Source organism: Serratia sp. PAMC26656 (assembly GCF_016469055.2).
GTDB classification, from domain to species: Bacteria; Pseudomonadota; Gammaproteobacteria; order Enterobacterales; family Enterobacteriaceae; genus Serratia; species Serratia plymuthica.
Window position 1 is genome coordinate 3472175 of the sequence record NZ_CP150486.1, and the last position, 57671, is coordinate 3529845.

At 57.7% G+C, this 57671-nt stretch carries 52 protein-coding genes (2 of these 52 running past the window's edge); 29 read left to right on the plus strand and 23 right to left on the minus strand.

Translation table 11 applies throughout. From position 1 onward, the window contains the following. Window positions 1-592: the final stretch of a pyridoxal phosphate-dependent decarboxylase family protein gene (locus tag JEM67_RS17485; protein WP_199634778.1), read on the plus strand. The gene continues 824 nt to the left of window position 1, outside the view; only the last 592 of its 1416 coding nucleotides appear in the window; its start codon lies beyond the left edge, outside the window; it ends in the stop codon at window positions 590-592. A gap of 768 nt (window positions 593-1360) precedes the next feature. After that, window positions 1361-1990, plus strand: a complete 630-nt coding sequence (gene rcsA / locus JEM67_RS17490; protein WP_013813555.1) for a transcriptional regulator RcsA — start codon at window positions 1361-1363, stop codon at window positions 1988-1990. Window positions 1991-2221: 231 nt separating this feature from the next. Here rcsA and dsrB read toward each other — a convergent pair whose 3' ends face one another. Both dsrB and cspE read right to left on the minus strand, forming a co-directional pair. Continuing rightward, window positions 2222-2422 (minus strand): protein DsrB, encoded by a 201-nt coding sequence (gene dsrB, locus JEM67_RS17495; protein ID WP_199634777.1) that lies wholly within the window; start codon window positions 2420-2422, stop codon window positions 2222-2224. Between the two features lie 346 nt (window positions 2423-2768). Further along, window positions 2769-2981, minus strand: coding sequence for a transcription antiterminator/RNA stability regulator CspE (gene cspE / locus JEM67_RS17500; RefSeq protein WP_004946278.1), 213 nt, complete (start codon window positions 2979-2981; stop codon window positions 2769-2771). A gap of 548 nt (window positions 2982-3529) precedes the next feature. Here cspE and JEM67_RS17505 point away from each other — a divergent pair. The 4 genes from JEM67_RS17505 (at window position 3530) to JEM67_RS17520 (ending at window position 5787) form a co-directional block, all read left to right on the plus strand. Next, window positions 3530-3901, plus strand: a complete 372-nt coding sequence (locus JEM67_RS17505; protein WP_199634776.1) for a hypothetical protein — start codon at window positions 3530-3532, stop codon at window positions 3899-3901. Between the two features lie 249 nt (window positions 3902-4150). Beyond that, on the plus strand, window positions 4151-4267 hold the full coding sequence (locus JEM67_RS17510) for a FeoB-associated Cys-rich membrane protein (RefSeq protein ID WP_006326216.1): 117 nt from the start codon (window positions 4151-4153) through the stop codon (window positions 4265-4267). 141 nt (window positions 4268-4408) lie between these two features. Continuing rightward, on the plus strand, window positions 4409-4618 hold the full coding sequence (locus JEM67_RS17515) for a hypothetical protein (protein ID WP_006319262.1): 210 nt from the start codon (window positions 4409-4411) through the stop codon (window positions 4616-4618). A 161-nt stretch (window positions 4619-4779) separates the two neighbouring features. Beyond that, on the plus strand, window positions 4780-5787 hold the full coding sequence (locus tag JEM67_RS17520; protein WP_199634775.1) for an NAD(P)H-quinone oxidoreductase: 1008 nt from the start codon (window positions 4780-4782) through the stop codon (window positions 5785-5787). Window positions 5788-5825: 38 nt separating this feature from the next. On the opposite strand, the gene JEM67_RS17525 is transcribed toward JEM67_RS17520, so the two are convergent. Both JEM67_RS17525 and JEM67_RS17530 read right to left on the minus strand, forming a co-directional pair. Then, window positions 5826-6905 (minus strand): endonuclease/exonuclease/phosphatase family protein, encoded by a 1080-nt coding sequence (locus tag JEM67_RS17525; protein WP_199634774.1) that lies wholly within the window; start codon window positions 6903-6905, stop codon window positions 5826-5828. A 110-nt stretch (window positions 6906-7015) separates the two neighbouring features. Next, complete coding sequence (locus JEM67_RS17530; protein ID WP_199634773.1) at window positions 7016-8068, minus strand: SDR family oxidoreductase; 1053 nt, start codon at window positions 8066-8068, stop codon at window positions 7016-7018. Window positions 8069-8179: 111 nt separating this feature from the next. Between JEM67_RS17530 and JEM67_RS17535 the strand changes: the two genes are divergently transcribed. Next, window positions 8180-9112, plus strand: coding sequence for a LysR family transcriptional regulator (locus JEM67_RS17535; protein ID WP_199634772.1), 933 nt, complete (start codon window positions 8180-8182; stop codon window positions 9110-9112). Window positions 9113-9115: 3 nt separating this feature from the next. Here JEM67_RS17535 and JEM67_RS17540 read toward each other — a convergent pair whose 3' ends face one another. The 5 genes from JEM67_RS17540 to JEM67_RS17560 form a co-directional block, all read right to left on the minus strand. Further along, window positions 9116-9508 carry a YidB family protein gene (locus JEM67_RS17540; protein WP_062871245.1) on the minus strand — a complete coding sequence of 131 codons (393 nt, stop codon included), beginning with the start codon at window positions 9506-9508 and terminating at the stop codon, window positions 9116-9118. A 93-nt stretch (window positions 9509-9601) separates the two neighbouring features. Beyond that, window positions 9602-9850, minus strand: coding sequence for a GlsB/YeaQ/YmgE family stress response membrane protein (locus tag JEM67_RS17545; protein ID WP_013813563.1), 249 nt, complete (start codon window positions 9848-9850; stop codon window positions 9602-9604). Between the two features lie 15 nt (window positions 9851-9865). Then, on the minus strand, window positions 9866-10063 hold the full coding sequence (locus JEM67_RS17550; RefSeq protein ID WP_020439281.1) for a glycine zipper domain-containing protein: 198 nt from the start codon (window positions 10061-10063) through the stop codon (window positions 9866-9868). Window positions 10064-10414: 351 nt separating this feature from the next. After that, a complete protein-coding gene (locus tag JEM67_RS17555; protein ID WP_013813565.1) occupies window positions 10415-11317 on the minus strand; it encodes a LysR family transcriptional regulator in 903 nt (300 codons plus the stop codon). Window positions 11318-11369: 52 nt separating this feature from the next. Then, entirely contained in the window at window positions 11370-12143 is a 774-nt protein-coding gene (locus JEM67_RS17560) for an SDR family oxidoreductase (protein ID WP_199634771.1), read from the minus strand. A gap of 268 nt (window positions 12144-12411) precedes the next feature. Between JEM67_RS17560 and JEM67_RS17565 the strand changes: the two genes are divergently transcribed. Further along, window positions 12412-12828, plus strand: coding sequence for a VOC family protein (locus tag JEM67_RS17565; protein ID WP_199634770.1), 417 nt, complete (start codon window positions 12412-12414; stop codon window positions 12826-12828). A 53-nt stretch (window positions 12829-12881) separates the two neighbouring features. On the opposite strand, the gene JEM67_RS17570 is transcribed toward JEM67_RS17565, so the two are convergent. Continuing rightward, window positions 12882-13076, minus strand: a complete 195-nt coding sequence (locus JEM67_RS17570; RefSeq protein ID WP_199634769.1) for a hypothetical protein — start codon at window positions 13074-13076, stop codon at window positions 12882-12884. A 153-nt stretch (window positions 13077-13229) separates the two neighbouring features. Here JEM67_RS17570 and JEM67_RS17575 point away from each other — a divergent pair, with 153 nt between their 5' ends. Next, the gene (locus JEM67_RS17575) at window positions 13230-14792 is read left to right on the plus strand and encodes a sensor domain-containing diguanylate cyclase (protein WP_199634768.1); all 1563 of its coding nucleotides are present in this window, start codon (window positions 13230-13232) and stop codon (window positions 14790-14792) included. A 41-nt stretch (window positions 14793-14833) separates the two neighbouring features. Here JEM67_RS17575 and paaZ read toward each other — a convergent pair whose 3' ends face one another. Beyond that, entirely contained in the window at window positions 14834-16906 is a 2073-nt protein-coding gene (gene paaZ, locus JEM67_RS17580) for a phenylacetic acid degradation bifunctional protein PaaZ (RefSeq protein WP_199634767.1), read from the minus strand. 318 nt (window positions 16907-17224) lie between these two features. On the opposite strand from paaZ, the gene paaA reads away from it, so the two are divergent. The 13 genes from paaA (at window position 17225) to JEM67_RS17645 (ending at window position 29023) form a co-directional block, all read left to right on the plus strand. After that, window positions 17225-18163: a 1,2-phenylacetyl-CoA epoxidase subunit PaaA gene (gene paaA, locus JEM67_RS17585; RefSeq protein ID WP_233527535.1), complete on the plus strand. Its 939-nt coding sequence runs from the start codon at window positions 17225-17227 to the stop codon at window positions 18161-18163. Between the two features lie 15 nt (window positions 18164-18178). After that, window positions 18179-18466, plus strand: coding sequence for a 1,2-phenylacetyl-CoA epoxidase subunit PaaB (gene paaB, locus JEM67_RS17590; RefSeq protein WP_004946321.1), 288 nt, complete (start codon window positions 18179-18181; stop codon window positions 18464-18466). Between the two features lie 8 nt (window positions 18467-18474). Continuing rightward, window positions 18475-19233, plus strand: coding sequence for a 1,2-phenylacetyl-CoA epoxidase subunit PaaC (paaC, locus tag JEM67_RS17595; RefSeq protein ID WP_199634766.1), 759 nt, complete (start codon window positions 18475-18477; stop codon window positions 19231-19233). 10 nt (window positions 19234-19243) lie between these two features. Further along, window positions 19244-19741 (plus strand): 1,2-phenylacetyl-CoA epoxidase subunit PaaD, encoded by a 498-nt coding sequence (gene paaD / locus JEM67_RS17600; protein ID WP_199634765.1) that lies wholly within the window; start codon window positions 19244-19246, stop codon window positions 19739-19741. A gap of 64 nt (window positions 19742-19805) precedes the next feature. Then, window positions 19806-20864: a 1,2-phenylacetyl-CoA epoxidase subunit PaaE gene (gene paaE / locus JEM67_RS17605; protein ID WP_199634764.1), complete on the plus strand. Its 1059-nt coding sequence runs from the start codon at window positions 19806-19808 to the stop codon at window positions 20862-20864. 9 nt (window positions 20865-20873) lie between these two features. Further along, window positions 20874-21647: a 2,3-dehydroadipyl-CoA hydratase PaaF gene (gene paaF, locus JEM67_RS17610; protein WP_199634763.1), complete on the plus strand. Its 774-nt coding sequence runs from the start codon at window positions 20874-20876 to the stop codon at window positions 21645-21647. 3 nt (window positions 21648-21650) lie between these two features. Continuing rightward, on the plus strand, window positions 21651-22442 hold the full coding sequence (gene paaG / locus JEM67_RS17615) for a 2-(1,2-epoxy-1,2-dihydrophenyl)acetyl-CoA isomerase PaaG (RefSeq protein WP_199634762.1): 792 nt from the start codon (window positions 21651-21653) through the stop codon (window positions 22440-22442). A 2-nt stretch (window positions 22443-22444) separates the two neighbouring features. Further along, the gene (locus JEM67_RS17620; RefSeq protein ID WP_199634761.1) at window positions 22445-23965 is read left to right on the plus strand and encodes a 3-hydroxyacyl-CoA dehydrogenase; all 1521 of its coding nucleotides are present in this window, start codon (window positions 22445-22447) and stop codon (window positions 23963-23965) included. After that, a complete protein-coding gene (gene paaI, locus JEM67_RS17625; protein WP_013813579.1) occupies window positions 23965-24405 on the plus strand; it encodes a hydroxyphenylacetyl-CoA thioesterase PaaI in 441 nt (146 codons plus the stop codon). Before JEM67_RS17620 ends, paaI begins: the two co-directional genes overlap by 1 nt. A gap of 126 nt (window positions 24406-24531) precedes the next feature. Continuing rightward, window positions 24532-25839 carry a phenylacetate--CoA ligase PaaK gene (paaK, locus tag JEM67_RS17630; protein ID WP_199634760.1) on the plus strand — a complete coding sequence of 436 codons (1308 nt, stop codon included), beginning with the start codon at window positions 24532-24534 and terminating at the stop codon, window positions 25837-25839. A gap of 78 nt (window positions 25840-25917) precedes the next feature. Beyond that, on the plus strand, window positions 25918-26862 hold the full coding sequence (gene paaX / locus JEM67_RS17635; protein WP_013813582.1) for a phenylacetic acid degradation operon negative regulatory protein PaaX: 945 nt from the start codon (window positions 25918-25920) through the stop codon (window positions 26860-26862). Between the two features lie 2 nt (window positions 26863-26864). Next, complete coding sequence (paaY, locus tag JEM67_RS17640; RefSeq protein WP_013813583.1) at window positions 26865-27461, plus strand: phenylacetic acid degradation protein PaaY; 597 nt, start codon at window positions 26865-26867, stop codon at window positions 27459-27461. Window positions 27462-27541: 80 nt separating this feature from the next. Then, window positions 27542-29023: a PLP-dependent aminotransferase family protein gene (locus tag JEM67_RS17645; RefSeq protein ID WP_199634759.1), complete on the plus strand. Its 1482-nt coding sequence runs from the start codon at window positions 27542-27544 to the stop codon at window positions 29021-29023. Window positions 29024-29076: 53 nt separating this feature from the next. Here JEM67_RS17645 and JEM67_RS17650 read toward each other — a convergent pair whose 3' ends face one another. The 8 genes from JEM67_RS17650 to JEM67_RS17685 form a co-directional block, all read right to left on the minus strand. Beyond that, window positions 29077-30039, minus strand: a complete 963-nt coding sequence (locus tag JEM67_RS17650; protein ID WP_199634758.1) for a GlxA family transcriptional regulator — start codon at window positions 30037-30039, stop codon at window positions 29077-29079. Between the two features lie 103 nt (window positions 30040-30142). After that, window positions 30143-30919: an MBL fold metallo-hydrolase gene (locus tag JEM67_RS17655; RefSeq protein ID WP_199634757.1), complete on the minus strand. Its 777-nt coding sequence runs from the start codon at window positions 30917-30919 to the stop codon at window positions 30143-30145. 187 nt (window positions 30920-31106) lie between these two features. Then, window positions 31107-32024, minus strand: coding sequence for a DMT family transporter (locus tag JEM67_RS17660; protein WP_199634756.1), 918 nt, complete (start codon window positions 32022-32024; stop codon window positions 31107-31109). Window positions 32025-32118: 94 nt separating this feature from the next. Then, window positions 32119-33519 (minus strand): amino acid permease, encoded by a 1401-nt coding sequence (locus tag JEM67_RS17665; protein ID WP_199634755.1) that lies wholly within the window; start codon window positions 33517-33519, stop codon window positions 32119-32121. Window positions 33520-33537: 18 nt separating this feature from the next. Next, window positions 33538-34725, minus strand: coding sequence for an aromatic amino acid transaminase (locus JEM67_RS17670; RefSeq protein WP_199634754.1), 1188 nt, complete (start codon window positions 34723-34725; stop codon window positions 33538-33540). A 59-nt stretch (window positions 34726-34784) separates the two neighbouring features. Then, the gene (locus tag JEM67_RS17675) at window positions 34785-35156 is read right to left on the minus strand and encodes a RidA family protein (protein WP_199634753.1); all 372 of its coding nucleotides are present in this window, start codon (window positions 35154-35156) and stop codon (window positions 34785-34787) included. A 3-nt stretch (window positions 35157-35159) separates the two neighbouring features. Then, window positions 35160-35954 carry an alpha/beta hydrolase gene (locus tag JEM67_RS17680; protein ID WP_199634752.1) on the minus strand — a complete coding sequence of 265 codons (795 nt, stop codon included), beginning with the start codon at window positions 35952-35954 and terminating at the stop codon, window positions 35160-35162. 160 nt (window positions 35955-36114) lie between these two features. Then, a complete protein-coding gene (locus JEM67_RS17685) occupies window positions 36115-37014 on the minus strand; it encodes a LysR family transcriptional regulator (protein ID WP_199634751.1) in 900 nt (299 codons plus the stop codon). 98 nt (window positions 37015-37112) lie between these two features. On the opposite strand from JEM67_RS17685, the gene JEM67_RS17690 reads away from it, so the two are divergent. Next, window positions 37113-37730, plus strand: a complete 618-nt coding sequence (locus tag JEM67_RS17690) for a glutathione S-transferase (RefSeq protein WP_199634750.1) — start codon at window positions 37113-37115, stop codon at window positions 37728-37730. A 5-nt stretch (window positions 37731-37735) separates the two neighbouring features. Next, on the plus strand, window positions 37736-38650 hold the full coding sequence (locus JEM67_RS17695; protein WP_199634749.1) for a pyridoxamine 5'-phosphate oxidase family protein: 915 nt from the start codon (window positions 37736-37738) through the stop codon (window positions 38648-38650). A gap of 46 nt (window positions 38651-38696) precedes the next feature. Here JEM67_RS17695 and JEM67_RS17700 read toward each other — a convergent pair whose 3' ends face one another. Further along, the gene (locus tag JEM67_RS17700; protein ID WP_199634748.1) at window positions 38697-38912 is read right to left on the minus strand and encodes a glycogen synthesis protein; all 216 of its coding nucleotides are present in this window, start codon (window positions 38910-38912) and stop codon (window positions 38697-38699) included. A gap of 189 nt (window positions 38913-39101) precedes the next feature. Between JEM67_RS17700 and gabD the strand changes: the two genes are divergently transcribed. Both gabD and JEM67_RS17710 read left to right on the plus strand, forming a co-directional pair. Continuing rightward, the gene (gene gabD, locus JEM67_RS17705) at window positions 39102-40577 is read left to right on the plus strand and encodes an NADP-dependent succinate-semialdehyde dehydrogenase (protein WP_199634747.1); all 1476 of its coding nucleotides are present in this window, start codon (window positions 39102-39104) and stop codon (window positions 40575-40577) included. Window positions 40578-40673: 96 nt separating this feature from the next. Next, a complete protein-coding gene (locus tag JEM67_RS17710) occupies window positions 40674-41042 on the plus strand; it encodes a glyoxalase superfamily protein (protein WP_199634746.1) in 369 nt (122 codons plus the stop codon). Between the two features lie 64 nt (window positions 41043-41106). On the opposite strand, the gene JEM67_RS17715 is transcribed toward JEM67_RS17710, so the two are convergent. Beyond that, on the minus strand, window positions 41107-41502 hold the full coding sequence (locus JEM67_RS17715; protein ID WP_199634954.1) for a (R)-mandelonitrile lyase: 396 nt from the start codon (window positions 41500-41502) through the stop codon (window positions 41107-41109). Window positions 41503-41749: 247 nt separating this feature from the next. On the opposite strand from JEM67_RS17715, the gene JEM67_RS17720 reads away from it, so the two are divergent. Continuing rightward, window positions 41750-42643, plus strand: a complete 894-nt coding sequence (locus JEM67_RS17720) for a LysR family transcriptional regulator (RefSeq protein ID WP_199634745.1) — start codon at window positions 41750-41752, stop codon at window positions 42641-42643. 45 nt (window positions 42644-42688) lie between these two features. Here JEM67_RS17720 and JEM67_RS17725 read toward each other — a convergent pair whose 3' ends face one another. Then, window positions 42689-43678 carry an aldo/keto reductase gene (locus JEM67_RS17725; RefSeq protein WP_199634744.1) on the minus strand — a complete coding sequence of 330 codons (990 nt, stop codon included), beginning with the start codon at window positions 43676-43678 and terminating at the stop codon, window positions 42689-42691. A gap of 164 nt (window positions 43679-43842) precedes the next feature. Further along, a complete protein-coding gene (locus JEM67_RS17730; protein ID WP_199634743.1) occupies window positions 43843-53886 on the minus strand; it encodes a non-ribosomal peptide synthetase in 10044 nt (3347 codons plus the stop codon). Window positions 53887-54617: 731 nt separating this feature from the next. On the opposite strand from JEM67_RS17730, the gene JEM67_RS17735 reads away from it, so the two are divergent. Both JEM67_RS17735 and JEM67_RS17740 read left to right on the plus strand, forming a co-directional pair. After that, entirely contained in the window at window positions 54618-56993 is a 2376-nt protein-coding gene (locus tag JEM67_RS17735; protein ID WP_013813600.1) for a glucose/quinate/shikimate family membrane-bound PQQ-dependent dehydrogenase, read from the plus strand. A gap of 196 nt (window positions 56994-57189) precedes the next feature. Beyond that, on the plus strand, window positions 57190-57671 hold the 5' portion of the coding sequence (locus tag JEM67_RS17740) for a phosphoglycerate mutase (RefSeq protein ID WP_199634742.1). 91 nt of this gene lie beyond the right edge of the window; 482 of the gene's 573 nt are visible here — the first part of the coding sequence; it begins with the start codon at window positions 57190-57192; the stop codon falls past the right edge of the window.

The following is a 57671-nucleotide window of genomic DNA, read 5'->3' on the forward strand; positions in this document are numbered from 1 at the left end:
TTCACCGCACTATTCCCCGCTCTTGACCGGCTGGGAGCAAGCGGATTCAATCACCGTTGACGCACATAAATGGTTAAATGTGCCCTACGACAGCGCCATTCAATTCACCCGTCATTTGGAACTGCAGATGCAAGTTTTCCAAAACCATTCGGTCTATATGGAAGCGCCGACGTTACGCCCGGACGACTACCTGCACCTGACGCCGGAAAACTCACGGCGTTTCCGCGCCCTGCCGTTATGGATGGCGCTTAAAGCTTATGGCCGCAGCGGCATGCAGGACATGGTTGAGCGTAATATCCAGTTGGCGCGCCGGTTGGGCGCAGGGTTGGATGCCAGCGAGGGTTTTCATCTGCTGGCGCCGGTCAATTTGAACGTGGTGTGCTTCGCTCTCAGTCACGTTGAAGGGGATGTCGCGGCCGCACGGGATCGCTTTATCGCCCGGCTCGATCGACATGGTATAGTGCGCTGCACCCCTACGCGTTATAACGGGCAACCCGGGATCCGCGCCGCGTTGGTCAATTGGATGACGGAAGAAGAAGATATCCGCCTGGCGCTGGAATCGTTGCAACACTGCCTGCCAGAAGCGTTTTAATCACCAAGTTTAAGGGCGCCCTTGCGGCGTCCTGCTTTATCATTGTTATTACTACCAACATACTGCAAGCAGCAAGCCCGGTGTATTGTCCCCTTATCGCCCCTCTTCAGCGCCACAGCCGGCCACAATGGGCAAAATAGTTCAGAGAAACCAATTAATCACTCTCTGACATTTCTCACATTTTGTGGAATAGCACATATAGCTACATCAACTCGTTGTTATAACGCCCGTTTCCTTAACAAAGAACCGGTTCCATGTTAACTCAATGTGAGTGCTGGATATCGCAACTGATAAAAAAAGAAAAAATTCTTATTATCAAACATGAAAATAAAACCAATAACTCATTGATATATAATGATAAATTTATAAAAATCAAAATTTGGCAACTCTCAATGTGTTGAAAAATCAGACTGAAAAATGTTAAAAAAACAACACATGAATTTTTTTTAAGAATTTTCCTAGCAATTTAAAAATTCATTTCGTGACATGATGCGCAGATTCAATCATAACGATGCCCACAGCCACGTAGCTCAGGCATAAGTTAGCGTTCTTGACTGGCTATTTATCGTTTAGCAGATTATTCTGACTTAAGCTAAACTTATAGATTCATGCAATTAATTAGTTTAGAAAGAAAATATCGTTGAGTGCCGTCGTGTTTATTGATAGAACACTGGCTATACGTGAAATTTTGTTCCATTTTTTTGCCTTTAGGCTTCAGGCTTTTTCTCTTTGTTACCGCGGTAAAACGGATTTAAGTGGGGGTGCGATATGCCAACGATCATTATGGATTCATGCAGCTATACCAGATTGGGTTTAACAGACTACCTGACAACACACGGAGTAAAAAAACGCCAAATTAATGCCATCAACGATATCGACGATCTGCATGAAAAATGCAGCAAGTTGAAACCCAGCTTGGTGTTTATTAACGAAGATTGCTTTATACACGAAGCCAATGCGACAGAACGTATAAAACGGGTGATTTCACTGCACCCGGACACCTTATTCTTCATCTTTATGGCTATCACCAACGTACATTTTGACGATTATTTATATGTTCGTAAAAATGTCATTATCTCGTCAAAATCCATCAAGCCAGAGACTATGAATCAGCTACTTAGTCACTATCTTGAGAAAAAAGCCACTCGTACGGAAAAGACCTCATTTGACCAAACGCCCGTTACGCTGAGTCAAACAGAATCAAACATGTTGCGCATGTGGATGTCGGGTCAGGGAACCATCCAGATATCCGACCAGATGCAAATTAAAGCCAAGACCGTCTCTTCCCACAAGGGAAATATCAAAAGAAAAATTAAAACGCACAACAAGCAAATTATTTATCATGTTGTCCGTTTAACCGACACCTTAACCAGTGGGATATTTGTCAATAGCCGCTAGGTAAAGAGATTTACCGTGTATTCTGCTCAATCTTGGTTTTAAATGTCTTACAGCCAGTCATCCTGGATATAAAACATTTAAATAACCTCATACCTGCTCGCGACGACATTTTCGGCCGCGGCGGGTATTCCCGCAGCAAAAACAGCCCCTCCCCCTCCGAAATAATAACCTTGCGGAAAACTTGCGAATTAAATTAATCCGTTGGAGAGATATTGGCTCTTTGCCGAGCGTCTACCGGGTTCTGCCCTGTCTCAGTTCAACAAAGGTGCCGTCCCGGCTGTCAATCTCGTTGAAAAACCAGACACCGGCAGGATAGTCATCCAACGCGACCAGGTACATTATCCCTTCATTGAATTCTTCTACCGCCAGTATCACCCCCTCACGCCTTAGTTCACCGTCAGTTTTAACCGTTACCAGATCGTTAACTTTCATACTGTGCCCCATCATTTATCATTGATGTCAGTGTATTACAGAATAAGGTGCGAAAAACACTGTGCGGTGCCGGTAAACCCGCAGCTCGCCCGTTTTAGCGCTTTCCTAAAGCGTAGCAGGCCGCCGCACCAACCTGTTTTTTCACTTTCTTAACGTTTTGACCGCAGAATCTTAAGCCCGCAAAGGATAGGCTGTTCACAGGTGCTTCCCCCCAGAGAGGTGCCTGCAAATGAAGAAGTAACAAGGAACTTTTGCCCGCAGACTTGCGGGCTTTTTTTTGCCTTCGGCAAATTACAGGCACAAAAAAACCCGCCTTGGCGGGTTTTTGTTAATCAGCAGAAGCCGATTAGATAGCGGTAACGTTAGCCGCTGACGGACCTTTAGCACCGTTCTCGATAGAGAACTGTACGTTCTGGCCTTCAGCCAGGGTCTTGAAGCCTTGATCCTGGATAGCAGAGAAGTGTACGAACACGTCTTTGCTGCCGTCTGCTGGAGTGATGAAACCAAAACCTTTAGACTCGTTGAACCACTTCACTTGACCTTTGATCATGTTAGACATGTCTAATTCCTTCAATATTAAATGTAAGCCACCATGGGCGTATGATATAGCCGGTCATCAGTTACTTATGGAGGCACTAGAAAGGAAATTCGTCAGAGAAGAGCTATCTAGGATAACGCTTTAAATTTGAACTACTTTACTCAAAATGTCGTGCATAAATAGGTCTGTACCACAGGCCGAGAAGCATTAACTCATGACAGGACTTTAATAGCAACTCTTTTTGTCAGCCCCTCTGTAGAAACGGGGTTAAACGCACAGAATTTAACCCAATTTGTTTGATTTATCAGCGTTATCAGCCGTATTCGCCCGATAATGGCGGCCAGGCACAGCCAAAATTTTTTTTAAATTTCGCCTCGGCCAAGTGGCCACCTTGTTGAGATTGAACACAATTTCGCCTTTCTCCCTGCCAACAAACCTGGTCCGATACTTGATAAAGAGAAATTATTTATTGAGCAGCCTCAAAAGAAGACACTCAGCCCTATAAATGATAGTCATTCTCGTTTGTCTGTTTTATAGTTGCGATGCGTAATTATGAAGGGAGATCGACCATGCTTAGAAAGCGTACGCTGGCAGCATCCTGCTGCACTGCCCTGTTGATGCTGAGCGCCTACTCAGCCCAGGCGCTCGATTTATCTTATACCGCGCCGGAGCCAAGCCTCACGCCTGCGCCCGTGCCGCAAAGCGCGCTTGGCCCAGCAGCTAAAACGGCCAAGCCACCGGTTGTCTGGTCTGAGTCAGAGGACAAAACCGGTTTTCGCGTTGAAATGGAATGCGATCACCCCGGTTGCAGCCGTCCACACGCCAAACCCTATTCGGCGCTTAACGGCCCGGTGAAAAAAACCGACCGCCGCCGCCAGTCAGATCCTTATTCCACCAATCAGGATGACGATTACAGCCTGAATATGGGCTATCAGTGGTAGCTGAGCTTTAAGATTTATCCCTATATCTGCCGCTGCGGAGAGTTCATACAATGGCGCCCTGTTCACCACTCCTCCTGGTGCTGAACATGACAAGCTGTGTTGTAAATTTTTATGCGCCTTCCTATAGGCGCTTTTTTTATGTCTAAATATCAACAACCTGCTGCGTTACAGAATGGTCTCATTGCGCGATAACGTGATAACTGTCACAAATAGCGGCTCCTTAGCCACTCTTTATCGGAGGTTAGTCTCATGGCGACAGAATATATGTCTTTACTGGCGGTTTTGGCCGGCATTGCAGGATATGCGCTGTACAAACACTTTAAATCACAGAAGAAAAGCACGCTGATTCGTCCGCACGATCGTTGACAGAACAGGGGGAGCATAACCTCTGGGTTATGCTCCAGGCCGCACAACCGTTCACTGTCATGCTTCCATCACAAAATTGTCACAATTCAGCCATATCATGGTCCACGATTATCCGAACTGGCTTACACCAAGGATTTCGTTATGACCACCATTAAAGCAACAAACCATCAGGAAGCAGAAAAGCTGATCCGTTATGGAACAGCCAAGAAAATCGAACTGGCTTATGACATCGACAGCGACGATTTTTTCCAGCTCGCCAGTCTGTGGTGTGATAAAGGCGCCAAGATCTCCAAAGGGAAAGAGCACTTCATCGTCTCACTCAAAGGTTTCCGCATTCCGCCAAACGACTGATACCATGCCGCCCCTGCGGCGGCTCCCCTCCTCTGCCCCCTAAAAACCGCCCAATGATCCACATTCTCCTGTCGGCATTTCTGTAAGATAAAATATAAATGACAGCAGGCGCTTATCTACACTGTTCACTGTGCCTGAACGCCAATCGGAGGAGAATGACCATGTCAGTAAACCCGCCACTGCCCAACACCATGAAAGCGATCGAGATCAGCCAACCGGGCGAACCGGAGGTGCTGGTTGTCGCCGAGCGGCCATTGCCGATGCTGCAACAAAGTGAGATTTTAGTGAAGGTCGCCGCCGCCGGGGTTAACCGGCCCGACGTTATGCAACGCCGTGGCCAATACGCGCCGCCGCCCGGTGCGTCGGATATTCCCGGTCTCGAAATAGCCGGTGAAGTGGTTGCCATCGGCGTTGGGGTGAAAAATTATGCCATCGGCGATCTCGTATGCGCCCTGATTGCCGGCGGCGGCTACGCCGAATACTGCAAAGTGCATGAGAGTAATGCGCTGCCGGTGCCTCAGGGCATGAGCCTGACGGAGGCGGCAGCCATCCCTGAGACCTTCTTTACCGTCTGGGTCAATGTCTTCCAACGCGGGCATCTAAAGGCCGGTGAAACCGTACTGATCCACGGTGGCACGTCAGGCATTGGTACCGTCGCCACTCTGCTGGCGAAAGCGTTCTGCGCCCACGTGATCACCACCGTCGGCTCCGAGGAAAAACGTCAGGCCAGCCTGGCGCTGGGCGCCGACGTAGCGATTAACTACCGTAGCGAAGACTTCGTCGAGCAGACCAAACACGCGACCAACGGCAAGGGTGCAGACGTGATTGTCGATCTGATCGCCGGGGATTACGTGGCGAAGAACTACCAGGCGGCGGCGATGGATGGACGCATTGTGCAAATCGGCACCCAGAACGGCGTGGTCAAAGAACTGAACCTGATGCCGCTGCTGCTCAAACGTCTGACTCACACCGGCTCTACCCTGCGCGCGCGCAGCGTGGAAGATAAAGCGCAAATTGCCGCTGATTTGCAGCAGAAGGTGTGGCCGCTGCTGGAGCGCGGCGCGTTAAAACCGCAGATATTCAAAACGTTCCCGCTGGAACAAGCGGCCGCTGCGCATGCGTTGATGGAATCCAGCGTGCATATCGGCAAGATTATGCTGACCCTCTAAAGAGAGACACCCCGCAGCCGATGCCGCGGGGTGATATTTCAGGTGCCCGCCGTATGCACGTCCTCTGGCGAAGAACCGGTGTTGGCCAGTTTTTCCTGCGCCAATGCCTCATCTTCGCTATCTTTCTCCAGGCTTTCCTGTTCAGCCCCCTGCTTCGGCGCGTACACCTGTTCCACCAGAATCGGGAAGTGATCCGAACCGACGTGGGTTAAACGACGCAGCGAGCCGAGCACAAAATCATCGCTGTGAAACACATGATCCAGCGGCCAGCGCAAGAACGGATAGCCGGCATGGAAAGTGCTGAACATGCCGCGGCCGCGACGCGGATCCAACAGGCCGCTGACTTTGAGGAACAAGCGGGTGGTAGTCGACCAAGCCACATCGTTCAGATCGCCGGTCACAATCGCAGGGAACGTCGATTTGGCAACACTTTTGCCCACCATGACCAGTTCGGCGTCACGATCTTCCGACTCGTCATTCTCGGTGGGACTTGGCGGCATCGGGTGCACGCAGTGCAGGCGCACCTGCGGCCCTTGCGGCAAATGCACCATCATGTGCATCGACGGAATCTCTTTATCTACCAGGTACTGAATTTCCGCATCGCTGAGTTTCAACCGTGAATAAACATGCATGCCGTAAAGATTATCCTGCGGGCATTTCAAACTGTGAGGATAATCCTGTTCCAGCGGCGCCAGCCGCTGCTCCCACCAACTGTCGGTTTCCACCACCAGTACGTCCGGCCGTTCGGTCGCCACCAGCGCCAGCAGTTTATCCGCCTGCCGATTGGGAGTTAACACATTGCACACCAGAAGGCGCAAACGCGGCTTTTGCTGGTAGCCGGTAAAGTCCACTACCTGGGGCTTGCTCAGTCGGGTATAAGGGAAGATCCATACCCCCTGATACACTACACAGGCCAGGTTCACCGCTATCATGCCCCACACCAGCGACAAGGACAGGGGCAGAAAAAGCAGATTAAGCAGTAACACCGATAATGACAGCGCCAGTATTTGCAGGCGTGGAAAATCCCATACCCGAATCCACCAGGCTGTATGCTTTGAGAGTGGCGCAATGGTCACCAGCGCCAGCAAAAGCGTCAGTATGGCGGTAATCCCTGTCACGTTTATTTCCTCATCATCCCCCAGGCCGGTCGGGCTGACGGCCTCTCTGGCCGCCCGACCGGGCGGCAGCCAAAGAGTGCCATAAAAAGCGCCCGCCCCGCCAGCAGGCGCTAGGGAATAATCCTTCTGCGCCGGAACTCGTCAAACAGCGTGAAGAACATCGTTTCGGTTTCGACAAATTGGATGAAACCAAAGCGCCTCGCCTTGCTGCCATCGGCAAACATGTCGTAGTCCCACGAGAAAACAAAATCGGCAAAACGCCAGCCAGTCACCGCATGGTAATCAGTCACCGCCAAATCATGCTGCTGCGCGAGGGTCTCCCACAACGCGGTTTTATCCGCCATCATCTGTTCCAGCGGCATCGGCAGTGGCGGCGCCGTCTCCAGGCCAAAATAATCGGCAATTTTCGGCCACATCTCGCTCCAGCGGAACACGTCACCATTATTGATGTTAAACGCCTGATTGGCCGCTGCAGGCTCGGTCGCTGCCCACAGCGTAGCCTGCGCCAGCAGGCCGGCATCGGTCATTTCCAACAGGCTGTGGTAAGCCCCCGGTTTGCCGGGAAAACGCAGCGGCAGCCCCAGCGCCTTGCTGATTGAGGCATAAACGGCAATGGTCAGCGCCAGGTTCATTGGATTGCCGAGCGAAAACCCGCCGACCACGCTGGGGCGAATCGCGCTCCAGCGCCAGCGTTTGCCCTGCTGTCGCCGCTCAAGGTAGTGCTGCTGATCCACGTTGAACTCCGGTGGCATATGCCCGGCGTCACTTTCACGCGCCGGGGTTTTAAATGGCCCCAGATGCGCACCATAAACCTTGTAGCCCTGCATCAGGCTGATGTGCTCCAGCCCTTGCGCTACCGGCTCGACCGCGTCTACCACGTTCGTCAACATCGCCAGATTCGGTGCCACCAGCCCCGCCCAGTCCGGCGCGTCCTGATAAGCGGCGTAGAAAATGTGGCTGACCTGCGTTAGAGGTTGCAGCGCATCGCGCGTCGCCTGTGCATCCAGCAGATCAACCGCCAGATAACGCACTTGCGGCCGGTCCACGCCACCGCGCCGCGACAGGCCGACCACTTGCCAACCCTGCACGACCAGTTCCTCAATCAGTTTATGGCCGATGACACCATTAGCGCCGACCACCAGCGCCAGTTTGCCGCTTTGCATGTTCTCTCTCCTGCCAGGTATGGATGCACCTACTGTGATCGATTAGCAAAGCTTGCGGTAGACGCTATTTTTAACTAACACTTATAAGCAAAACCTATAAATGGAGCATCGATGGACAAGCTGAGCGCCATGAAGACTTTTGTCCGCGTAGCGGAGCTGGGCAGCCTCTCGGCGGCGGCCCGCGATCTGGGGTTGACGCAACCGGCAGTCAGCCAGCAGATCGCCGGGCTGGAACAGCAATTGGGCACGCAATTGCTGTTTCGCAGCACCCGCGCCGTCTCCCTGACCGATGCCGGCGGTGGTTATTACCGGCAAATCAAACCGATTTTAGCGGCGGTAGACGAAGCGGAAGAGGCGCTGCACGGCCTGAACCAGCGGTTGCAAGGAAACTTACGCATTCATGCACCCACGGGATTCGGCCAGCAGCATCTGACGCCGCTGGCGATTGCCTTTCAACAGCGCCATCCAGAGCTGAATATTGAGTTACTGCTGGACGATCGTCGGGCGGATGTCATCGGCGAGGGCATTGACGTAGCGATTCGCTTTGGCGAACTGAGCGCGCCGGGTACGGTGGCACGGCGGTTGGGGGAATTACAGCGTATTCTCGTGGCCTCGCCGGCTTATCTGGCGGCGCATGGCGCACCGCAAACACCGTCAGCGCTGGCGGTCCATGCGCACATTCGCTACAGCGGCCTTAGCGACGGCGATGCGCTGACGTTAATCGGCCCTCAGGGCGCCGAGATGGTGAATGTGCGGCCGGTATTCCGCGCCAACAACACCTTCTCGCTGCTGGCCGCCATCGAGTCTGGTTTGGGCATCGGCGGTGCGCAACGGCCGCTGATTGGCCGGCAATTGGCGGCAGGCTCTCTGGTACAGGTATTGCCTGCCTGGCACTATCCGCCGATGGCGCTGCATGTCGTTTATCCCGCCGCGCGATTTATTCCCGGCAAAGTGCGGGCATGGGTAGATTATTTGCTAGAAGCGTTGGAGGGCATTGAAGGCATTAGGCTAAACAAGGCCCCCGACCTGATGCCGGGGGCCTAAGCGTTATTTGAACAGCTTACCGACCATATCGCCCAGTTCGTTGCTGTCCTGCTGCACTTCGCCATTTGGCGATGCGGCGTCAGTCACCGACGGCAGGAACTGCGCGATGGTGCTGGAAGCCTGAGCAGGATCGATCCCCAGCTTTTCGGCCAACTGGTTGATGGCATCGCTGCCTAGCGCCTGCTGAACGTGATCGCCGCTGATCGGCTGGTTTTCACCGTTGCCCAACCATGAGCCGACCACATCGCCGAATTGCCCCTGGCGGAACTTGTCCAAAATCGCCTGCAGGCCGCCTTGCTGCTCGACCCATTGCATGATAGCGACGTAATCCAGGCCTTTGCCGCCGTTAGCTCCGCCACCCAGAATACTGCCCAATACGTTATCAAACAGACCCATGGTCATCCCCTTCTGGCCGCCGACCCAGGCCGCGCGACCGCTATGATTTAACGAAAAAGGGTCGCCGCAGCGACCCTGTTGATCAGCATCTGACTAGCTTCTGACCTTTCTGTAGACAAAAAGTACCACCAGGGCACCGATTATTGCGACAACGAAGCTGCCCAGGTTAAAGCCATCTACGCGACCCATACCGAAGAAGGTACTGATATAGCCGCCAACTACCGCACCGATGACCCCGAGGATAACAGTCACGATAAAGCCACCGCCGTCCTTGCCCGGCATGATCCATTTAGCCAGGATACCGGCGATTAAACCAAAAATGATCCAGGAAATGATGCCCATTTTTACTCTCCCTATTTACTTTTTGCCTAAAAGAAAACCTACCACCAGGCCCACAACGGCGCCGGCGCCAACCCCAGCCCAGGGGTTGTCCTTAATGTAAGAACAGGAGTGACCGGCAACGTCTTTCAAACCGGCCCGCACTTCACATGCGGCAGATTTTGCACTGCCACACAGCTGTTCCACATTGTCTTTAACGTCATTTTTAACTGACATTTCATATCCTTAAGTTAACATAGCCGAAAAATTCACACCTATGTTTCCCTATGCTTGCCGTTACCGGCAGCGCGATACAGGGTGATTCGCGACAAATACGCAGCTTCACACTGTTACTATAGTCAAATATCAGCAGTTTACACATTTCCGTCTGTCTGAATTTACCTGTACAAAAAACAATCAAATTCATCTGACTGTCATTTCCGCGGGCTATACTTGAAGTGAATATTTCCGCTGGAGATAGGCAATGAACAATACGCCATTCATGCTGATACTGGCTGTCATCTACACCTTTGCCGCCTTCTGGGATGGGTCTGCCGCGCAGTTGCTGATGTAATCTCGCGCCCCGATTCAACTTTCGCAAAACGGCTTGATTAAGCAGCTGAACCATTCGGCAAACGCCGTGAAACGCGCCGAACGTTGACGTCGGTGGGGGTAAAGCAACGCAATGCTCATCGCCGATGGTCGGGCTTGCGGCAAAATCTCTCGCAGGCTGCCGTCATCCAGATGATGCTGGAGATCAAACCGCGGGTTCTGAATCATTCCCAACCCTTCCAGACAGCAGCCGATATAATTTTCCGCATTGTTGACCGTCACCCGGCTACGCAGCGTTTTTTCAACCGATTGCCCACCCTGCTCCCACTGCCAGGTCTCCGCGCCCGCCAGATTGGGCTGCGCGTACCCCACCACCCAGTGATCGTCCAGTTGATCGGTATGCTCCGGCGTCCCGTAGCGCCGCAAATAATCCGGGCTGGCGCAGTTGATCATGCTCAAACGACCAAGCGGCTGGCTGACCAGGCTACTGTCACTGAGGCTGCCGACACGCACCACGCAGTCTACCCCCTCCTGAATCAAATCGATCGAGCGGTCGCTGGCGCTAAGGAAGAGTTGAATATCGGGGTATTGCAGGAAAAAATCAGGCAGCGCCGGCACGATTATTCGCCGGGCAATGCGGCTGGGCACATCGACCGTCAAGCGGCCGCCTATCGGCCCGTTTTTCTGCTGAAACAGCGCGTCCAGCGCGTTCACGTCGAACAGCAGGCTGCGCGCTTTGTCGAGCAGCAGTTCGCCGTCGCTGGTCAACTGTACCTTGCGGGTAGTGCGATGAAACAGGCGCGCGCCCATTTCATGTTCCAACTGTTGGATCGCCGCCGACACCGTGGTTTTTGGCATCAGCAGGATGTGTGAAGCGCGGATAAAACTGCCCACCTCGGCAACCTGGATAAAAACCCGTAATCTCCCTATCTTATCCACCGGCTGTGCATCCTGAAAAATAGCTGCGGCGGTTTGCCGCAGCAAATTGATATTAACGGGTAGTATAGCCACCGTTGGCGAACAACGTCTGCCCGGTGATCCACCAGCCGTCGGTGACCAAAAACTTGACGATAGGCGCGATATCCTCAATATCGGTCAGGCCGGTTTTCGAGAACTTGCTCAACGCGGCGGCACCGCTATGGTATTCCACCGCGTCCTTGCTTTCCTGCCCGTAGAAGAACGGCGTATCCATCGGGCCGGGGCCGATGGCGTTCACGCTGATGCCACGCTCGCCAAACTCCTTGGAAGCCGCGCGAGTAAAGTGTTCCACCGGTGCCTTACTGCCGGGATATACCGCATAAAACGGCGTATAGGCCGCCAGCAGCGAACTGACGATGGTCACGATACGGCCATTGTCCGCCAGGTGTTTGCCTGCTTGCTGAATGAAAAAGAATGCCGCTTTGGCATTGACGTCAAAACTGGTGTCGTAATCCGCCTCAGTCACCTCGGCGATCGGCTTTTTGATCACCAGACCGGCGGTATTGATCGCAATATCCACCTTACCGAACGCCTTAATCCCTTCCTCAAACAGATGCGCCACGTTGGCCGGCCGGGTCAGATCGCCCTGCACCGCTATCGCCTGCGCCCCTATCGCTTTCACTGCAGCCAGGGTTTCTTCCGCCGCCGCACGGGTCGCGTCGCTGTTGTAATGCACCACTATGGCCGCCGCGCCGTTGGCCGCCAAATCGCGCGCCACCAGGCCGCCCAGGTTCTTCGCGCCACCGGCGATCAACACCACTTTTCCATTCAAAGATTGCTTACTCATGACCATGACTCCGTTAGTGAAAGTTGCAATGAGTATAGGAAGCCTGACCACTCAGATAATCTGTCCAAATTGGGATGAACCATCCCATTTTTTCGCTCAATCTGTTTGGCCGCGTACCAAAGCGCCAGAGCGTGATCGTCCACCGGGCATTCACCGCGAATCGCACTACACTTGTAAGTCACCTGCGGCAATAGTTGCCCGGCGAAATTATTTATCCCCGCCCACGGGCCGGTTTACAGCCTGACGGGCCATAACCGAGGTCAATGTCATGTTGATTCAACCCTATTTATTCTTTAACGGTAATTGCGAGCAAGCGGTGAATTTCTACGCCCAGCAACTGGGCGGTAAAATTGAAATGATCATGCGTTACAAGGAGATGCCCGAGGAAGCAAAACAAGGTGGCCCACAGGATGCCGATCCGGAATCCATCATGCATGCAAGGTTGCTGATTGGTGAAAGCGCGCTGATGGCCTCCGACGGCTGCCCGAAGGATGGCGCCGACGCGTCACATAAAGGATTTTCCCTGTCGCTCAACCCAAAAGACGTGGAACAAGGGCGTGAACTGTTTGAAAAGCTGTCGCAGGGCGGACAGGTAACCCTGCCTTATGGGCCCACTTTTTGGGCCAAGGGGTTTGGCATGCTGACCGACCAATTTGGCGTCAATTGGATGATTAACGTTGAATAATCCCACGCCATCGCGGTGCCCGCGGCCTCTGGCGGACACCGCCCCTTCGGCAATCAGCGATAGTGATGCCAGTCGTAGGCTGCCATGGCGAACAGGATAAACAGCCCCGCCAGCAGCACCAGCCCCAAACGCCAGTAAGGCGATTTACGCCGCCGCCAGGCAAAAAATATCATCACCGCCAGCACACCCAACGTGACCGGGTAATACACCGCCAACGTCAGTAAAGTAATAATGATGGTGTCAGACACACTTGCGATCCTCTGGTTTCCGGGCGGTTTTGGACGAATTGTAACATCTGCCGAGGGTAACTTGTTTAAGGGAGTAGTGGTCAGCAGAATTAACGAATAAGATGTAAGATAGTTCTTAACTTTATTTAAAAATCACATAATAAAAAGGGTTACATGACACAGCAGCAACCGCAGGATGCCGATCTGCCGCACAGCGGTAAAAATTCCCCGTTATTATTTCAGGCTGGCGTGTTTGTCATCATCGTTGCCGCCACGCTGATTCTGTTTAACGTCTGGCAAATTTGGAATGCGCATCAGCGCGATCTGAAAAGTGCCGAATATGAATCCGCCAATCTGGCACGCTCGCTGGCGCAACATGCCGATGACACTTTCTTGCAAGTAGACAGTACGCTGTCCGATCTGACCGAACGCATTCAAACCGACGGACTGGGCCAACCGCAGCAATTGCGGCTGCAAAAGTTGATGCAAGGACAGGTCGGCAATCTGCCTCAGTTGCATGGCCTGTTTATTTATGATGCGCACGGCAGCTGGATAGTCACCTCTTCAGGAAAGTTCGTGCAGGGCGCCAACAATGCTGATCGCGAGTATTTTAAATACCACCTCGAGCACAACAGCAACGCGATTTATATCGGCAAGGTGGTGCGCAGCCGTTCAACCGGCGATTTGATCATTCCGGTGTCACGCCGTTTAAATCACCCGGACGGCAGTTTTGCCGGCGTGGTGCTGGCGACGCTGTACGTCGATTATTTCCGCCAATTTTACGACACCTTTGCGCTTAACAGCGATGCCGCGCTCAGCCTGCTGCTGGCGGATGGCACCATCCTCTACCGCCGCCCTTATTCCGCCGCGTCGATCGGCAAAAATATTTCTCAGGGCGTCTTGTTCCGCGAAATTCTGCCGCATTCCGAATTCGGCAATGCCACCATCACCTCGCTGTACGACAAGGTGGAAAGGATTTACGGCTATTCAAGGGTCAGCCGCTATCCATTGGTGATCACCGCCGGGCTGTCGAAGGAAGACGCGCTGGCCGACTGGCGCAACGATTCCGGCCTGTTTGTGGCCGGAGGCGCCACGCTGCTGGCCATTCTGTTGGCGCTGGGGCTGGTGTTGATGCGGCAGATAAACCATAGCGTACGCACCGAAGCCGAACTGATGCGCACCCGCGATCAGCTCACCAGCATCAACCTGCGGCTTGAAGAGCTGGCGTTGCTGGATGGCCTGACCGGGCTGGCCAATCGCCGCCAATTTGATATCGCCTTAAAGAACGAACTGGCGCGCGCGGCGCGAAACTACCGCAGCGTGGCGCTGCTGATGCTGGATATCGACTATTTCAAACAGTTCAACGATATCTACGGCCACGTCGCCGGCGACCAATGCTTGCAGCAGATCGGACAAATGCTCAAGGGGCTGGCCAGCCGCAGCAATGACATCATGGCCCGCTATGGCGGCGAAGAAATGAGCATCATATTGCCGGACACCGACGCTCAGGGGGCGCTGATTTTCGCCGAACGCGTGATGCAGGCGGTGCGTGAACTGAAGATACCGCATCAGGGGAATCCGCACGGCGTTATCACCCTCAGCATTGGCATCTGCGCCAAAGTGCCGCATATGTACAACGACACGCCAATTGGTTTTATCAATATGGCGGACAGCGCGCTGTATCAGGCCAAAAAAGAGGGTAAAAACCGCATCGTCTGCAATAACGCGGCGGTTTAACCCAGTCCCACGGTGATACATGACCGGCAATCTGTTGCCGGTCAGCTTACCGCCCCAACGTCGCCCTCCTGGCACGCCACCAGCGTCAAAATGCTGTACAGCGCCACCGCCTGCTGATGCTGATTCAACACCTGAACATCCCACACCACTACCCCATGCGGGCGATCCTCTGCGGTTTTCTGCGGCTTGCGGATTTTCTTTTTGCAGGTCAGGCGTACCTGGAGCGTATCGCCGATTTTCACCGGTTCGATAAAGCGCAGGTTTTCCATGCCATAGTTGGCGATCACCGGCCCCACACCCGGGTCGACAAACAGTCCGGCGGCGGCTGAAACCACAAAATAGCCGTGCGCTACCCGCTCGCCAAACAGCGATTCGGCGGCGCCGATCTTGTCCATGTGGGCGTAGAAATGATCGCCGCTCAGGCAGGCAAAATTCACGATATCGGCTTCGGTCACGGTGCGGCGGGCAGTCAGCAGGCTTTCGCCCAGTTGCAACTGCTCAAAGTATTTGCGGAACGGATGAACCGGATCCTCAATCACCGTCGCTCCGCGCACCCACTCGCGGCCAATCGCCGCCAGCATCGCCGGGCTGCCCTGGATGGCGGTGCGTTGCATATAGTGCTTCACCGCACGCAACCCTCCCAACTCCTCGCCCCCACCGGCGCGCCCTGGCCCGCCGTGCATCAGCATCGGCAGCGGTGAACCGTGGCCGGTGGATTCCACGGCCGCGTGACGATCCAGGATCAGCATACGGCCGTGGGCACAGGCGGTGGCGCGGATAAAGCGCGTTGCCAACGCCTCATCGGCAGTCACCAATGACCCCACCAGGCTGCCCTGGCCCAGCAGCGCCAGTTCAATCGCCTGCTCGGTCTGTTGATACGGCATCAGCGTCGCCACCGGCCCGAAAGCCTCGGTGCCATGTACCGCCTGATGCGAAAACGGATCGGGGCAATACAGCAGCGTGGCCGGATAAAACGCGCCGTTCTGCGCCCCTTCACCGGCCAGCTCCAGCTTATTGAGCACCGCGCCGCACAGCGGTTCGCAGCCGTGGTGCAGCAGGAATTCCACCTTTTGCTGCACATCATCGCGCTGCTCGCGGCTGACCAGCGCCCCCATGCGCACCTGCTCCAATTTGGGATCGCCCACCGTTACCCCGGCCAGCCGTTGCAGTAGCGCCTGTTGCACCTCAACCACCCGCTTCGCCGGCACGATAATCCGCCGGATAGCCGTGCATTTCTGCCCAGCCTTAGCGGTCATTTCACGGCACACCTCCTTGATGAATAGCGCGAACTCCGGCATTTGCGGCGTGACGTCCTCCCCCAGCACGCAGCAGTTAAGCGAATCGGCCTCCATAGTGAAAGCGATAGATTTTGCCAACAGGCGCGGATGTGCACGCAGGTGTTGGCCGGTCTGCGCCGAGCCGGTGAAGGTCACAGCGTCCTGATAATCCAGGTGATCGAACATGTCGCCAATACCGCCGCACACCAACTGCAAAGCCCCCTCCGGCACCAGCCCGCTGTCGATAATCAACCTGACCATCGCTTGTGTCAGCTGCGCGGTGGCCGTCGCCGGTTTAATGATGGCCGGCATGCCCGCCAGCCAGGTCGGCGCCAGTTTTTCCAGCATCCCCCAGCAGGGGAAGTTAAAGGCGTTGATATGCAGCGCCACGCCCGGCCGCGAGGTCAGCACGTGGCGAGCGGCGAACTGCGCCTGTTTGGATAATGAAATCGGCTCGTCCTCCGGCCACAGGGTATCGTCCGGCAGTTCACGTCCCGCCATGCCGGCATAGGCGAACAGCGTCGCGATGCCGCCTTCGATGTCCACCCAGCCGTCGCTGCGCGTGGCGCCGGTCTGGTATGAAATCTCATACAACGCCTCTTTGTGCGCCAGCAGGTGTTTAGCCACTGCCTTCATCATTTGCGCGCGTTGCTGGAATGTCATCTGCGCCAGCGCCCTACCGCCTTTATTGCGCGCATAGTCCAGGCTGGCGGCCAGCGGCAAGCCGTCGGAACAAACCTGATACAGCGGTTCGCCGGTAATGGCGTGATGGATTTCGCGGGCTTGCCCCTGGCCGAACACCCAGCCGCCAGAAAGGTAACTGTGTAACTGCTGCATGTGCATCTCCGGAATTCATAAATTTACACTAGATAGCTTAATTACGTATCACATATTGTCCAGTTTGTGCCCGATCAAAATTTAACAAAAACCAAACAACATTACCGCAGCGCGGGCCAAACACATCGAAAACATGCTCGAACTGATTTTATAAAAACATATAAAACAATTAATTAATAAACATCATTGTGAGTAGCATCGCAAAACCACATACAGGCCCTTTGATCTTTTTGTTATCAGTTTGTAGCCTTAAGGTGATAAAACGTGATTCAAATTTTTATGTTTAATGTGAAAAATACGAATCATCAAGAGGCAAGCATGACAACTGACGCGCAATATCAGCAGCACTTCGACGCCAAGATTGCGGCGGATACCGCCATCGAAGCCAAAGACTGGATGCCGGACGCCTATCGCCAAAACCTGATCCGCCAGATTGGCCAACACGCCCATTCCGAAGTGGTCGGCATGCTGCCGGAAGCCAACTGGCTGACGCGGGCACCGACCCTGCGCCGCAAGGCAGTGTTGCTGGCCAAGGTACAGGACGAAGCCGGGCACGGTTTGTACCTGTACAGCGCCGCCGAAACCCTGGGCTGCTCGCGCCAGGAAATCTACCAAAAAATGCTCGACGGCAAGATGAAGTATTCCTCCATCTTCAACTACCCGACGCTCAACTGGGCGGATATCGGGGTGATTGGCTGGCTGGTCGACGGCGCAGCCATCGTCAATCAAGTGGCGCTGTGCCGTGCCTCTTACGGCCCCTATGCACGGGCGATGGTGAAAATCTGCAAAGAAGAAAGCTTCCACCAGCGCCAGGGTTACGAAGCGGTGATGGCGATGGCTAACGGCAGCGAGCAGCAAAAAGCCATGCTGCAGGACGCCATTAATCGCTTTTGGTGGCCGGTGCTGATGATGTTCGGCCCAAGCGACACCGACTCACCGCACAGCGCGCAAAGCATGGCGTGGAAGATTAAACGCCACAGCAACGACGAGCTGCGGCAGAAATTTGTCGACAACACCGTGCCGCAGTTGGAAGCGCTGGGCATGACCGCACCCGATGCCGAGTTGGCCTGGGACGACGCTGCCGGTCACTACCGCTTCGGCGCTATCGACTGGAGCGAGTTGCACGAGGTGATCAAGGGACGCGGACAATGCAACCACGAACGCCTGCAGGCCAAGCGCCGCGCCTGGGACGACGCCGCCTGGGTGCGTGAAGGCGCGCTGGCCCACGCGACGAAAACCGCCGCCACCGCAGCATAGATGAAGGAATCGAAAATGACTCACGCTGAATGGCCGCTGTATGAAGTGTTTATTCGCAGCAAACAAGGGTTGGCGCACCGCCATGTCGGCAGCCTGCACGCCGCCGATGACCAAATGGCGCTGGAAAATGCCCGCGATGCCTATACCCGGCGCAGCGAAGGTTGCTCAATTTGGGTGGTGCAATCGAGCCATCTGATCGCTTCGCAGCCGGAAGATCGCGGGGCGTTCTTCGATCCGTCCGATGACAAGATCTACCGTCACCCGACGTTCTACACCATTCCCGACGGCATCAAGAACATGTAGAGGCGGCCATGACCTTTAACGATCCGCGAATCACCTATGTACTGCGTCAGAGCGATACGCCGCTGATCCTCGCCCAGCGGCTGTGTGCCTGGTGCGGCCACGCGCCGGAGCTGGAAATCGATCTGGCGCTGGCGAATATCGGCCTGGATCTGCTCGGGCAGGCGCGTCATTTTCTCGGTTATGCCGCCGAACTGGCCGGGCCGCAATACGGCGAAGATCGCCTGGCCTTTGGCCGCGACGAGCGTGAATTCCACAACCTGCTGCTGGCGGAACAGCCGAACGGCGGTTTCAACGACACCCTGGTACGGCAGTTTTTGCTCGACGCCTACCACGTGCAGTTGCATCAGGCACTGAGCCGCAGCCGTGACCCACAGCTGGCCGCCATCGCCGCCAAATCGCTCAAGGAGGCGGATTATCACCTGCGCTTCAGCCGCGGCTGGATGATTCGCCTGGGCGATGGCAACGCGGTCAGCCATCAAAAAATTCAGCAGGCGCTGGATAACCTGTGGCGCTTTACCGCCGAACTCTTCCATGCCGACGACATCGAGCTGGAATTGGAGGAACAGGGCATCGCCGCCGATCCGCGTCAGCTTGAGGCACCCTGGCGGGCGCTGGTGGACGACACCCTGCGCCTGGCCACCCTGTCGTTACCGGAGGAACAGGCGTTCCGTCACGGCGGCAAACAGGGGCGGCACAGCGAACATCTCGGCCCGCTGCTGGCAGAAATGCAGTTTCTGCAGCGCGCCTATCCCAACAGCAACTGGTAAAGAGGCCGCCATGAACATCACCCGGCTGCAAGCCGCCGAGATCCCGCAAATCTGGCACTGTCTGCAACAGATCAGCGATCCGGAACTGCCGGTACTGTCGATCACCGATCTGGGTATGGTGCGCGACGTAGAACCGGACGGCCCGGGCTGGCGCATTACCTTTACGCCAACCTATTCCGGTTGCCCCGCCACCGAACTCCTGCTCAACGCCATCGAGCAGCGGCTGGCCGAAGCCGGTTTCAGCCCGGTGAAGGTGGCAATCCGCCTCAGCCCGGCCTGGACCACCGACTGGATGAATGCGGCTGCGCGTGCGCGGTTGCGGGACTACGGCGTCGCGCCGCCGCAGGGCCACACCTGCGATAAACCCGAGGCCCACGGCCCGGTGCCCTGCCCACGCTGCGGCAGCACCCACAGCGAAAAAATCAGCGAGTTCGGCTCCACCGCCTGCAAGGCACTGTACCGCTGCTGCGAGTGCCGGGAACCGTTCGACTATTTCAAATGCATATAGGCTGCGTCCTGCAATAGTTCGTGAGCGCCCCGAACTATTACAGGGCACAGCCCAGGAGAACACCATGACGCTCTTCCATCGCCTTAACGTCGCCGCCATCGAGCGCGAAACGCCGGACGCCGTGGCCATTACGCTGCGCGTGCCCGATGAGCTGAAAAGTCATTACCGCTACACCCCCGGTCAGCATCTGACGTTAAAGGCGTGGGTCAACGGCGAAGAGCTGCGCCGTTGCTATTCCATTTGCAGCGCCCCGCAGGAAGGGTTGCTGCAGATCGGCGTCAAAGCGATTCATCAGGGGCGTTTCTCCTCGTTCGTCAATCAGATGCTACAGGTCGGCGACGCGCTGGAGGTGATGGTGCCGCAGGGGCGTTTCGGCTATCAGCCGCAGGCGGAAAACTGCGGCAACTATCTGGCGATTGCCGCCGGTTCCGGCATCACGCCGATGCTGTCGATCATCAAGGCCACGCTGCAACTGGAAGCCAACAGCCGCTTCACGCTGATCTACGGCAACCGCAGCAGCCGTTCGGTGATGTTCAAAGAGGCATTGTGCGACCTGAAAAATCGCTATCCGCAGCGCTTCCAACCGCTGTACCTGTTCAGCCAGGAAAGCCTCGACAGCCCGCTGCTCAGCGGCCGTATCGATCGCGAACACCTGACAGCTATCGGCGGCGCATTGCTAGATTACCGCGACTACGACCACGCCTTTATCTGCGGGCCGGAGGCGATGATGGACGACGCGCAAACCGTGCTGGAACAGGCCGGCGTACCGGCCGCGCATATCCACAGCGAACGTTTTAACACCAGCGGCATTGCCGCCCGCCCGCTCAACGACGGCAGCCGCAACGCCACCCAGGTGGAGATCCTGCTCGATGGCCGCCGTTTGAATATTGAGGTTAGCGCACAGGACGACAGCATTCTGGACGCGGCGCTACGCCAGGGCGCTGACCTGCCCTACGCCTGCAAAGGCGGGGTATGCGCAACCTGCAAATGCCGGCTGAAGGCCGGTCAGGTTGAGATGGCCGTCAACTACAGCCTGGAGCCGGATCAACTGGCCGCCGGCTACGTATTGAGTTGCCAGTCGTGGCCGCGCGGCGACGGCGTGGTGTTGGACTTTGACGTATAGGAGCCGGTAATGGAAACCCCTTTGATCTTGCAGCAACAGCAGCGACGCGTGGTCACCCTGACGCTGCATCGCCCAGAGGCGCGTAACGCCCTGAGCACCCCGTGCCTGGAGCAGTTGGTATATCGGCTGGAACAGGCCGATGCAGACGCAGGCGTGGGCGCGGTGGTGATAGCCGGTGCCGCGCGCTTCTTTGCTGCGGGCGCCGATCTGCGGGAGCTGCAACAGCAGGACCTGCCCGCAACACTGGCGGATCGCCGCCCGTTGCTGTGGCAGCGGCTGGCGCAGTTCAGTAAACCGCTGCTGGCGGCGGTAAACGGCTACGCGCTCGGTGCCGGCTGCGAGCTGGCGCTGGCCTGCGACCTCATTATCTGCGGCGAAAGCGCCCGCTTTGGCCTGCCGGAAATCACCCTTGGCCTGATACCGGGAGCGGGCGGCACCCAGCGTTTAATTCGCTGCGTCGGGAAATCTCTGGCCTGCCAGATGGTGTTGACCGGTGAAGCTATCAACGCCACTCGCGCGCTGCATGCCGGGCTAGTCAGTGAAGTGTGCGTCGACGCACTGACGCTGGAACGCACTCAGCAGATCGCCGAACGCATCAGCTTACAGGCCCCACTGGCGCTGCGTGCCGCCAAGCAGGCACTGAAACAGGCGGAAGAAGTCGGCCTCAGCCAGGGGTTGGCCTTTGAACGCCAGCAGTTTGTCGCACTGGCCACCACCGACGATCGCCATGAAGGCATCGCCGCCTTCTTCGAAAAACGTACGCCAAACTATCAGGGGCGCTGATTTATGGATAACGCATTGATTCTCACCCACCTCGATGCCGGGGTACTGACCCTGACCCTCAACCGGCCGGACCGGCTGAACAGCTTTAACGACGAGATGCACCACCAGCTCAGCGAGGCGCTGACCCGCGCCGAACGTGACGACGAGGTGCGCTGCTTGCTGATCACCGGAGCCGGACGAGGTTTTTGCGCCGGGCAAGATCTCAACGATCGTAACGTCAGCGTTGAGCAACAGGCACCGGATCTCGGCCTGTCGGTCGAACGTTTCTATAACCCGCTGATCCGCCGCCTGACCGCATTGCCCAAACCTGTGGTGTGCGCCGTCAACGGCGTGGCGGCGGGTGCCGGGGCCGCGTTGGCGTTGGCCTGCGATATCGTGATCGCTGCCGACAACGCCAGCTTTATCCAGTCGTTCTGCCGCCTGGGGCTGGTGCCGGACTCCGGCGGCAGCTGGTTCCTGCCGCGTCTGGCAGGCCATGCCCGCGCCATGGGCATGGCGCTGCTGGGCGACAAGATCAGCGCACAGCAGGCGTTGGAATGGGGCATGATCTGGCAGGTAGTGGCCGCAGACGAATTGACCGACCGCACCCAAACGCTGGCGCGGCATCTGGCCACCCAGCCGACCTACGGGCTGGGGCTGATTAAAAAAGCCCTCTACAGTTCGGCGACCAACAGCCTCGATCAACAACTTGAGCTGGAGCGCGATCTTCAGCGTCTCGGCGGCCGCAGCGACGACTATCGTGAAGGCGTCAACGCGTTCTTCGCCAAACGCACACCCAATTTCAGCGGGAAATAACCATGAGCCTGCCGAACTTCAACGGAACCGTGGCGGTGATTGGCGCGGGCACCATGGGCATCGGCATTGCCCAGGTGGCGGCCCATGCCGGGCATCAGGTGAAACTGTTTGATATCGCCGCAACCGCTGCCCAAAACACGCTGGGTGCCTTAAGCCTGCGATTGCGCCGGCGTGTGGCGGCCGGCAAGGCCGACGCCGATGCCACCGAGGCGTTGCTGGCACGCATCCAGCCGGTGGATACGCTTGATCAACTGACCGACAGCGCACTGATCATTGAGGCGGTAGCAGAAAAACTGGCGATCAAACAAAACCTGTTTCGGGAGCTGGAAGCCCTGTGTTCACCCGCCACGCTGTTTGCCAGCAACACCTCGTCGCTGTCGATTACCGCCATCGGCGGCGCGCTGCAGCATCCGCAGCGCCTGGCCGGGCTGCACTTCTTTAACCCGGCACCGCTAATGAAATTGGTGGAGATCGTCAGTGGGCTGGACACCAGCGCCGACACCGTCGCCACCCTGCAAACGCTGGCCCGGCAATGGGGCAAACAGAGCGTGCTGTGCCGCTCCACGCCGGGGTTTATCGTTAACCGCGTGGCGCGGCCCTTTTACGCCGAAACCCTGCGTGCGCTGGAAGAACAGGTGGCCGACGTCGCCACGCTCGATGCGGTGATGCGCGATGCCGGCGGTTTCGCCATGGGGCCGCTGCAACTGACCGATCTGATTGGCCAGGATATTAACTATGCCGTCACCGAATCGGTGTTCCAGGCTTTTTTCCAGGACTCGCGATTTACGCCGTCGCTGGTACAGCAAGAGCTGGTGGCCGCCGGGCGTCTGGGCCGCAAAAGCGGCTGTGGCTTTTATCGTTATGACGGCGAACAAGCGTCGCCGACCGCCGTCTGCCTGCCCCTCTCTCAGGCGGAGCCGCCACGCAGCATCAAACTGCACGGCGACGAAGCGGGCGTGGCGTTTTTGGCCGGATTGCTGACGGGAAATGCGGAGAGGATCATACAACCTGGCCAGACCAGCGCCTTTGCCCGGATCGATGAAGTTACATTTATGTTAACAAATGGTAAAACGGCCAGCCAGATTGCCGAGGAAACCGGAACCCCCGTGGTGCTGTTTGATCTGTCTGCCAACTATTCGCAAGCCCCCTGCGTCGCCATCAGCTGCGCAATGCAAAACGACGCACAGCACAGCGATAAGGTGGTACGCCTGCTGCAATCGCTCGGTAAGCAGGTGATTTTACTGCCGGATTATCCTGGTCTGTTGGTGATGCGCACCCTCGCTATGCTGAGCAACGAGGCGCTGGACGTGGTGAATAAAGGCGTCGCCAGCGCCGAAGATACCGACAGCGCCCTGCGCTGCGGCGTCAACTACCCGCGCGGTCCGCTGGAATGGGGTACCGCGCTCGGCTGGCGGCAAATCCTCGCTACGCTGGAAAACCTGTATCGCTACTACGGCGAACCGCGCTATCGGCCAATGCCGTTGCTGCGCCACTACGCTTTCCTCTCTTCAGGAGCCGAATGATGAACGCCAATACGCCCCATGCGCTGGCGCAGCGCTGTGCCGAACAGATGTTTCAACAAGATACCTGCGCGCAGGCGATGGGTATGCAGGTAGATGATGTCGACGCCGGTTTCGCCAGGGTCAGCATGACCGTTGGCCCGCAGATGCTTAACGGTCACCGGACCTGCCACGGTGGCCAGCTGTTCAGCCTGGCCGATACCGCTTTCGCCTATGCCTGCAACAGCCAGGGGTTGGCTGCGGTGGCGTCCGGTTGCAGCATCGATTTTATCCGCCCGGCGCTGGCGGGCGATCGCCTCACCGCCAGCGCCGAGCTACGTCATCAAGGCAAAACCACCGGGCTGTATGACGTAGAGATCGTCAACCAACGAGGCAAAACCGTCGCCTGGTTCCGCGGCCGCGCGCACCGCCTCGGCCACCCTGTTTTAGGGGCGCTGCCATGAGTCAGGCATTGATTTGCGACGGCGTCCGCACGCCGATGGGCCGCGACGCGCTTTACCCCCAGCGTATCGACGCCGGTCAGGGTATTGCTATGATCATTGAACGGGCATGACACTCCGAGGCTAACTATGACAACCCTTCCACAGCCACTCGACACCATTGAGTTCGCCTCGCGCGATGAAATAGAAGCGCTGCAGCTGGAACGCCTGAAATGGACGCTGCATCACGCCTACAACAACGTGCCGATGTATAAACGCAAGTTCGATCAGGCAGGCGTACACCCCGACGATCTCAAACAGCTGAGTGATTTGGCGCGCTTCCCCTACACCACCAAGCAGGATCTGCGCGACAACTATCCGTTTGACACCTTCGCCGTTCCGATGGAACAGGTGGTGCGCATTCACGCCTCGTCGGGCACCACCGGGCGACCGACGGTGGTCGGCTATACCCAACGGGATATCGATAACTGGGCCGATATCGTCGCCCGCAGCCTGCGTGCCGCCGGAGCCACCGCCAAAGACAAGGTGCATGTGGCCTACGGCTATGGCCTGTTCACCGGCGGTCTGGGTGCCCATTACGGCGCAGAGCGGCTCGGGGCGACGGTGATCCCGGTGTCCGGCGGGCAAACCGAAAGGCAGGCACAGCTGATCCTCGATTTCAAACCCGATGTCATCATGGTGACGCCGTCTTATTGCCTGACGCTGATCGACGAACTGGAACGCAAAATGGGTGGCGATGCCCGCAGCTGTTCGCTGCGCCTCGGGGTGTTTGGCGCCGAACCCTGGACCGAGGCATTGCGCCACGAGATCGAGTCCCGTCTGGGCATCAAGGCGCTGGATATTTATGGCCTGTCCGAAGTGATGGGGCCGGGCGTTGCGATGGAGTGCGCCGAAAGCGGCGGCGGCTCGACTATCTGGGAAGACCACTTTCTGCCGGAGATCATCTGCCCGGAGAGCGGCGAAGTCCTGCCGGACGGCCAGCACGGCGAACTGGTGTTCACCACCCTGACCAAAGAGGCGCTGCCGGTGATTCGCTACCGCACCCGCGATCTCACCCGCCTGCTGCCGGGCGATGCGCGCCAAATGCGGCGCATGGGGAAAATCACCGGCCGTTCGGACGACATGCTGATCATTCGCGGCGTCAACGTGTTCCCGTCGCAGGTGGAAGAGCAGATTATGCAGTTCGAACAGCTCTCGCCGCACTACCAGTTGCAGGTCAGCCGCAGCGGGCATCTGGATACCCTGGCGGTACGCGTTGAGCTGAAAGAGTCGGCGCTCAGTCTCAGCCACCAGCAGCGCTGCGAGATCTGCCACCAGTTGCGTCACCATATCAAATCGATTATCGGCGTCAGCACCGACGTCAGCATCGCCAACTGCGGCGATATCCCGCGTTCGGAAGGCAAGGCCCAGCGCGTGGTCGATCTGCGGCCGCGCTAATTCAGCCGGCGTCACGGATGACGCCTCAATGAATTGTGTTAATGTTGTGTCTCATCGACGGCTAACCCATGGAAAAATATGGAACATAAACTGGATGAGTTTATTCGCCATGCTGTAGACGCCCAGCCGATCAGCGGCACTTCACTGATTATCTCCCTGTATGGCGATGCACTCAGCCATCGCGGTGGCGAGGTGTGGCTCGGCAGTCTGAGCGCGCTGCTGGAGGCGCTGGGTTTCGGCGATCGCTTCGTGCGCACCTCGGTGTTCCGTCTGCAAAAAGAGGGTTGGTTGGCGGTGGAGAAAATAGGCCGACGCAGTTTTTATCGGGTGACCGATCAGGGCATGCGCCAGTTCCGCCACGCCGAGTCGAAAATCTACCTCAGCGAACCGCCGGCCTGGGACGGCAAATGGGATTTATTGCTGCTGGAAAGCGCGGAAAAAAGTGAGCGGGCACGGCTGAAAAAAGAGCTGGGCTGGCTGGGTTTCGGCCAGATCGCCAATAACCTGATGGCGGCCCCCACCCACGCGCAAACCGACGTGACGGCACTGCTCGGCGAACTTAACGCCAGCGAGCAGGTGATCTATTTCCGCGCCGACTACCCGTACAACCGTTCCGAACCTGCCCTGCAACAGTTGGTGGCTACCTGCTGGTCTCTGGCTGACGTGGCTGCCGGTTATCACGAGTTTATCGTCTCCTTCCGCCCGCTGATGCAACTGCTGCGCGAAGCCGACGACGCTCTGCTGACGCCCCAGCGTTGCTTCCAGATTAAGCTATTATTGATCCACTTCTTCCGCCGCGTGGCGCTGAAAGATCCGCTGCTGCCGGACGCCCTGTTACCGGCGCAGTGGGAGGGGCAAATCGCCCGCAATTTGTGCATCAACATTTATCAGCGGGTAGACCGCGCCGCGACCGACTATGTCAGCGCGCTGGCGGAAACCACTATCGGTTCCCTACCCGCCCCGGCAGCAAGTTATTACCGGCGCTTTGGCGGCCTGCCACGCGATACTCTTAAGGAAATTTAGCTATGCCTGTGTATCAGATTGACGGCCTGACGCCGGTGGTAGATCCGAGCAGCTACGTGCATCCGACGGCGGTGCTGATTGGCGACGTGATTATCGGCAAGCAGGTCTATATTGGCCCGAACGCCAGCCTGCGCGGCGATTTTGGCCGGCTGGTTATCTGCGATGGCGCCAACATTCAGGACAATTGCGTGATGCACGGCTTTCCGCAGCAGGACACCGTAGTCGAGGAAGACGGCCATATCGGCCACGGCGCAATCCTGCACGGGTGCCGCATCCGTCGCAACGCCATGGTCGGCATGAACGCGGTGATCATGGACGGCGCAGAGATTGGCGAGAACAGCATCGTCGGCGCAATGGCTTTCGTGAAGGCGGCGGCGGTGATTGAGGCCAATAAACTGGTACTCGGCAGCCCGGCGCGGGTACTGCGCGACCTGACCGAACAGGAGCTGGCGTGGAAAGTGACCGGCACGCGTGAATATCATGATCTGGTGCTGCGCTGCAAATCCACGCTGAACGAGGTCGAACCGCTGGCCGAAGTGGAGCCCGGCCGCCAGCGCCTGAGTTTTGGCGATCACCTGCTCCCCAAAAGCCAACTTTAAACGGGGCGTGCTACCGCATTCCGCTCAAAGTGGTTTACAGTTAATACCCTGTATCGCCACTGAATCCTGGACCGGAATCCATGCCAAGAACCGCCAAAACCGTTGAAATCCCCGCCATCGGCGAACTTGACCGAAACGCGGGGCAGCTCAGCCTCCAGCTTGCCCAAGCGTTGCGGGCCGCCATTCATAAAGGCGAGCTGAAAGCAGGCGATCTGCTGCCCTCGACGCGGGTGCTGTCGGGCGCATTGCAACTCGCCAGAGGTACGGTGCTGGCCGCCTTTGAGCAGCTAACCGCCGAAGGGTTTCTGGAAGCGCTGCCCGGTTCGGGCACCCGCGTGGCCCTGTCGCTCAATCGCAAAACCCCGCCACCGGCCAAAAAACCGCAGGCCTGCGACATTCCCCTGACCGCCCAGGCGCAGGCGCTGGCGCAATTCTCCGCCCAACGGGCGCCCCTGCCGCCGGTCCCTTTCACCGTCTCTGTACCGATCAATGATACTGCCCCCGATGACGTCTGGCGCCGGCTCGGCAACCGGATCCGCGCCCGGGGGCCTGGTGCCCCATCAGGCTACGGTGACCCTCTTGGCGAGTTGCCGCTGCGTAAAGCAGTCTGTGAATACGTGCGAAAATCGCGTTCGGTGCTCTGTACGCCAGAACAAGTGATCATCACCTCCGGCACCCAGCAGGGGCTTTATCTCGCCACGCAAATCCTGCTGGACGCCGGCGATGCAGCCTGGGTTGAGAACCCCGCCTACCGCGGTATTACCGCTATCTTTGACAACCTGCTCAGGGACCGGCACATGGCACGGGTGCCGGTCGATGACCAAGGTATAGACGTGGCGGCGGGCCGAAGAATAGCACCACGGGCCAGGGCCGCTTTTGTCACCCCGTCTCACCAGTATCCGCTGTGCATGCCGATGAGCATGTCGCGCAGGCTTGAGCTGCTGACCTGGGCGAAAGAGCAAAAAGCCTGGATTGTCGAAGACGATTACGACAGTGAAATGCGTTACGCCGGTCACCCTTTTCCCTCTCTGCAAGGGTTGGATCCCGCCAGAGTCATTTACCTCGGTACCTTCAGCAAAATCCTGTTCCCGTCATTGCGGCTGGGTTACGCCATCGTCCCGGAACCGCTGCTGGCCGCCTTCTGCGGTGCGCGAGTGCTGATGGACCGCCACCCGCCCACTGCCGACCAGCACGTACTGGCCAGCTTTATGGCGCAGGGGCATCTGGATCGTCATATCCGCAGAATGCGCGGCGTCTATGCGGAAAAGCGGCGCGTGCTGACCGACGCCGTCAACGCGCATATTTCGCCGCAGCTTGCCACCTTGCTCCCCAGCGACCAGGGGATGCACCGGGTATTGTGGTTGAAAGCGGGGTTGGACGACCGACGGGTGACCGCCGGCGCCAGCGAGGCCGGAGTGGCGGTCAGTGCGCTGTCGCCGATGTACGCCCCCGACAGCGGAAAAAGCGGGTTGATCTTGGGGCTGGGAGGTTACGACGACGAGGCCATTCACCGCGCCGCCCAAAAGTTGAATCAGGTACTGGTGTCGATAGCGGCCTCCTGAGCATCAGGCTTAAAAGGGCTGCATTGAAAGGTAATGCCCCCCCTACCACTGACTCATTGCTCTTTTCGTGTACCGCGAAACGCCCGGCGCCATTCGCTGGGGCTAATGTCGAACCGCGACCGAAAGCGCTGGCGGAAGGACACCGGAGACTGAAAACCCGACAATTCCGCCACGGTCTCTACGCTGTGATCGGTACTTTCAAGCAGTTCCTGACTGCGATGCAACCGTTCGGCATTTAGCCACTCGCCGACGGGGACTCCGGTGGCTTTGATAAAATGGCGGGTAAAGGTACGCCGGCTCATATTGACAAATCCCGCCAGCGAATCAAGGTCGTGGGGTTTATCGAGATTGCGACGCAAATAATCCAGCAGTTCGTTGATTTTGTTATCGCGCGTGGTTTCCGGTACCGGACGTTCAATATATTGCGCCTGCCCCCCTTCGCGATAAGGAGGCGTTACCATGCGTCTGGCCACCCGGTTAGCCAGCGTGCTGCCGTAATGTTTACGAACAATGTACAGGCAACAGTCTATTCCCGCCGCGGTGCCAGCCGAGGTAATAAGACGATCGTCATGGGTATAAAGCGCATTGCTATCCAGATGCACTGCGGGAAAACGGCGGGTAAAGTCCCGTTCAAATTCCCAGTGGGTTGCCGCACGGCGATGATCCAGCAACCCCGCGTAGGCCAGTACGTAGGTTCCCAGACACAGACCCACAACGTCTGCGCCGCGCCGCCACGCGGCTACCAGAGAGGCAAGCAAGGCTTCGGAAGGTTTGCTTTCTGGGTGGTTCCAGAACGGAACAACGACAATATCCGCCGAATCGAGCGCTTCCAGCCCTTCACCGACGTTGATTGATACCCCAATAGCAGAATGCACTACGCCAGGATGCTCCGCACAAATATGCAGATCAAACAGCCCCGGTTCCGGCATTGCCTGACCAAAAATGATGCAGGGTACCGAAAAATGGAACGGGCTAAAACCATGGGTGGCAATGACAGCGACGGAAAGTACAGACATAGATTTGGTTCTCGTTTATCGTCGGCCTATTTTTGTTTACCGGCACACCGCACCCCTTTTCAGCACCAAAGGGCGTTGCGCGGTTACTGAGTCGAGAATGTTATCAGAACGTACAGATTTCACCGTCTGCCGGGATCAGCACGCTGTCCTGAATACCTTTTTCAATGGCATACTCGCGCAGTTCATCACGGCTAAGGATACAGTGGTTAACGGCTTCCATGTGGGAGGCCACGATCATAGCCTGCGGCATAAGCTCATGCGTACGCAGCACATCTTCTTTACCCATAATGATCGCGCCGATCCCGTCAACCTGAGCAAAACCGGTATTTAACACCACCACATCAGGTTTCCAGACGCTCAGGCTGTCCACGTAAGGCTTAACCCAGACGGTATCGCCTGCAATATATAACGTTTTTTCATCGGCGTGCTTGAATACCAGACCACAGGCATCACCCAGCCGAGCAGCGATATCAGGATTAGCATAAGCCTCATCGCTTCCGTGCTGACCGCCAGTTTTGATAATGGTCATGCCCGCAAACTCATTGCTGTCTTCAAGAACGCGCACATTACCGAAACCCTGAGCGCGGATCAATTCGGCATCGCTGTCGTTTTGAGTCAGGATGAGGCTATCTTTTGCCACTTTCTTCTGTGCGGCTTCATCCCAGTGATCCCTATGAGTATGGGTCACAATGATGGCATCGACATTCAGCAGTGCATCAATCGATAGCGGCAGCGCCACCAGAGGATTACGCAGATGGGAACGCGCCGTACCGGCAAAACCGTCCCAAGCCTCTTTGTCAGACAGCATAGGGTCAATCAGAAATTTAGTACCTGCGTATTCAAGCAACAGCGTGGCATTGCGAATTTGGGTCAGTTTCATGCTTTCGGCTCCGAATGGGGGTCGTCTCAACAGGTCGAATGCAGGTTGCTCGGCAATCAAGCACTCTGCTGTAGGTAGAGAAGCCAGTATAGGGAGCACCTGAAAAGAAGGTGAGTAGCCCGAAGGCCAAATAGCGGTGAAATCGGGTCAACCCTCTCGTCCGGCATGGGGCATGACCTGGCCGGATTTAGCGCGAAAAACGCCTGGCGCCGAACACGCAAATCACGACGCCGGCCATCACTGCAATCATCGCCGGTTGGACGGTTTCATGCAGTACCAGCCCCGCCAACACCAGGCCAAAGAATGGCTGCAGCAATTGCAGTTGCCCCACCGCGGCAATACCGCCCTGCGCCAGGCCGCGATACCAGAAAATAAAACCTATCCACATGCTGAACAGCGAAATATAACCCAGCGAGAGCCAGGCCCCGGCGCTCACCCCTGTCCAGGTTGCGGGTACCGCCCAGGCCGCGACCGCCGCCGCCAACGGCAACGCGATCACCAGCGCCCAGGAGATCACCTGCCAGCCGCCAAGCCGGCGGGACAGCACCGCCCCTTCGGCATAGCCCAATCCGCAAAGCAGCACCGCAACCACCATCAGCGCATCACCGGCCCAGGAACCGTCAGAACCCTGGCTCAGTGCGAAAGCGCCAACCAGCAGGCCGCCTACCAGCGAAAAGACCCAGAAGGCCGCCCTCGGGCGCTCCCCGCCGCGCAAAACGCCGAAACAGGCCGTCGCCAGCGGCAGCAGGCCGATGTAAACCATGGAATGCGCCGAGGTGGTGTGTTGCAAGGCTAACGCCGTCAGCAGCGGAAAACCGATCACCACCCCGACGGCGACGAAAATCAGCGGCGCGATATCCGTGCGCCGAGGCCAACGCTGGCGCATCAACAGCAACGCGCTCAGGGCCAGCAGCGCTGCAATCGTCGCCCTCATCGCCGTCAGGAATACCGGATCAAGCTCCAGCACCGCTACCCGGGTGGCGGGCAAAGAACCGCTGAAAATCAACATACCCAAAAAGCCGTTGATCCACCCCTGCGCCGAACGCGTGGCGCCCGCATGCACCCCGCCAACGTTAACCCCGGTTTTTGCTGTCTGACTTGTCATTCCAATAAGGCTCCACACGCTTCAAAGAGGGGTCATTCTCCGGATAAAGTGGTTTATTGCCAGAGCCACATAGACACATTTTCAGCAGACCGGTTTACTCCGCGCCCGTCGTTTCCACCCGGCCCGGCACGGGCTGGTGACGGCTATAGAAGAAATAGACCGCCGCCAGCAGCAGGGTGAACGGAATGCCAAACCACAGCGTCATTTTGAAAAATTCGGTGAACGCCGTCGAGATCAGCAACGCAGCCATCAAACCGGCCCCCGCCAGCGTAGTGTAGGGGAAGCCCCACATGCGGAATTTCAGGTGGGTTTTGCGGTGCTGACGGCGGAAAAACAGATGAGTGACAAAGATCATCAACCAGGTAAAGCAGGCGCCGTACACCGAGATCGACATCATGGCGGCGAACGATTTTTCCGTATAAACCAGGCTCAGCACGATCGATACCACAATGCCGATACAGGACATTGCCAACGCGCTCACCGGTATGCCGCGTTGGCTGATGCGGCCCAGCGCCGCGGGAGCCTGCCCGGCGCGGGAGAGTGAAAACATCATGCGGGTGGTAATGTACAGTTGGCTGTTCATCGCCGACAGCGCGGCCACCAGTACGATGAAGTTGAAGATACCGGCAGCAGCGGGCAAATGGATCACGTTCATCGCCACCAGGAACGGGCTTTCGCCGGTACCGGACTGCCGCCAGGGCACGATCGCCAGCATCAGCGCAATCGACAGCATGTAAAAGATAAACAGCCGCAAAATGGTGCCCTTGAAGGCGGTTTTGACCGCAATCACCGGGTTTTTGGCCTCACCGGCGGCCACCGCAATCATCTCAATGCTCAGGTAACTGAAAATGGAGACGATCACCGCGAACCACATGCCTTTAACGCCAAAGGGGAAGAAGCCGCCGTTGTCGGTAAAGTTTTTAACCCCAAAGGCTGGGTTGGCGGAAAAGGCCAAGATGCCGATGCCAATGGCGATAAAGGCCGCAATCGCCACCACCTTGATGGTCGACAGCGCGTACTCCACCTGGCCGAATGACTTGACGCCAATCACATTGATGGCGATCACCGCCGCAGAAAACAGCAGCACCCAGGGCCAGATTGGCGTACCGGGGAACCAGAACTGCATGTACATGCCGATGGCGGTCACTTCGGTGCCTACCGCCAGCACCACGCAAGACCAATAGGAATAGCGCACCAGAAAACCGAACAGCGGGCTGATATAAAACTCGGCGTAGTCGCCAAAAGAACCGGGCGTCGGGTGTTCGGAGGTCATCTCCGCCAGGCATCCCATCAGCAATAAAGCCACCACGCCACCGATAAAATAGCTCAGCAACACGCTGGGGCCAGCCATTTGTATGGCGTAGGCGCTGCCGAGAAACAGCCCGGTGCCGATCGCGCCGCCTATCGCCAGCATCGACATCTGCCCGGCGGTGAGCTGCTTTTTCAACCCGCCCTGCCGCCGGGCTATTTCGTCAAAACCTTTCATCTCTTTCATGGCAATGTCCTACCTTGTTCACACAGCGCGGGTGACGTCCAGAATGGCGGCAGTAACGTAATCGACATTATTTTGGTTCAGGCCAGGCAGGCACATGCGGCCGGGCGCCACCAGATAAATGGCATACTCTTGCCGCAGCCGGGCGAGTTGCTGTTGGTTCAGCCCGGTATAGCTGAACATGCCTTTCTGATCGCGGATGCGACGGTGATCCAGCCGTGAACCGCCCTGCTCCAGCCCTGCGGCCAGAATTTGACGCATCTGCTTAATGCGCTGGCGCATACCGGCCAGTTCACTCTCCCACTGATGTCGCAGCGCTGCGTCCGCCAACAGGGTCTCCACAATCTGGCTGCCGTGGGTCGGCGGGCAGGAGTAACTGCGGCGGATCAGCGTTTTCAAAGCACCTTTCACGTTCACCGCGCTTTGCGGGCTGCCACAGCGCACCGACAGGCCCCCTAGCCGCTGGCCGTACAGCGCGACATTTTTAGAAAACGAGTTGGCGACCAAAAATTCCAGATCGGTTTTCAGCGCCTCATGCAACGCAAAGCCGTCTTCTGCCAGGCCGTCGCCAAATCCCTGATAGGCGATATCGAAGAACGGCAGCAGCCGGCGGCGTTGCAGTACTTCGATCGTGGCGCGCCACTGCGCCTGAGTGAGATCGGTGCCGGTCGGGTTGTGGCAACAAGGATGCAGCAGCACCACGCTGCCTTCCGGCAGGCTGGCGAGCGTATCGAGCATGGCGTCAAAACGCAGGCCGCCGCTGGCCTCATCAAAGTACGGATAGGTGTGAACCTTCAGCCCGGCCCCCTCGAAGATGGCCCAATGGTTGGCCCAGGTAGGATCAGACACCCAGATATCACGGCGGGACAAATAGTGATGGATAAAATCCGCCGCCAGTTTCAACGCGCCGGAGCCGCCGAGGGTCTGTACCGTGGCGATAGCGGAGGTATCCTGTTCGCCAAACAACAAGCTTTGCACCTGTTGGGTAAACAGCGGCGAACCTTCTATCGGCGGGTAACCGTGGGGGCGGCGCTGTTCAAGCAAGCGCCGTTCGGCCACTTCAACCGCCTGCATCAGCGGGATCCTGCCCTGCTGATCATAATAAAGACCAATACCCAGATTCACTTTCTGCGTATTTTCATCCTGTAAATAGGCTTCCATCAACGACATAATAGGATCAGGCGCAGACGCGCCGATATGATTAAACATAGCGATTCCTTAATACATTATTTATGAAATTGCAGATAAAGATAATAATTAAATATGACTCAGACCGTAGCGCTGACGGTTATTTCTATTTTCATTCCCGGCACTACCAATTTATCGACAATCACGGTTGAACGATTGGGGTAAGGATAATTAAAATATTTTTTATAAATCTCATCGAGTAATTTAACGTCATTCACATCGGTGAGATAAACAATCACCTGCAATACGTTATCACTGTGGCTATTAGCCGCCTTCAGCGTTTGCGCCAGATTGTCGAACGTCAGAGTAATCTGGCTTTCCGGCGCGCCGGTTTCAATACTGCCGTCTGGCCTGACCGGGCCGTGGGCAGTGAACAACATCCCCCCGCCTTTGGTGGCCCAAGAAAAGGGTTGCCCAATCTCCGGCAGGCCGGTGTCAATGATACTGCGCATGGCTTATTTCCCCGTGATGGTTAACTGTCGGATCAGCGCCCCGTCAACGGCGAACAGCGCATCCAGTACGTTGTAATGATTGGCTCCCGCTACGGCAACCAGCTCAGCCGGCAGGTTTTTCTCCCGCAGCGCGGCGTAATAATGAAGCGACTGCCCCATCAGTTCCGGCAGCTCGGCTGCGCCGTAAAACAGCGTCGTGGGTTTTAGCTGCTCAGGAATATGGCGCGCCGGGCTCAGCTCCGCGATTTGCCGCCGGGTCAGTTGCAATTGCCGGTTTACGTAGGTGCTTAACAGCGGTTCCAACTCAAAAATGCCGCTGATGGGCAATACCGCATCAACAACCGCATGCTGCTGCCAATAACTGGCCAAATGCCCGCCGGCGGAATGCCCGCATAAATAGACCGGCACATTTTTTTGCGGTGCCAGCCGCAGTTCAATGGCATCCAGCGCCGCGCCGATTTGCCGACAAATATCGTCCAGTGTCGCCACCGGCGCCAACGTATATTCCAGCAACACCACATCAAAACCCAGGGACAAGGGCACCTCGGCAATAAAGGCGAAATCGTCTTTACGGCAAAATTGCCAATAACCGCCGTGAATAAATATTAATATTCCTTTAGAGGGCGCGTCAGAATATAACCAATCAAAAACCGCCCGTTCTGAATAACCATAGGCAATATTACGTTCGCAGCGTACTTGCTGATAAACGGCCTGACTGCGGGTTTGAAATGAGGTCAAAATCTCATTTTCATTGTCTACCGTCGAACCGTTATCATAACTCCCTGGGACAAGTTTCATATATTAAACTTCGTTTATTATTTAAGATATGCGTTAACTATTAGCACCGGCCAAAATATTGTCAAGAAGGGAACCGCAGCAATGCGTGCGCGGTAAAATAAATATTATTTTTACGCCAAATAAGTTTAGCCAGTGAAACTTATCGGTATTGATTGCCGGTTTACACCGGCTGAATTTGCGCCAACTTGCTTAATTCTTGCCAGGCATAGTCCCAGAAGGTACGCACCTTCAGCGGCATGCGCTGCACGTTCTGAGCCACCAGTTGTACCGGCATCGGCAAGGGTTCATACGCCGGCAGCAAACGCACCAGCGTGCCCGCCGCCAGATCGTCCGCCACCTGATACGACAATAATCGGGCGATGCCCTTACCCGCCCGCACCGCCAGCAGTTGGGTTTCCACCTCGTTGATCAACAGCCGGGGCGTCAGCCGCACCCGCTCGCCATTTTCCTGCGGACCAAAACGCCATTCGCGCAGCGACGCGCGTTGGGTACCGACAATGGTATCGTGATCGGTCAACTGGGCCGGGTGTTGCGGTTCACCGCGCCGCACCAGATAAGCCGGGCTGGCGACCGTAACCCGCGACACCTGCCCCAACCGGCGCGCCACTCGGGAAGAATCCTGCTGATGACCAATGCGCACTGCCACATCCAGCCCTTCGTCGATCAAATCCAGGTTGCGATCGTTGAGCACCATTTCAATCTGCATCTGCGGATAGCGGTCAAGAAACGCCATCACCAGCGGCGCCATGTGTTTGCGCCCGAACTGCACCGGCGAGGTGACGCGCAACAGGCCGGAGAGCTGGCTGTCCGCCGTGTCCAGTACCGCCGAGTCATAGTCATGCAGCAGCAGGCGCGCACGCTCCGCCAGCCGTAAACCCGCCTCGGTCGGTGCCAGCCGCCGGGTGGTGCGCTCCACCAACCGGGCGCCAAAGCGCTGCTCCAGCGAGGCAATCGCACGGGTGATCGCCGGCGCGGAACGCCGTAGCTTGCGCCCGGCCGCAGCCAGGCTGCCGTGCTGAATCACCGCCACAAAGATAGCCAGTTCGTCCAACCGATCCATAGATTCTTCCAAAATATGAAATTATCAATTTCTACATTGCCGGATTACGCTCATCGTCGGCAAGAGTATGCTGATAAAAATTATTCAGGAGCCTCACCATGCAAACCCTCAAACTGTACGGCACCCCGCTTTCCGGCCACGTTCATCGCGTGGCGTTACTGCTGCGCATGCTTAACCTGCCGTACGAATTTATCGAAGCCCCCGCCGGCGTGCGCCAGAGCGAGGCTTTCCGCCGTCTTAACCCTCAGGGCCAAATCCCGGTGCTGGTGGACGGCGATTTGGCACTTGTCGACAGCAACGCCATTTTGGTGTATCTGGTCAAACGCTACGCGCCGGGCAGCCACTGGCTGCCGGAAACGCCGCAGGCTTCGGCACAGGTGCAAGAGTGGTTGTCCAAAGCCGCCGGAGAGGTGCGCTATGGCCCGGCCTCCAGCAGGATGATTGCCCAGTTTTCCGCTCCGGACGATTATCAGGCTTCGCTGGCGATCTCGGCACGCTTCCTGCCGCAAATGGAACAGCATCTGACGGAACGTGAGTTCCTGGCGACGGAACACGCCACTATCGGTGATTTGGCCTGCTACAGTTACGTGGCAGTAGCGCCGGAAGGCGGCATCTCGCTGGCACCCTATCCGGCGATCCGGCGTTGGGTCGCGCGCATCGCCGCTCTGCCCGGTTTCTTCGCCATGCCGGCGCTGCCGGAACCCACCGCGAGGTAACGCTGATGACACAGCCGCTGTTCCACCCCGATGAAGTGCGCGCCCAGGCATTGGCCGGTTTTGATCGCGTGGGTGCCGGTATTTATACCGCCATGCCCGAGCAGCACCGGGAATTCTTCGCCGCGTTGCCTTACCTGTTCGTCGCCACGCTGGACGATCAGGGCTGGCCGGTCGCTACGCTGTTCAGCGGCCCGCCCGGCTTTCTGCGCACGCCGGATGATACTCACCTGCGTATCAGCGCCCCGCGCCGCAACGACGATCCGGCGCAGGCCGCATTGCAAAGCGGCAAACTGGTTGGCGCGTTGGGGCTGGATTTCAGCAACCGCAGGCGCAACCGGGCCAACGGCGTGATTGGCCGCACCGATAAGAACCGCATTGAAATCGAGGTCACGCAAAGCTTTGGCAACTGCCCGCAATATATCCAGCGGCGCGAGCTTTACCCGGTGGCCGCTGATCCTGCGCCGATTGAATATCTTCCTGCGCTGGATGCTGAGGCGCAGGCGCTGATTCGGCGGGCGGACACCTTTTTCGTCGCCAGTTGCGCTCACACCGGGCTGGCGCAGGGCGGCATGGATATATCGCACCGTGGCGGCAAGCCGGGGTTTATCCACCTGACGGACAACAGCCTGTGGATCCCGGACTTTCGCGGCAACCGCTACATGAACACCCTCGGTAATCTGCTGGCCCAACCCCAGGCGGCACTGCTGTTTATCGATTTCGACAACGGCGATATTTTGCATCTGCAAGGGGAAACGCAGATCCTCTGGCAAACGGACATCGACTACGGAGTGGAGGGGGCGGAACGTTACTGGCGATTTGATATGCACAGTGCATGGCGTTTCCCGCAGGCTCTGCCCTGGCGCGGCCGCAACCTGGAATACTCCCCGGCCACGCTGAACACTGGGGTGTGGCAGGTGTAAAACGCCATAAAAAACCCCGCTTTAGCGAGGTCGATTCAATAAGGATTTATACGCTGTGTTCCGCCATCGAGGCAGCCTGATAAAGCTGCCGAAAATAGCTCAGGCGCTCGAAAAACAAACGACTTTGCGATTCCGACATATTGCCGGCCACCTCGGCGGCGTCAATTTCGCGCCCCTGCCACTCCATCAGCGCAATGCTGGAAGCGAGAAAATCCATGTTGCTGCTGTAGGCCGCAAGGTGCCGATTCACTGAATTTACCATTCTGCACACTCCTTTTTGTTATCTCGAAAAGGGTCATATGCTTACTGAGTTCAGTATCGTCCCAGCGACGAGTATTTTTTGTACAGAAGGTGCGCATGGCAGCAAATGGATGCGGCAAAGTTTGCTAGGGTAAAGAGGAATATTTGAGACAGACCACAGTGTTTGGCATTCTGAAAAGGAAGATAACCGATGAGCACGACCTTCTCCGCCACCCTCAAAGATCCCGCGCTATTTCGCGAAGCAAACTACATCGATGGGCAATGGCTGCAGGCCAAAGACGGCCAGACCATCAAGATCCATAACCCGGCCACGGGCGAGTTGGTCGGCCAGGTGCCGGCCTTTGGCGCCGAAGAAACCGCGCAGGCAATAGCCGCCGCCAAAAAAGCCCAGCCAGCCTGGCGCGCGCTGACCGCCAAAGAGCGTGCCGGCAAGCTGCGCCGCCTGTTCGAACTGATGATGGAAAACCAGGACGATCTGGCGCGCATCATGACCGCAGAACAAGGCAAACCCCTGGCAGAAAGCCGCGGTGAGATTGCCTATGCGGCTTCGTTTATCGAATGGTTCGCCGAGGAGGGAAAACGCGTTTACGGCGACACCATTCCGCAAAACCTGCCCGGCCGGCGCATTATCGTGCAAAAAGAGCCCATCGGGGTATTTGCCGCCATTACGCCGTGGAATTTCCCGGCGGCGATGATCACCCGCAAGGCCGGCCCCGGCTGGGCCGCGGGTTGCACCGGGGTGATCCGCCCCGCCAGCCAGACCCCCTTCTCTGCGCTGGCGATTGCAGTGCTGGCCGAACGCGCCGGTTTACCGGCGGGCGTCTGCAACGTGATTACCGGGCCCAGCAAAGCGATCGGCGGCGAACTGACCGCGAACCCGGACGTACGCAAGCTCTCCTTTACCGGCAGCACCGAGGTGGGCGCACAGTTGCTGGCCCAGTGTGCGCCTACCATCAAAAAAACCAGCATGGAACTGGGGGGCAATGCGCCCTTTATCGTGTTTGACGATGCCGATCTGGACGCCGCCGTCGCCGGGGCAGTAGCCTCAAAATACCGTAACGCCGGCCAGACCTGCGTATGCACCAATCGCTTTCTGGTGCAGGAAGGCGTCTACGACGCTTTTGCGGAAAAGCTGAAAGCCGCGGTGGCGAAGCTGAAAGTGGGCAATGGCATGGACGACGGCGTCACTATCGGCCCCTTGATTAACCGGGAGGCGGTGGAGAAAGTCAGCGAGCATATCGCCGATGCCGTGAAGCGCGGTGCTTCGGTGCTGCTGGGTGGCCGGCCTCATGCGCTGGGCAATAACTTCTATACGCCGACCATCCTGACCGACGTACCGAGGCACGCCAAAATCTTCCATGAGGAAACCTTTGGCCCGGTGGCGCCCTTGATCCGTTTTAAGCACGAAGCCGAAGCCATCGAACTGGCGAACGACACACCGTTCGGCCTGGCCTCGTACTTCTACAGCCGCGACATCGGCCGGGTGATGCGCGTGGCCGAAGCGCTGGAATACGGCATTGTCGGCATCAATGAAGGGCTGATCTCTACCGAGGTCGCCCCCTTTGGCGGGGTCAAAAACTCCGGCCTGGGGCGCGAGGGGTCGAAGTACGGTATAGAGGATTATCTCGAGATCAAATATCTGTGCCTTGGCGGGCTGGGTATCTGATGTCACCGGCCCCCGCAAGGGGGCTGAACGCTGGCTAATCTGCTGCCATTTCTGCTACGTTGTATCGCCCGTCAGGGGCTTCTCAAGGACTCTCACATGGAATTCTCCGCCGCCATTCCCATTATCCGTATCTTCTCGGTTGAAAAAGCCAAAGAGTTTTATCTGGATTTTCTCGGTTTCACGCTGGATTGGGAGCACCGTTTTAGCGAAGACCTGCCGCTTTATGCCCAAATATCACGTTCCGGTCTGACGCTGCATCTCAGCGAGCACTACGGCGACAGTACGCCCGGCTCAGCGGTGTTCATTCCAACCCACGATATCGATGCCTTGCAGCGGGAGCTATTGGCGAAACAGTACCGTTACGCCCGTCCGGGGGTCGAAACCCTTGACTGGGGAAAACAGTTAAACCTCACCGATCCCTTCGGCAATTGTTTGCGCTTTTGCGAGCAAGCTGACAATGCGTAACCGCCGTTAAACAAGCGTTTATCGCTTCAGCACTCAGGCAATTCCCCGGTGTACGCCGACGCTCTTATTGCCGGTATTGCTCGTCGCTAACCTTCTCCATCCAGTCAACCGGGCTGCCGTTGAGGGATTCGGCAATGGCGATATGGGTCATGGCGGTTTCCGGGGTGGCACCGTGCCAATGCTTGACGCCTTCGGGGATCCAAACGATATCGCCCTGATTCATCTCCTGGATCGGGTCGCCCCACACCTGGATCCAACCGCGCCCCTGGGTGACGATCAACGTCTGCCCCAGCGGATGAGTATGCCAGGCGGTGCGAGCGCCGGGTTCGAAGGTCACGGTGGCGCCGCCCACGCGGGCCGGTTCAGTGCCGGCAAAAGGCGCATCAATCCGCACGTGGCCGGTAAAGTAATCTTCCGGACCTGGTCGGGATGGCAGGGAACCGCTGCGTTGAATTTTCACTTTTTCCTCCGTTTCGGTAATGGCTGCCGGTGCTGACATGGACAAGATAAGGGTAGACGCTGCGAGTAATTTCACTGGGTGCTCCCGTTAATATGGTGCGAAAGAGAAAGATAACGCCGCACCGCCATCGGAACTAGATGGCAAAATACGCAAGGACCTATGAGTTTAATTCATAAGTGATCGGGTGTGACCGCCCCGGCAAGCGTATAGAATACCGGTATCGATCCGCCCAACGCTAAGGCGCCGCATGTTAAAAGAAAACTTTAACGATTTGATTTCGTTCCTTGTCGTGGCGCGTGAACGCAGCTTCACCAAAGCGGCGGCCAAACTCGGCGTTTCCCAATCGGCATTAAGCCATGCCATTAGGGGCCTGGAAGAGCGGCTAGCGCTGCGGCTATTGACCCGCACCACGCGCAGCGTTGCTCCTACCGAAGCCGGAGAAAGGCTGGTCAACAGTCTTGGCCCGCGTTTTGCGGAAATCGAAAGCGAACTGGATGCCTTAAGCGAGATGCGTGAACGGCCTGCGGGAAACATTCGCATCACCGCCGGGGAACACGCCGTCGACTCGGTGCTCTGGCCGATGCTGAAGTCATTTCTGGCCGACTACCCGGACATTAATGTCGAAATCACGGTCGATAACACCTTGACCGACATTGTCGCCGACCGCTTTGATGCCGGGATCCGTTTGGGCGAACAGGTGGCCAAAGACATGATCGCCGTGCGGATAGCGCCGGATATGCGCATGGTGCCGGTCGCTTCCCCTGCCTATTTTGAGCGATGTGGCATCCCGAACACGCCGCAGGCGTTGCAAAACCATCGCTGCATCAATATGCGCTTACCCACTATGGGCGGGCTCTACGCCTGGGAGTTTGCAAAAGACGGGCGTGAGATAAAAGTGCGCGTAGAGGGTCAACTGACCTTTAACAGCCTGCGCCAACGCATTGACGCGGCGCTGCTCGGCTTCGGCATCGCCTTTGTGCCGGAGGATACCGTAACCGAAGAGCTGGCCAATGGCCGTTTAGTGAGCGTTCTCGATGAATGGTGCCCGCTTTTTCCCGGCTATTACCTCTATTACCCCAGCCGCAGACAGCACACCACCGCTTTCGCCCTGTTTGTCGAGGCGTTGCGCCATCAGCGCTAATCGTTGGTAGCCCGCCTGCCGACAAGCTTGGCAGGCGGGGTTTAATCAACGCCCGACGTTTTTTTGCAGATGCGCCGGATAACGCGCGCCCTGCACTTCAATGGCGGCAAGCGCCTCTTCGATACTGCTCAGTTCAGCCGCCGCCAGCACGACCGCCGCTGCACCGAGGTTTTCGCTAAGACGATGGAGCTTGGTGGTGCCGGGGATCGGCACAATCCACGGTTTCTGCGCCAACAGCCACGCCAGCGCAATCTGCGCCGAAGTCACGCCCTTTTGCTGAGCTATCACCCCCAGCACGTCCACCAGCCTTTGGTTGGCTTTGCGCGCCTGGGCGCTGAAGCGCGGCACGATGTTGCGAAAATCGCTGCTGTCGAAGGCGGTATTTTCATTGATCGCCCCGGTGAGGAAGCCTTTCCCCAGCGGGCTGAACGGCACAAAACCGATGCCCAGTTCTTCCAGCGTCGGTAAAATGTCCTGCTCCGGCTCGCGCCACCACAGCGAATACTCGCTCTGCAACGCCGCAACCGGCTGCACCGCATGGGCGCGACGGACAGTTTCCGCCCCAGCCTCCGACAGCCCGAAGTGTTTTACCTTCCCTTCCCGGATCAGCGCCTTTACCGTGCCGGCGACGTCCTCGATCGGTACGTTGGGATCGACCCGATGCTGATAAAGCAGATCGATGGTCTCGATATTGAGGCGTTTGAGCGATCCTTCCACCGCCTGGCGGATATGTTCAGGGCGGCTATCAAGCACCTGTTTGCCATCCGGCTGCGGCAGTTCAAAACCAAATTTGGTGGCGATCACCACGCGATCGCGCACCGGTGCCAGGGCTTCGCCCACCAGCGCCTCATTGGTAAACGGGCCATAGATCTCAGCCGTATCGAAAAAGGTCACGCCCTGCTCTACGGCCGAACGAATCAGGGCAATCGCCTGTTGCTTGTCGGTCGCCGGGCCGTAACCGAAGCTCAGGCCCATACAACCCAACCCTAACGCCGAGACTTCCAGACCGCCATTGCCCAATTTGCGTGTTTGCATTTCATTCCTCCGGGTGAATCGCACTGGCCCCCGATGTGCTTTCTGGGGGCCGATTATCATGTGATTACTGTAGAAGAGCGTGGCGACGGTGACTATGGAGCAAATCCGCTTGAGTTTATGAGTTTGACTCATGAATCAGACGATGGCGCCTACCGCCTTCCCCATTAGCGTCCTTGCCCTGCGTTAAGCGCCGCCTTTATCTCCTCCCCGCATTGCAGAATGTTGTGGTGGTGACAGGCCAGCGGGATCACCGTCAAACGTTCGCAAACGGCGCTCAAGCCGTTGTCCGCTATCGCCAGCAACGGCTCCATCACGCCTTGCGGCAGTTGCGGATTCACCTGCATCGCCTTGAACAGGGTCACCTGGGTAGTTTGCAGCCTGCGGCTGAGCCTTCCCCCCGCCAGGCGCTGTTCAGCCTGCGCCACCGACATAGCGCGCCGGGCCGCATCGCCCTCAATGCCCAACGCCGACAGCAGTTGCTCAAGCGGCAGCTCTGCCGACGTTTGCCGATAGAAGCTGTCCAGCAGACAGAGACGAACGCTACGGTACCCGCGAGCCTCCAGCCTGGCGGCGATCTCCAACGCAATGATGCCCCCCAATGACCAACCCAAAATGTGTATCGGCCCCGCCGGGTTCAGCAGGCCGTTGGCGGTCATTTCACGCAGATACAGCTCGGCGATGTTACCGAGAGAATCTATGGCCGGTCTGTGGTAAAGATTATAATTATCAATACCGTAACAGTTTATTTCCCCCTGCAATTCCTGAGCCAGGGAATGAAAGGCTTCCGCGCCCACCAGCGCCGGGTGAATCATCCACAGCGCAGGCGCATCGCTGACCGGCCGATTGAGCGGCATCACCAAAGGCTGCTCACCTGCCGCCAGCAGGTTCTTCAACGTACGGTGCTGGAACAGCCTGACCACCGGGATCGGCGTGCCCAGCAGTTCCGCCATGCTAAGGCACAACGAAATCGCCCGAATTGAGGTGCCGCCCAGTTGGAAGAAGTCGTCCGTCATGCCGACCCGATCGCACTGCAATACCTGTTGCCACAGCGCGCACAGCCGTTGTTCCAGCGCATTTCCCGGCGCAACATAGTCATTGAGTTCACGCGCCGCCGGCGCAGGCAGCGCTTTACGATCCAGCTTGCCGCTGGAGTTATACGGCAAGGCCTCCAGGCGCATCAGCGCGGTAGGGATCATGTATAACGGCAACCGCTGGCTCATAAACGTCAGCAGCGCCGGTTCCGCCAGCGCTTCATCGCTGACGTAATACAGCGCCAGCCGGTGTTGTGACGCCTCCTGCAACACAAGGGCGCAACAGGATTTTATCGGGCCAAACGCCAGCGCTCGCTGTTCGACCTCTGCCAGTTCCACCCGGTAACCGTTGATTTTGACCTGAAAATCCATCCGCCCCAAAAACTCCAGATTGCCGTCCGGCAGATAGCGGCCTGCGTCACCGGTGCGATACAACCGCTCCCCCAGTTCAGGATGATAAATGAACTTTTCGTCGGTCAGCGACGGATTGCGATAATAGCCGCGAGCCACACCGGCCCCGCCGATGTATTGTTCGCCCGGCAGGCAAGGCGGCAGCAGCCGCAGATGGCGATCCAGCACATAGAAGCGCTGGTGCGCCATCGCCTGTCCATAGGGCACGCTGGGCGCGGTTATCGGCGTTTCCGGGATGTCATACAGGATCGACCAAATGGAGCTTTCGGTTGCGCCACCGGCGCTGATCACCCGGCAACCCGGTCGCCACTGGCGAATGCGGGCAGGCAGTTGCCGGGAAATAACCTCGCCCACCAGCACCACATTGCGCAGGGCCGGCCAACACGCCTCTGCGGCCCCGGCTTCAAGTTGCTCGACCAACAGGGTCATCACCGAAGGTGCCGAATTCCAGAAGGTCACGCCCTGAGTCATCAGCAAGCGATGCCAAGCCTGCGGCTGATAGCGTTCGGCTTCGGACGGCATCACCAGGGTGCCGCCCACCGACAGCAGGCCAAAGAGGTCGAACACCGAGATATCAAAACTCAAGGCACTGAGCGCCAGCGCTCGATCTTCCGCGCCGAGATCCAGTTGGCGCAGGGTATCGATAATGCTGTTCACCGCGCCGCGATGCTCTACCGCCACCCCTTTCGGCGCACCGGTGGAACCTGAGGTAAAGATCACGTAGGCCAGCGCGGATGGTGCCGGCAACAGCGGTTCCCCCGGCGACGCGGGCGGCAATTCGGCCACCGCACCCTGCGGATCGACAACCAGCACTCTGGCCCCGCCGGTCTCCCGCCACGGCCTGCTGCTGAGGATCACCCGGGTCTGCGACTGGTCGATAATGTCCAGGCAACGGCGTTCCGGCCAGGCGCTGTCCAGCGGCAGGTAGGCCTTGCCGGACATCACCACCGCCAGCACCGCGATAATTTGCGCCCGCCCCTTGTCAACCATTACCGCCAGGGTTTCGGCCGTCATATCCGCGTGTTCACGCAGTTGCAGCGACAGAGTCAGCGCCGCCCGGTACAGTTCGCCATAACTCAGTTCACCCAGGCTGTCGACGATCGCCACCCTCTGCGGATAGCGGGCGGCCTGCTGGATAAAATCATGATGGATGGCGCGCTCAAAGTCATAGTACGGCAGGCAGGACTGGCGGAGGGCTCGTTGGTGCGCTACCTCCTCTTCCGGCACCAGCGCCAGTTGGCTGACACGCAATTCGCCGTGTTCGACGATTTGCCGCAGGATTGCCAGATAATAGCCGGACAGCCGTTCCAGCGTGGCCGGGCTGAACAGCGCGGTGGCGTAGTTGAATACCGCCTGCCCGGCACCCTTCGCCAATTGGATGCTCAACGTCAGGTCAAACTTCGCCGCCTGATAGTGTTCCATCAGGCTTTGCGGCTTCAGCCACTCCGGCGACGACGGCTGCGCGCCGTCATCCTCCAGCACGAACAGCACCTGGAACAGCGGATGCCGTGACAGATCGCGCGACATCTGCAGCAGATCGATCAGGTGATCCAGCGGCAGGTTCTGGTATTTCTGCACCTGTAGCACGCCGTCGAATACCTGATGCACGTAGTCGGCCAACGGCTGGCCGTCGTCGATTTGCGAACGCAACGGCAGCGTGTTGACGAAAAAGCCGATCGCCGAGCGCGTCTCCTCCGTCGGGCGATTGGCGACCGGCGTGCCGACCAGAATATCCTGCTGACCGCTGAAGCAACCGAGCAACAGGTTGAACGCCGCCAGGTACAACGCAAAAGGCGTTACCCCTTCACGGTGCGCAAAATGCTCCGCCTGCGCGATCAACGCCTCGGGCAGGCTGATGGCGTGATTGGCGCCCTGGTGGTCGAACTGGGCCGGGCGCACAAAATCGAGCGGCATCTCCAGCGTTTGCCACCCCGCCAGCCGTTGCCGCCAATAGGACTTCATCCCTTCGGCCTGCGCCGATGCCAGGTACTCCTGCTGCCAGACGGCATAATCGCCATACTGCAGCGCCAGCGGCGGCAACGCCGGTGGGCGCCCCTGTCGCTGCGCCTGATACAGGCAGTCCAGCTCCTGCACAAATAGCCGCTGCGACCAGCCGTCGAACGCCAGATGGTGCACCAGGATCAGGCTGTAACGCTCGCGGCCACCGTCGGGGTGCATGAGCTCATAGATAAAGGCTCGGATCGGCAGTTCGGTATCCAGTGCAAACGGCCGGTCGATATCTTGCTTCAGCCGATCCCGCCAGCGCTGTGCGTCGATCGTCAATCGCTCCACGCACAGCGTCTGCATGCAAGATTGAGAAACGGCAATGTGGGAGTGCGTCTGGTCAATCAGGTTATGCAACACCTGATGGCGGGCGACGATCGCCTGCAGGCTGTCGGCATAGGCCGTCAGGCAGACATCCTCGTCGAGGCGGAACAGCATCGGCACATGATAGAGATTACTGCCGCCGTTCAGATTTTCGATAAACCACAGCTGCATCTGCGCAGACGACAGCGGGTAAGTCTCGCGCCGCAACGCCGGTATCGATAGCGGCGCTTCACCGCCGCCGAGCTGCCGCAGGGCCTGGCACAGGGAGCGGATGGTCGGGAACTGCCCCAGTTCGCTCAGCGTGACCTCACGTTGCAACCGCCGGCCGATCTGATAGCAAGCCTGGATCGCCAGAATCGAATTGCCGCCCAGCGAGAAGAAGTTATCCTCCACGCTGATGTCCGGCCGTTGCAGCAGTTCGCGCCAGATGGCAACGCAGGTACTCTCCCAGGCATTTTCCGCCGCGGCGAATTCGCGCGCTTCCCTCTCCGGCAGCGGCAGCGCCTGGCGGGCAATTTTACCGTTCTCGGTCAGCGGTAACCGCTCCAACTGGATAAACGCCTGCGGCATCATATACTGCGGCAGTTGGCTGCTCAGATGCTGCGCCAGCATTCGGGTATCTGTCGCTTCGTCGGCGACAAAATAGGTGGCCAGATAGGGCTGTGGCTGGGTAATCAACACCACGCAGCAGGCGGTGACGGCGGGATAAGACAGCGCAATATTTTCAATTTCGCCCAGTTCGATACGGTAGCCGTTAAGCTTAATCTGTTGATCGAGGCGCCCCAAAAACTCAATATTGCCGTCTTCAAGCAGACGGCCGGCGTCGCCGGTGCGATAGACGCGATCCTGCAGCTGTTCATGCCAAAAGAAACTGTCTGCGGTTCGCTGCAGATCACCGTAGTAACCCCGCGCCAGCCCTGCACCGGCCAGATAAATCTCACCCCTGACCCCTTCAGGTGCCGGTCGCAGCCAGGCGTCCAGGATATAGCAGCGTTGGTAGGCCAGCGGTTTGCCGTAGGGGATGCTGGCTGACAAAATCGCTTGCTCGCGTTGCACCTCGTACAACATCGAGAATATCGCCGCTTCGGTGGCGCCGCCTGCGCTGAAAAAGCGGCTGCGCGGCGCCCACTCGCGACAACGCGCCGGAAGCGAAGTGGCGATCCAGTCGCCGCCCACCATCACCGCACGCAGCGCCGGCTCAGGGCCGGACATCAGCCCTGCCCCTTTGACATAGTCCAGCAACAGTTCCATTAACGCCGGGGCGCTGAGCCATACCGTAACCCGGTGATCAATCATCAATTGATACCAGGCCTGCGGGTTGACCCGGTCCCATTCGCCCGGCATGACCACCGCACCGCCGGCGCTCAGCGGGCTGAAAATATCGTAGATCGCCAAATCAAAACTCAGTGCGCTGATCGCCAGACTGCGATCCCGTTCATCGAGGGCAAAATAACGCCGGGTGGCGTCGAGCGTGCTCACCACGCTGCGGTGCTCGATCGCCACGCCTTTTGGCGTCCCGGTCGAACCCGACGTGAAAATGATATACGCCAGGCTGTCCGGGGCGGCATCGATCGCTGGCAGCAGCGGCGTAGATACCGGCAGCCCGAGGGCAAGGCCGTCGGTACCCAGTTCGATAACGTTAATCTCGCGGGTCGGCCAGGGCGCGCTGCTCAACAGCGTATTGATCCCGGCCTGCGCCATCACCGCCAACCGCCGCTGCAACGGCCAGCTTGCATCCATCGGCAGAAACGCCTTGCCGCACATCAGCGCCGCCAACATGGCGACCGGTTGTCGGCGCCCTTTGTCGGCAATGATAGCGATGGCCTCGCCGACGATTGGCCCCTGCCGCCGCAGTTGGGTGGCAAGCGTCAGCGCCGCCTCGTACAATTCGCCATAGGTCATTTCGCCCAGCTCATCGATCACCGCCACCGCCTGCGGATTACGCTGGGTATGGCGGATAAAGTCATGCTGCAGGGTGCGCTCGACTGCGCCGGGAATAGCCGGCACCGGCTGCGCCAGCGAGCGCTGCGGCTGCAAGCAGATGTTTTCCAGCGGCCAATCGTTATGCTGCGCCATCTGCTGCAAAATGGCGACGTAGTAACCTGCCAGCCGCATTATCGACGCCTGGCTGAACAGCGCCACGGCAAAGTTGAAACGGGCACGCAGCCGCTGCTCATCCGGCACCAGTGTCAGGGTCAGATCGAACTTGGCGGTCCGCTCATGGTCGCTAAGATCGACCACCGACAGCCAGTCAGGACGCTCCGTCGCATTGGCTCCGCTTTCCAGTGCGAACATCACCTGGAACAATGGATGACGCGAGAAGTCGCGCTGCAGCTTCAGGCTGTCGACCAACAGCTCCAGCGACAATTCCTGATGCTGCTGTGCCTGCAGCGTGGTGGCCGCAACCTGGCGGATAAACGCCGTTACACTGTGCTGATGATCCAACCGGTTGCGCAGCGGCAGCGTATTGACGAAGAACCCGATTACCCCCTCCAGCTCCGGCCGGTCGCGATTAGCCAGCGGCGTGCCCACCATCACATCATTCTGGCCGGTATAGCGCGATAACAACAGGGTAAAGCCCGCCAGCAGCACCGCATGCAGCGTAACGCCCTCTCTGCGCGCCAGCCCGTCAAGCGAGGCGACCAGTTCCGCCGACAGCGTCACTTCGCTGTTGTCGCCGCGCACGTCGAAGGCGGTGGGTCGGACGAAATCCAAGGGGATATCGAGTTGCTGGCAACCATCCAACTCTCGCTGCCAGAAGGCCAGATCGTCCGCCTGGCGGCTCGCGTTCTCCGGCGCACGCTGCCAAAGCGCGTAGTCGAGATACTGCAGGCCCGGCATCGCAGGCAGGTTTGTCGGCGAACGCTGGAAATGGCGATAGAGCGCGTCCAGCTCTTTCAGCAGCACCTCCAGCGACCAGCCATCAAAAACGATATGGTGGAACATCAGCAGGCAGGCGGCGGTCTCGCCTCCCGTAGGCTCAGGATAGCGGTATAGCGTCGCCCGCAACGGCAGCTCGCAGGTGAGATCCATCGGCTGTTGCAGCGCTTGCGACAGCGCCACGGAAAACGCCTCGGCGCTCAGCAGGTGGAACGGTACCGGCAATACCTCCTCGCTTACCCATTGGCTGGCCTCCCCCCACTCATCCTGACGGATCAGACTGCGCAGCACCTGATGACGGCTCACCAGCGCCTGCAGGCTTTTAATGAAAAGCTCGCAGTCAACCCCGGCGGACAGCCGCAGCAGCACCGGGGAAAGATAGTGCGTAGCGCCGCCCGACAACTGTTGCATAAACCACAGCCGGGATTGCTGGAACGACAGCGGCGCTTCCCGCTGCCCGCTGGCGACAATCGCCGTATCTTCCGATACCTGTTGCTGCCGGTTGATATATTCGCTTAATGTCGCCACCGTCGGATGCTGGTTCAGCGTCAACGCCGAGATCTGCACCCCCAGCAGCTTATTGACTTCGTGGCAAAGCCGGATGGCCATGATGGAGTTGCCGCCCAGGCGGAGGAAGTGATCGTCTATGCCCGCCCGGCAGCCCAGCAGCCGGTTGAAAAGCGCCAGTAACTGGCTTTCCAACGGGGTGCCCGGCTGGCGGAACGCACCTTGTCGTTCGAACGGGGTCGGCTCCGGCAATGCCCGGTAATCCACTTTCCGGCTTACCGTCAGTGGGATCGACGGCAGTGCCATCAGCGCCGTCGGCAGCATATAGTGCGGCAACTGTGCCGCCAGCCGTTGGAGGATTTCGTCGGCGGTCAACCGGCTGCCGGGCTGCAACACATACCAGGCCACCAACTGCGTCGTCGTTCCCGGACGCGCGGCCACCACCGCTTCGGCCACATCCTCGATGGCGCGCATCTGCATTTCTATCTCACCCAGTTCAATGCGATAACCGTGGATCTTGATCTGCTGATCGTGGCGGCCAAGATACTCCAGGCTGTTATCGGCCAGGCGGCGCACCCGATCGCCGGTGCGGTACAGGCGGCGGTAATCCGCCTCTTGGCTGAAAGGATTGGCAATGAAAACGGAGGACGTCAGTTCCGGCAGGTTCAGATATCCCCGCGCCAGGCCGATGCCGGCCAGGCACAACTCGCCTTCAGCCCCCAGCGGCAGCAGATTAAAATGCTCATCCACCACGTAACAGCGCATGTTAGCGATAGCCTGGCCGATATTGCGCGCGCCGTTGCGGCGATAAAGGTTGAGGCTGACGCTGACCGAAGCTTCGGTCGGTCCATACATATTGACCACCTGCAGGCCGCTTGCCAGATAATGATCGAGCACCGCCCGTGAGGCCGCTTCTCCTCCCATGGCCAGATGGCGCACCGAGGGCGGTAGCGCCGGCAGCGTGTTGAGCAACGCCGGCGGCAGGAAGCAAAAATGAATCTGCCATACCGCCATTTGCCCGCACAGCAACGCGGGATCCCGGCGTTGTTGCTCACTGGCGATAAACAGACGGTGTCCATTGCTCAGCGCCACGAACACTTCAAACACGTGCGCATCGAAGGCCAGCGAGGCGAACTGCAAACCGTTGAGCACGCCGTGCTCCCGGTGCAGCAAGCGCCGGGTATGCCCCTCGATCATATTCACGGCCCCCTGATGTTCGCACAGCGTGCCCTTTGGCCGCCCGGTGGTGCCGGAGGTGTAAATCACATAAGCCAACTGCTGCGCACGCACGACAGGTAGCGCAATCACCCCTCCTTCCTGCAACTGCACATCCGCCAACAGACAGTGGCTTGCCGGCGACAACTGCTGTACTGCGGCTTGCAGCGCGGTTTCGGTCATAATAATCGGGCTGTTCACGTCCTGCAGAATGTAAGCCAGCCGCTGTGCCGGTGCCTCAGGATCCAACGGCACATAGGCGCCGCCCGCCTTCATGATGGCCAACATCGCCACCACCGCATCCACACTGCGCGGCAAATACAGCGGGATCGGCGTATCCGGAAGCATCTCCTCGCCGTGCAGTCTCAGGTATTCAGTGCGTAGCCGCTGCGCCAGTTGATCGCTGCGCTGCGCCAACTGCCCGTAGCTCAGCTCAACGCGGGCGTCGGTCAGTGCGATGCGCTCAGGATAGAGGCGGGCATGCCTTTCGACGCTGGCGAACAAGACCATTGCCTGCTGCGATGGCGCATCCTCACCGCTCTCCCAGTGATCGTTTAAACGGCGGGTCTGCGGCGGCGTCAACTGCGGCAGCGAAGCGATCGGCGAATCCGGTTCGTTCAGGGCATTGCGCAACAGATGACAGAACTGTTCCGCCATTTCAGCCATCTGCGTCTCATCGAACAAATCCGACCGGTAACGCAACCTGAATTCAAAAGCGCGTTCGGAAGGTTGGTACTCCAGCAGCAGCTCGGAACCGGCCAGATCAACGTTGAAACGGTGATTAACGTCAACCCTGCACTCTCCGAGACTTAACGGCGCATCCTTGAGATAAGCCTGGGTAAAGTTGACGTTCAACTGGCGGATCTGGCTTTGCCCCAACATGTCGTAAATCGGCAATTTGCTGTGTCGCAGTTTGCCCGTGGCTTTTAGCGCTTTGCTGTAGCCCAGGGTCGCCCGGTATAGCTGGCTGAAGGTGGCCCCCGGCGACAGCGTCAGCGGAAAAACGGCGGTGTTGACCTGAGCGCCGTAGTACAACGCGCTCCCGCCCTCCGCAGCGATGGGATAACCGATATACACCCTTTCCTGCGGCGACAGGCGGGCAATCAGCAGCGCCCACAGCGTTTTGAATATCAGGAAAGGATTGGCGTATTTGATACCGGACTTCAGACTTTGCCACTCGGAAAAAGGCAACGAGAAACGGACTTCGCCGGCGCTGCCCGCTGAAACGGAAGGATCGGGGAGATAAGGCAGCTCCACGCGTGGCGGGCAGTCAGCCAGCATATCGCGCCAGAAGGCGCGCGAATTGAATGCTTGTCTGAGCCCTGAAATATCGTCCTCATATTGTCGATACAGCCCATTGAGGCTATCGATGCTGCCGGTCGGCAATTCTGCTGCGCTCGGATTATTGTAATACGTGGAAATGACATTATAAAACTCTTGGCCGGCAAGACCATCGACCAATACGTGGTGGACAATAATAATAAAATTATAGCGTTGCGGCGCCAGTTCAATCAGATAAAACCGGCACAGCGGCCCTTCTCTGAGATCGAAAGGCGTATTGACCAACTTGCTGACGTCACAATCGGCCGCGACTATTTCAAGGGTGATGTTCTTAGTCGTTTTTACCCACCGCAGTTGCGGGTATTTATCATCCAGCACATGGTGGAAAAGAAGATAATCCCGGCTCATGCGCTCCACCGCAGCACGCAGACGATTGATATCCAGAGCACCCTCGATGGTTTGGTCAAGCACCAAGTTGTATTCACATGATTGTGGGTTAAGAATATATTCATTCCAAAAAGTTTGGGTATAAGGCGAGGCGGAAATTACTTTCATTAATTCAATCCCTTTTAGTTATAATCCATGGTTATATATTTGGCGGCATTGGCGCAGCACGGCAGCGCCTCCGCATGCAAAGTAGGCGACCTGTTAATGTAAACACTTAAGAAAATATGAGATCGAATATTATTTTATTTTTGACACAAATAACACGCAAAATAAAAATAAATAAAATACAATTAAAACAATAAATAAAACATAAATCAGGTATATTTCCGCCAAATTTATAAAGTAATAAAAAAACAAGAGCAATAATAACAACCAAGAACAAATAGAATTTTAAAATAAAAAAAATCAAAGCATTGGTTATTTATATTTAAATTGAAGCGTGAAAAGTGCACCTGAGATGAGAAAGTTCCGAGAGAAAAACGAAATAATTGAAAACCGCCCCTTAAGCCCAATGGCGACCTGTCAAATATCCCCTGCATCTGTACGGCAATAGCTAGGGAAATAAATTGTCGGGCATTGACACCCGTTGGAAGCATCCGGATACTCTCGCACCGTTACCGGTAACAATGATCGGTTGACCAATCATAAAACCAAGACCGGGCGGCAACCCAGGCTATCACCTGTGGCAGCGCCCCCTTTGGAGAAGGTAAAGCGCCCTGAGGCAAAAACGCGGGACAGGGTTTGCGTCACCCTGGTTTTTTAAGGAGAAACCGAGTGTTTTTTTTGATTTAGCTTAATCTCTAAATCGGGGACTTTTCATTTTTGGTAAGGATAATACTATGCAAAATAAAGCGTCATTGTCGCCGCTCGTCATCATAACGGCGCTGTTCGCCGTGTTGAGCGGGCTCTATCTGCTGGCCGGGGGCATCTGGTTGGCTAAGCTCGGCGGTTCGTTGTACTACATCATCGCCGGCGTGGTATTGCTGGTCACGGCCTGGCTGCTGTTCCGCCGCCGCGCCACCGCGCTGTTGGTGTACGCCCTCTTTCTGCTTGGTACCACGGTCTGGGCGCTGTGGGAAGTCGGCCCGGATTTCTGGGCACTGACGCCGCGTCTGGACGTCACCTTCTTCTTCGGCCTGTGGCTGGTGTTGCCTTTTATCTATCGTCGGCTTATCGCCAACGGCAAGCTGGCGTACGGTGCTCTGAGCATCGCGCTGGTGATTACCGTGGGCGTTCTGGCTTATGCGGTGTTTAACGATCCGCAAGAGATCCACGGCACCCTGGAACCGGCGCAGGTCAAAGCCGAAACGGATGCGTCTGCCGCCGACTGGCCGGCTTATGGCCGCACGCAGGAAGGTACTCGCTATTCCCCGCTGAGCCAGATCAACGACAAAAACGTGGGCCAACTCAAGGAAGCCTGGACTTTCCAGACCGGCGACCTGAAAACCGCCAACGATCCGGGCGAAATCACCAATGAAGTCACCCCGATTAAAATCCGCGACACGCTTTATCTGTGTACGCCTCACCAGAAGCTGTTCGCGCTGGATGCCGCCACCGGTAAAGAGAAGTGGAAGTTCGACCCTCAGTTGAAATTCAACCCGACCTTCCAACACATCACCTGCCGCGGCGTGTCTTACCATGAAACCACCGCAGCGGCCGGCGCAACGGCCGAGGCCTCTCCGGCACAGTGCGCACGCCGCATTATCCTGCCGGTGAATGATGGCCGTCTGTTTGCTCTGGATGCGGAAACCGGCAAGCCATGCGCCGACTTCGCCAATAACGGCGAGTTGAATCTGCAAAGCAATATGCCGTATGCGACTCCAGGCCACTATGAGCCGACATCGCCGCCGGTGATCACCGATAAGGTGATTGTCGTTGCCGGTGCGGTTACCGATAACTATTCCAACCGTGAGCCTTCGGGTGTGATCCGCGGGTTTGACGTCAACAGCGGCAAACTGCTGTGGGCCTTTGATCCGGGTGCCAAAGATCCGAACGCCATCCCGGCGGACGAGCACCATTTCACGCCGAACTCACCGAACTCCTGGGCGCCAGCCGCCTATGACGCCAAACTGGACATTGTCTATCTGCCGATGGGCGTGACCACCCCGGATATCTGGGGCGGCGACCGCACGCCGGAAATGGAGCGTTATGCCAGCGGCCTGCTGGCGCTGAATGCCTCCACCGGTAAGCTGGCCTGGTTCTATCAGACCGTGCACCATGATCTGTGGGATATGGACGTGCCGGCTCAGCCTACTCTGGCGGATATCACCGACAAGAGCGGCAACAAGGTGCCGGTGATTTACGTACCTACAAAAACCGGCAATATCTTCGTGCTGAACCGCACCAACGGCGAGTTGGTGGTGCCGGCGCCAGAAAAACCGGTCCCGCAAGGCCCGGCCAAAGGCGACCGCTTGTCACCTACCCAGCCGTTCTCCGAGTTGACTTTCCGTCCGGAGAAAAAACTGACCGGCGCGGATATGTGGGGCGCTACCATCTATGACCAACTGGTCTGCCGGGTGATGTTCCACAGCATGCGTTACGAAGGCACCTTCACCCCGCCTTCCGAGCAGGGTACGCTGGTGTTCCCGGGCAACCTCGGCATGTTCGAATGGGGCGGCCTGTCTGTCGATACCGATCGTCAAATCGCCATCGCCAACCCGATCGCGCTGCCGTTCGTTTCCAAACTGATTCCACGCGGCCCGGGCAACCCGATTGAACCGCCAGCCGACGACAAAGGCGGCAGCGGCACTGAAGCCGGCGTGCAGCCACAATATGGCGTGCCGTTCGGCGTGACCCTGAACCCGTTCCTGTCGCCGTTTGGCCTGCCATGCAAACAGCCGGCATGGGGTTATATTTCCGCCGTAGACCTGAAAACCAACGACATCGTGTGGAAAAAACGCATCGGTACCGTGCGCGACAGCTCTCCGTTGCCGCTGCCGTTCAAGATGGGCATGCCGATGTTGGGCGGGCCGGTTTCTACCGCCGGTAATGTGTTCTTCATTGGCGCAACTGCGGACAACTACCTGCGCGCCTTCAGCGTAACCAACGGTGACAAACTGTGGGAAGCGCGTCTGCCGGCCGGTGGTCAGGCCACGCCAATGACCTATGAGGTTAACGGCAAGCAGTACGTGGTGATTTCCGCAGGCGGACATGGCTCCTTCGGCACCAAGCTGGGCGACTACATCGTCGCTTACGCTCTGCCGGACGAGAAATAATCGCCCAAGAGAGTCCTACCCTGGAGCACGCCATCCGGCGTGCTCTATCTCCCCCATAGCGCCCCCCGAATCTCAATACGCAATAAATTCACCCCGCAGGCAGCAAACGGATTAGCATCCGGTGCGCCAGGCCGTGCAAACCGCTGCCGACACATCGGCGCTGTGCCATAATGCGCCGCCGAAGGGAGGGCGATAAATGGACATCATTCTACTGCGTCATGGTCAGCCAAACATCGATACCGACAAGCTTCAGCGCGCCCGTGAGATGCGCGCCTGGATCGATCAATACAATCTTGCGGGCATCGCCGATACGCCGCCCGAAAACGCCAGGACGCTGTCTTCTCAACCCCGGTATGTCGTCGCCAGCACCCTGCCAAGAGCCTTGGCTTCACTGGCCTTGCTGGGCCTGCACCCCCACGAGAGCGACGCCCTGTTCTGCGAAGCCGAGCTGCCGGTTTTATCTGTACCGCTGTTACGTTTACGCCCCTTGCATTGGGTGGTGATTTTTCGTCTCCTGTGGCTGTGCGGCTACGCGAAAAATGTCGAATCCCTGTCATCAGCCAAAAAACGCGCCGCGGCCGCCAGCAGCAAACTGGCCGATCTCGCGGCGTCTCAGGGGGCGGTACTGCTGTTGGGACACGGCGTGATGAACAGCCTGATTGCCAATAAATTGAAAAC

Bases quoted from the DNA above. Each gene is read 5' to 3' on its own strand.
- JEM67_RS17550 (WP_020439281.1), bottom strand. From the start codon at position 10,063: ATGTCAGTTAAAAATGACGTTAAAGACAATGTGGAACAGCTGTGTGGC.
- gabD (WP_199634747.1), top strand. From the start codon at position 39,102: ATGAGCACGACCTTCTCCGCCACCCTCAAAGATCCCGCGCTATTTCGC.
- JEM67_RS17725 (WP_199634744.1), bottom strand. From the start codon at position 43,678: ATGCAAACACGCAAATTGGGCAATGGCGGTCTGGAAGTCTCGGCGTTA.
- paaG (WP_199634762.1), top strand. From the start codon at position 21,651: ATGGATAACGCATTGATTCTCACCCACCTCGATGCCGGGGTACTGACC.
- JEM67_RS17530 (WP_199634773.1), bottom strand. From the start codon at position 8,068: ATGCAAAGCGGCAAACTGGCGCTGGTGGTCGGCGCTAATGGTGTCATC.
- JEM67_RS17505 (WP_199634776.1), top strand. From the start codon at position 3,530: ATGCTTAGAAAGCGTACGCTGGCAGCATCCTGCTGCACTGCCCTGTTG.
- JEM67_RS17710 (WP_199634746.1), top strand. From the start codon at position 40,674: ATGGAATTCTCCGCCGCCATTCCCATTATCCGTATCTTCTCGGTTGAA.
- JEM67_RS17540 (WP_062871245.1), bottom strand. From the start codon at position 9,508: ATGGGTCTGTTTGATAACGTATTGGGCAGTATTCTGGGTGGCGGAGCT.
- JEM67_RS17560 (WP_199634771.1), bottom strand. From the start codon at position 12,143: ATGAGTAAGCAATCTTTGAATGGAAAAGTGGTGTTGATCGCCGGTGGC.
- paaY (WP_013813583.1), top strand. From the start codon at position 26,865: ATGCCTGTGTATCAGATTGACGGCCTGACGCCGGTGGTAGATCCGAGC.
- JEM67_RS17690 (WP_199634750.1), top strand. From the start codon at position 37,113: ATGCAAACCCTCAAACTGTACGGCACCCCGCTTTCCGGCCACGTTCAT.
- JEM67_RS17515 (WP_006319262.1), top strand. From the start codon at position 4,409: ATGACCACCATTAAAGCAACAAACCATCAGGAAGCAGAAAAGCTGATC.
- paaD (WP_199634765.1), top strand. From the start codon at position 19,244: ATGAACATCACCCGGCTGCAAGCCGCCGAGATCCCGCAAATCTGGCAC.
- JEM67_RS17735 (WP_013813600.1), top strand. From the start codon at position 54,618: ATGCAAAATAAAGCGTCATTGTCGCCGCTCGTCATCATAACGGCGCTG.
- paaC (WP_199634766.1), top strand. From the start codon at position 18,475: ATGACCTTTAACGATCCGCGAATCACCTATGTACTGCGTCAGAGCGAT.
- cspE (WP_004946278.1), bottom strand. From the start codon at position 2,981: ATGTCTAACATGATCAAAGGTCAAGTGAAGTGGTTCAACGAGTCTAAA.
- rcsA (WP_013813555.1), top strand. From the start codon at position 1,361: ATGCCAACGATCATTATGGATTCATGCAGCTATACCAGATTGGGTTTA.
- JEM67_RS17535 (WP_199634772.1), top strand. From the start codon at position 8,180: ATGGACAAGCTGAGCGCCATGAAGACTTTTGTCCGCGTAGCGGAGCTG.
- JEM67_RS17670 (WP_199634754.1), bottom strand. From the start codon at position 34,725: ATGTTTAATCATATCGGCGCGTCTGCGCCTGATCCTATTATGTCGTTG.
- JEM67_RS17655 (WP_199634757.1), bottom strand. From the start codon at position 30,919: ATGAAACTGACCCAAATTCGCAATGCCACGCTGTTGCTTGAATACGCA.
- JEM67_RS17730 (WP_199634743.1), bottom strand. From the start codon at position 53,886: ATGAAAGTAATTTCCGCCTCGCCTTATACCCAAACTTTTTGGAATGAA.
- paaA (WP_233527535.1), top strand. From the start codon at position 17,225: ATGACAACTGACGCGCAATATCAGCAGCACTTCGACGCCAAGATTGCG.
- paaB (WP_004946321.1), top strand. From the start codon at position 18,179: ATGACTCACGCTGAATGGCCGCTGTATGAAGTGTTTATTCGCAGCAAA.
- JEM67_RS17675 (WP_199634753.1), bottom strand. From the start codon at position 35,156: ATGCGCAGTATCATTGACACCGGCCTGCCGGAGATTGGGCAACCCTTT.
- dsrB (WP_199634777.1), bottom strand. From the start codon at position 2,422: ATGAAAGTTAACGATCTGGTAACGGTTAAAACTGACGGTGAACTAAGG.
- JEM67_RS17700 (WP_199634748.1), bottom strand. From the start codon at position 38,912: ATGGTAAATTCAGTGAATCGGCACCTTGCGGCCTACAGCAGCAACATG.
- JEM67_RS17660 (WP_199634756.1), bottom strand. From the start codon at position 32,024: ATGACAAGTCAGACAGCAAAAACCGGGGTTAACGTTGGCGGGGTGCAT.
- paaE (WP_199634764.1), top strand. From the start codon at position 19,806: ATGACGCTCTTCCATCGCCTTAACGTCGCCGCCATCGAGCGCGAAACG.
- JEM67_RS17680 (WP_199634752.1), bottom strand. From the start codon at position 35,954: ATGAAACTTGTCCCAGGGAGTTATGATAACGGTTCGACGGTAGACAAT.
- JEM67_RS17685 (WP_199634751.1), bottom strand. From the start codon at position 37,014: ATGGATCGGTTGGACGAACTGGCTATCTTTGTGGCGGTGATTCAGCAC.
- JEM67_RS17520 (WP_199634775.1), top strand. From the start codon at position 4,780: ATGTCAGTAAACCCGCCACTGCCCAACACCATGAAAGCGATCGAGATC.
- paaI (WP_013813579.1), top strand. From the start codon at position 23,965: ATGAACGCCAATACGCCCCATGCGCTGGCGCAGCGCTGTGCCGAACAG.
- paaF (WP_199634763.1), top strand. From the start codon at position 20,874: ATGGAAACCCCTTTGATCTTGCAGCAACAGCAGCGACGCGTGGTCACC.
- JEM67_RS17650 (WP_199634758.1), bottom strand. From the start codon at position 30,039: ATGTCTGTACTTTCCGTCGCTGTCATTGCCACCCATGGTTTTAGCCCG.
- JEM67_RS17565 (WP_199634770.1), top strand. From the start codon at position 12,412: ATGTTGATTCAACCCTATTTATTCTTTAACGGTAATTGCGAGCAAGCG.
- JEM67_RS17695 (WP_199634749.1), top strand. From the start codon at position 37,736: ATGACACAGCCGCTGTTCCACCCCGATGAAGTGCGCGCCCAGGCATTG.
- JEM67_RS17545 (WP_013813563.1), bottom strand. From the start codon at position 9,850: ATGGGCATCATTTCCTGGATCATTTTTGGTTTAATCGCCGGTATCCTG.
- JEM67_RS17720 (WP_199634745.1), top strand. From the start codon at position 41,750: ATGTTAAAAGAAAACTTTAACGATTTGATTTCGTTCCTTGTCGTGGCG.
- JEM67_RS17665 (WP_199634755.1), bottom strand. From the start codon at position 33,519: ATGAAAGAGATGAAAGGTTTTGACGAAATAGCCCGGCGGCAGGGCGGG.
- paaX (WP_013813582.1), top strand. From the start codon at position 25,918: ATGGAACATAAACTGGATGAGTTTATTCGCCATGCTGTAGACGCCCAG.
- JEM67_RS17620 (WP_199634761.1), top strand. From the start codon at position 22,445: ATGAGCCTGCCGAACTTCAACGGAACCGTGGCGGTGATTGGCGCGGGC.
- JEM67_RS17575 (WP_199634768.1), top strand. From the start codon at position 13,230: ATGACACAGCAGCAACCGCAGGATGCCGATCTGCCGCACAGCGGTAAA.
- JEM67_RS17510 (WP_006326216.1), top strand. From the start codon at position 4,151: ATGGCGACAGAATATATGTCTTTACTGGCGGTTTTGGCCGGCATTGCA.
- JEM67_RS17645 (WP_199634759.1), top strand. From the start codon at position 27,542: ATGCCAAGAACCGCCAAAACCGTTGAAATCCCCGCCATCGGCGAACTT.
- paaZ (WP_199634767.1), bottom strand. From the start codon at position 16,906: ATGCAGCAGTTACACAGTTACCTTTCTGGCGGCTGGGTGTTCGGCCAG.
- paaK (WP_199634760.1), top strand. From the start codon at position 24,532: ATGACAACCCTTCCACAGCCACTCGACACCATTGAGTTCGCCTCGCGC.